Genomic DNA, 56,222 nt, shown 5'->3' with positions numbered 1-56,222 from the left:
CCCAGCTTTTCGGTGCGGCCTATCCCAACCTACAGGATTATCTCTCCCGAGGCGATTAATGAGAGGCAGGCTGCAGCGACCTCAGGGTCATAGCAGGTGCCGGCGCCCCGGCGAATCTCGCTCGCCGCTGTGTCGAGACCAAGTCCTGGCCGGTAGGGACGGTGGCTGGCCATGGCCTCGAGGGTGTCGGCGACACCGATGATTCTTGCCTCAAGGAGTGTTTCGTCACCCTTGAGGCCATCGGGATAGCCACTGCCGTCGAAGCGCTCGTGATGCTGGCGAATGATGGATGCGATAGGCCACTCGAAGTCGATTCCTTCAAGGAGATTGGCCCCTGCCTCGGGATGCATCCTGACAAGCGCCATTTCAACCTCGGAGAGCTTGCTGGGCTTGCTAAGGATCTCCGCAGGAATCTGTATCTTGCCGACGTCGTGTACCAACGCCGCCAACTCCAGGCCCTCGAGCCGGCGTATGTCGAGGCCGAGCTTAGTTCCGATTACTCTAGCGATGCCGGCGACCCGATGTTCGTGGCCCGCGGTGTAGGGGTCGCGTGCTTCCACTGCTGCGGAGAGCACACGGATGATATCGTGAAGCGCCTTCTCTGCCGCCTGCTGCGCCGCCTTGATCTCCGTGATGTCGGTAACGATGCTTAGCCAGGAGATCGTGCCATTGGCACTCTTCTTCGGGTTGGCAGTGCCGCGCAGCCATTTTTGCGCCCCGGACGGCGTGGTGATGCGGTATTCGTGCTGCCATCGCTCCAGGGTTTTCGCCGAATCGAGAACTGACCGCTGCATTGCGGGGAGGTCCTCGGGTAAAATGCATTCCCAGAGCAGGGCCGGATTGCCGCGCAGGGCATCGGCGTCGATCTCCCATAGCTCCGCGCAGCCCGGGCTCAGGTACTCAATGCCGTCGCTCCCGTCCGGATACAGGCGGTACTCCCAGATGGCTCCAGGTAGGCTCTGCGCAATGGCCTCCAGCCGTGACTTCAGAGCTGAATGGTCAGAGACATCCATGCCATAGAGGTCGACCCCATTCTGGGTGCGCAACCCCGTGAAGTAGTAGACCTGATCTTCGCAGTGCACCTTGCTTGAAAACGAGTCGACGGCAGAAACAGCCTGGTGGACCAGGGATTTCCAGCTCGCGATACACTCGGCGTTGGCTTCAGCCACCTTGTTTAACAGGGCCTGGCCCACGGTGTTCGCGAGCACTACATCGCCGTCTTCGCTAAGGCAGAGTACCGGATTTGGGTTGTGCATCAGTGTGCGGGTCATACGGCGCCTACCGGTCACATCGGCGCCGATAAGGGCGACCACTCCCGACCCCTTCTGCTCATGCTGCACGTGCGCACAATACCAGTCGACGACGGAAACTACTCCGTCTGCTGTGACAATACTGCCCTCATACTCAAGCGCCTGCGGCTTGGGAGAGGAGAACAGCTTTTCCAGGTAGGAAAGGGTTGTGCGCTGCTCTATATCGGACACACAGTTGTCTGTCCAGCGGGTGCCGATGAGGTTGCTTCTGGCTTCCCCGAGGCGTGCCGAGAGCGCTTCATTCACATCCCTGATGATACCGTCCCGGTCGATGGCTACGAAGAAGACACCGGTCACTGATACTGCATGTTGGTTCGTTTCGTTCATCGCTAACTAACCGACAAGTTGTTGGTGAACTGCAAGCAAGCGTCGCCCGCTGTAAGTCCCCGCAGTTTCGACCGGCACCACACGGTTGTTTAACAGCATGCACGAGTCTTCACAATACTTAAGGGCGATTTTGTCGCAAGGGCTGCCCGGCAACGGCCCTGGGAAGCGGGTTGCCCGCGTAGGCGTGGTGCGCGTGTAACTGCCGGAAATGCCCGTCGTGGATCAGGCTGGCGCAGCCGGCGGACACCCACCGCTCTTGAAGCCATGCCGATCCCGGCTGCGTAACCCTACTGAGTCTATTCGAAGATCAGCCGGACGAGGACAAGGCATGACTGACCGGAAAACAACCCTGCTGGCGCTCGCCCTCCTGGCCCTGGCGAGTGCCTGCGGCGGGCCATCCACCGCCGGCGATCGCGCGGCTGCCGAGGCTGGCCTGTACACGGAGCAAGCGCCGTCCCGGGACGGCATCGGCCGGGTGTACATGGGCCGCGAGATCTCCCACGTGATGGGCCACCGCGGGGCCGGCTGGCTCGAGCGTCCGGCGCGCGAACAGCAGGAGCGGACCGACCTGCTGATCGCGCGACTGCCCCTGGAGGCAGACGACATCGTTGCCGATATCGGCGCGGGTACCGGCTACTTCAGCATCCCCATCGCGGAGCGGGTGCCCCGGGGAACCGTGCTGGCCGTCGACATCCAGGCCGAGATGCTCGCCATCATCGAGGAACGCCAGCAGAACGGTGCCCCGGCCAACATCGAGACGGTGCTCGGCAGCGTCATAGACCCCAACCTGCCCCGGAATGGTGTCGACCTGATCCTGCTGGTCGATGCCTACCACGAGTTCTCCCACCCCTACGAGATGGGCACCGCCATGGTCGATGCGCTCAGGCCGGGTGGGAAACTGGTCCTGATCGAGTATCGCGCGGAAGCCCCGGGCGTTCCCATCAAGCCGCTGCACAAGATGAGTGAGCGGCAGGCCATCGACGAGATGCGCGCCATCGGACTCCGCCATGTCAGGACCGAGGACTTCCTGCCGCAGCAGCACTTCATGGTGTTCGAGAAAACCGTTGATGGCAGATGAGACCGCAGGCAGGGTGACTTCATCGGTCACTGGCGACGGGGGAAACTTCCTTTGACGTCCCACATCAGCCTGGAGCCGTTGAAGCCAACCGCGGAGCAGGTCCAGTCAGAGCATGAACACTGTTTGAAGCAGGCCGGGCCACCAGTGGAGGCTCTCGACATTCACCTTTGCCACCATGGCTGACGCATAGAGCACGATCCCCAGGAGGGTCGCCCAGTGGGGCCGCCGGAGAGTGACGAGATTGTAGCCAAGCAGGGCGGCGAACAGGGCAAGTTCGGCGAGGAGGATGAACGGTGCGGGCAGCCCGACGCCGAAAACGAGTCGTGCCATGGCCGCATCGATCATCAGGATCGCCGCTATCAGCATGAGGCGCTTGTGCGCGCGTGGCCGCGCCCGACTCAGCAGGCCCAGGCTGTAGGCGATAGAGAAATTGACGATATCGGTGACCGGAAACATCGCGCCATAGACCGCCGGGCGTCCGGCGATGACCCCGTCCGGCCTCACCAGGACTGAACGAACCACCAGGTACCCGATGATAATTATCGCTGCGGCGAGAAAGACGCTCAGATAGCCGAGGCGTTTATGCTGCTCGATAGCTGCTGCTGCGATCAGTCGGCTCTGGCAGGCAAGCAGCAGGTACCAGGATAGGACGATGGCGCCGTGCACATGCAGGTGAATAGGGGTCGCGAGAACTCCGCCGGGTCTGCCGAGAGCCGCTGTACTGAAGCCTGCGACCACGATGACTATCAGCGCAGCAGAAAACCAGAAAAAGAATGGTTCACCCCGTTGCCGCATGGCCAATGCTACTCCGTGCTGTGCGTCAGCTGTCTTCGACCTTTCGCTGCCGGTCGACGGTCGGGGACTTTTCGCGGCCCCGACCGCTGATACTGTACGCCCCGGTCCCTAGCGAAAGTTCTTGCGCACGTTGATGCCCCAGGTGGCCGGCTCGTTGAAGTAGGCGATCATGCGCCCCGGCTGTGCCACGGCGTCGGCAATCGTGTTGGTGTAGTCCTCGTCACCCACGTTGCGGCCCCAGGCCGTGATCTGAACGTCCCAGTCTTCGAGGATGAGGCCGGCGCGGAGATTGATGATGCTGTAGTCGTCGGCGAGCTTCAGCGGGTCGTTGTTGACGTCGGTCATGCGCTCGTCGATCCAGATGTACTCACCGTACAGGAACGCGGTGAGGTTGCTGGAGAGCGCGAAATCCTGGCGCAGGGAAGTGACCATCGTGTGCTCCGGGTTGCCGGACAGCAGGCCGCCGGAGCGGTCGCAGGAACCGTCGCCGTTGGCCCTCGGGTCCGGCTGGCCGGTGTGGAAGGGCGTGCCTATCCAGCAGTCACCGGCCTCGAAATCATCGTACTCCGCGTCGTTGTAGGCGTAGCCGAGCGTGACGGTGGTGTTGTCGAGCGGCTGCCACAGCAGGTCCAGCTCGCCGCCCTGGGCCTCTGCCACGCCGGCGTTCTGCAGCGCAAAGCCGGTGCCCTGGAAGGAAATCGTCTGCAGGTCGTCGGTCTCGGTCCGGTGCAGCGCCAGGTTCACGCGCAGCGCCTGCTCCGGGAATTCCGCTTTCATGCCGACTTCCCAGGATTGCGATTCCTCGGCGTCGAAGACCACGTTCAGCGACTGCTGGATCCGGTCCGTGTTGACGCCGCCGGCCTTGTATCCGGTGCCGTAGGAGACGTAGAACATCATGTCTTCCCGCGCGAACCAGCTGACCTTGGCGGTACCGGTGACCTGGTCATCGTCGATATCCTCGTCGACGTCATCGCGGGGGGCGAGCGGCGGGAAGAAGGCGAAGCCGATACCCGGATTTATCTCCGTGAAGAAGTTCTGCATGTCCTTCTGTTCCCGGGTCCAGCGCAGGCCGCCGGTCAGTACCAGGGAATCCGTCAGGTTGTAGTCGATCTGACCGAATGCAGCATACGCCTTATTGTCCTGTGCCGAGACATTGCGCGCCAGGCCGCCAGCGGGGAACAGGGCGGCGGGGACGCCGACCAGCTGCCCCGTGTCTTCGCCGACGATGGTATCGGCCTGCAGGTCCAGCTCCTGCTCGAAATAGAACAGCCCGCCAACGTAGGTGAGCTTCTCGGTGGTGCCGGCGATGCGCAGCTCCTGCGAGAACTGGCTCTGCCGCGCGTCATTGCTGCGGATCAGCGCGTCGATGTCGTAGAAGTCGGCGTCGATCTCGTCGTAGGAGTCGAACTCGCGGTAGGCCGTGATGCTGGTGAGGTCGAAGGCCGGCAGTGCCCAGTCGACCTGCAGCGACAGGCCCTTGTCCTCGTTCTGCGAGGTGGGCAGGAAACTGGAGGCGACCTCGTAGTCGAAGAACCGGTCCTGGTCGATGACCGTGCCGCCCGCCGCGAGCACGTTGTTGTCGGTACCGAACACCGGCGCCGCCCCCGGCGGCAGCTGCTGCGCCTGCAGGTTGTTGACATAGTTGCCCGCGGCGCAGCAGACCTCGTCGATCTCGGAATAGTCGGCAATGAGGTGGATCGACAGGTCGTCCGTCGGCAGCCAGAGCGCCTGCAGCCTGCCGCCCCAGCGGTCGCGATCCTCGAGCACCTCGTCGCCGAGGTCGAGGACGTCGATGTACCCGTCGCGCTCCATGTAGAAACCGGTGGCGCGGATCGCCAGCTCGTCGTCGATCAAGGTGATCGACTTGGCGCCGTCAATGCTGAACAGGTCCAGGTCGCCGCCGCTCGCCTCCAGGTAGCCCTCGCCGTCGAAGTCCGGCTTGCGGCTGTTTAGCGAGACGGCACCCGACGGCGTGTTGCGCCCGAAGAGCGTGCCCTGGGGGCCGCGCAGGATCTCGACGGAGGCCACGTCGACCAGGTTGTTGATCATGGCGCTCTGCCGGGCCCGGTAGACGCCGTCGACATAGAGGCCCACGGAGGACTCGAGGCCGAAGTTCTGCGAGCTGGTAAAGACCCCGCGGATGCTGAAGCTCGTTGCGGTGGACGTCTGGCTCTTGCCGACGCTCAGCGCCGGGTCGATGTTCGATACCTCGAAGAAATCACGGACGCCGCTCTCCTGGAGCCGCTCGCCGCTGAAGGCGGTGACCGCGACGGGCACGTCCTGCAGGCTCTGCTCGCGCTTCTGCGCGGTGACGATCACTTCCTCGAGAACCGGTTGGGACATGGCCGGCACAGCGGCGCAGAATGAGGCAGCGCACAGAGCGGCGCTGACAAGACGGGGCTGGAACATGTGACACCTCATTTATCGTTGTATTGCCGGTCGCTGGTCCGGCTACGAACAAGATATGTTTTCGCGGCTTACATTGCCAGTGGAATGATCAGGGGCCCGGTCCCTCTGAGACCCGCGTGCCCGGGCTCCCTCAAGGGAAGGATTCCCGGGCATGGCGCCCCCTGGAGTAAAGTGACAAGACCTTCCAGCCCGTATAAAGCGGAAGCGGCCTGACAAGCGCGGTGGCCTAGCGGAGAAACGACTTCGCCATCCCCAGGAGCCCGTCGGCGCCGCCAAGCGACGACAGCAACTCGCCGCCCGAGCTGGCCTGGTCCAGCAGCTGCGGGATCACGTCGGACAGCCCGCTTGCTGCCGTTTCCGTGTCTGTGCCCACCTGGTCGGCGAAGGACGCCACGTCGCCGCGACCGAGTACATCGAGAATGGTGTCTGCCGAGATCGGCGCGTTCTCGCCATCGCCGAGCCAGGACTTGAGCGCATCCTGTAAACCGCCACTGGCGGCAAAGCGGCTGGCCAGGCCGGCGACATCCAGGTTGCCTGCGCCGTCTCCGAGGAGGCTCTGCAGCGCATTGGTGATGGTGTCGCTATCGACTTCGAGGCCCAGGCGGGAGGAGAGCAGTTGAGCTCCGGTGGCTAGCAGATCCATGGTTCGGCTCCTGTAAAGGGAGCCTTAAAACTAGCAGATTCTTGCGCAAGTGCTAGATCTCGCGAGCAAGCACCGGCGGCAGGGAAGTTCCATTCGTTGATAAGATGTCCATGCTGGCAGCCTGACTCGAAGCAAGCCGCGTCTGGTGCTTCAGGGGCAATAGAACTGGAGAAGCTTTGACTATGACCGTCGTACTGGCAGGAGCGACAGGGCTCGTCGGCAGAGCATTCGTCCGCATTGCTGGTGAGGGAGATTATCCGGTCACGGCAGTGGGTCGGCGTGACGTCGAGGGTGTTGCGGCGACGATCCGAACGGATTTTTCCGCCCCGCTTGCTCTGCCTCCCGCCGACGTGGCGCTCTGTGCGCTGGGCACGACCATGGCCACGGCCGGCTCCCGGGCTGCATTTTATGCAGTTGATCACGTCGCTGTGCTCCACTTCGCGCAAGCTGCCCTGGCTGCGGGCATCCGGCATTTCATCGTGATCAGTGCTGTCGGTGCAGATCCCCGCTCGCCGGTGTTCTATTCCAGGGTCAAAGGTGAAACGGAGCGCGACCTGGCTGCCCTCGGGTTTGCTCGCCTCGATATCCTGCGGCCCGGCCTTTTGCTGGGTCGGCGCAGGGAGCGGAGGCCGGGTGAGGCGTTGTTTCAACGGCTGGACCCCGTGTTGCGCCGACTGTTGCCAGGCCCGCTAAGCCGCTACGCCGGTATACCGGCGGCTACGGTCGCGGCTGCCATGCTGGCGCTGTGCGGCCAGGGCGGCGAGGGGACAACTATCCACCACAACGCCGAGCTTCGACGACTGGCGAGCGCCGTTTAACCCGATGATGGAGGACGCAGTATGAAGGCATGGGTGCTGCAACCGGCTGCGGCGCCGGCTGAGCCGGCCGGCGAAGCGGGGCGTCACCGGCGTGGGCGCGCCGTGTTGGTCGCCGGTCTGATAGCGGCGGTCGCCGGCGGGTTATGGCTCGGCGGGCATGCAGGGGCGATGCAGAGCTCGCCGGCTTATTTCGGTGATCCTGGACCGGCGCGAGGGGCGGCATGATTCGAAGCGGTAAGTGGAAGAGCGGCTAAGGGAAAAGGGGTAAGGGATTTTCGACCCCGAACCCGAAACGGAACCCGAACTGCCGGAGTGCTGTGTCAGAACTGGCGAGGGTAAGCTACCTCGCTTACGCAATCCGTAACTGACTTTGCAGAGCATTGGGCGGGTAGTGTTGCCCCCAGCCCACGATTGACGACCTGCCATGGCGTTAGCTACAGCGGTTTGGATCCCGATAGTTGCCCTCTCGTTGGCGCTTGTTGTCCTTCGGCTGTCGGATGCGCGCGCGAACCGTCTCGAGTGGCGTCGACTTGCATCCCGGCAGCCGGCTCCGTTGCGGTGTTTCCACAAAGCCCTGGTCGCGCATCTACCGGAGCCCGCAAGAAGGTACTTCGCGTATGTTATCATCGAGGGTGCTCCGATCCTGCCAGTGACAGAGATCGGAATGCGCGGGCGGTTCGGTCTCGGTGATAAGCGACAACCCCGCTACCAGGCCATGGAGGCTCGCCAGATCCTGGCGGCCCCGGCCGGGTTCCTGTGGAAGATGCGCACGCGCGAAGGGTCGCCGATCGCCGGTTCTGATTCCGGCCAATGGACACGGTTCTGGCTGCTCGGTGTAATCCCTGTGGCCCGCCTCGGAGGCGATATCGATCATGCCCGGTCTGCTTTCGGGCGCTACATCGGCGAGAGCACGATCTGGTCTCCTGCGGCTCTCCTGCCCGGGCCAGGGGTCAGCTGGGACGCTGTAGGCCCGGACACCGCCCGCGTTACCGTGACGCAGGGTAAGCTTTCCCAGTCCGTTGATGTGACGATTGATGAGGATGGATGTCCTGTTCAGGTTTCCTTCCTGCGGTGGAGCGACGCCAACCCCGAAAAACCTTTCGACTGCAGCCCTTCGGCGCCATCGTGTCTGATCTCCGCGAGGTCGAGGGCTACCGGCTACCTTACCGGGTCGAAGCAGGGAACCTGTTCGGGACCGACGCCTGTTTTCCTTTCTACCTCGCCGAGGTGGCTGCAATCTCCTTCCCATGAGCAGGCGGAGACGCCAGAGACCTCCCCGAACGGCGCAAGGGGTTTACGCACCGGTTACCCGCTGTGCCAGCGGGATTGAGGCTTGCCGTGGCGGGCGCCCCCGGCTAGGTGAAGGGGGTTCTCCACGCGTCCTAGTCATCGGCTTCGTTCGCCCGCAGACGCTCCCGGCGGCTCTCTTCTTCGGCAAGCACGGCTTTGATTTCTTCCAGCACGGAATCCGTGTCCGGCACATGCCTATCGAGTTCAAAGTGCCCGGTCAGTGGATAATCCGGGTGTAGACTCCCGTCCTCGTACAGCGCCCAGATTTCCTCGGCGTAGTGGGAATCGAGGATCTCCGGGGCGAAGAGGCCGTAGTAATCCGTCATGTTCTTCACATCACGCGAGAGCATTGCCCGGGCGTTATTGTTGGCCGCGGCATCCACGGCCTGGGGCAGGTCGATGATGACCGGGCCATCTTCATTCACCAGCACATTGAATTCCGAGAGGTCGCCGTGCACGATGCCCGCGCACAGCATGCGCATGACGTACTGCATGACCAGCGCATGGTCTTCCCGCGCCTGTTCCGCCGACATGGTGACGTCATTGAGGCGCGAGGCGATATTGCCGCTCTCGTCGGTGATGAGTTCCATGAGCAGCACGCCGTCAAAGCAGCCGTAGGGCTGTGGTACTCGCACACCGGCGCGAGCCAGCTTGTAGAGCGCGTCGACCTCGGCGTTCTGCCAGGTCTCCTCCCGCTGTTTGCGCCCGAAACTTGAGCCTTTCTCCATCGCCCGGCCTCGCCGGCTGTTGCGGACCTTGCGTCCCTCGGTGTACTGAACGGCATTCTTGAAGCTGCGTTTGACCGAGTCCTTGTAGATCTTGGCGCAGCGCACGTCTGTCCCGCAGCGCACCACGAAGACATCGGCCTCCTTGCCGCTCATCAGGGGGTGAATCACTTCGTCGATCAGGCCGTCGTCGAGAAGGGGTTGCAGGCGTTTCGGGGGTTTCACGTTTTCCGGGGCAGGGGGCAGGAAACAGCGCTCAGCTTAACCGGTTTGAGGGGCTTGCGTACGAAAAACCTTGCTCGTTTGCCGCCCAAGCGAACGCACACAAAAGAGCCCGGTTCATAACCTCGTGCCTTCGATGGGAGAGGCCTCTTGAGAAGCGACGCCGCTGCTTCAGCTCGGCGATCTCGGCCCGGAGTTCTGCCTTACGGTCGAAGGTGGCCGCCGAAAGCTCCCGTCCCGAGTCGATGGCGCGCGGCAAGCCATGACTCCATTCAAAGGTTGCGCGCACTCACAGGAGGGCGCGCTTGCGGTGGCAGTCTCGCCATAACCCTGCGAAACTCCTGGAGTCCACGTGTCAGGATGCTCTATCGATCATGGAACGCAAACGGCCGGTAGTCGGGAGTATCGCGATCGCCCTGGGAGCGGCAGCGCTGCTCCTCGCTATCGCCCACTTCTGGGGGGGACCATTCACTCAACAGCCCCCGACGGAAAAAACGGTTGCCGAAAAGGCGGTTGCCATTCGCGATGCCACAGTGGCGGCACTCAAGGGCGAGGAATACACGCCCGCTGCTGAAGTGGCCAAGCGCTCCCGCTGGGACCTCGACCAGCTTGCACGGCTTGCGACCGGCGTGATGGCGGGGGCCGCCATCATCCTGGCGGTCGTGAGCCTGGCAATGCATGAGCCGCTTCGGGTCGCCGCTGGCGGTGTGATCCTGGGGGGCGCAGCGCTGGCTTTTCAGTTCGTCATTATCGCCATCGCAGCGGTCTTCATGGCCATCCTGATCGGCGCTGTGCTCGGTGAACTGGGCTTTGATTGAAGCGCTACGCCTCCCCTTGCTCGCATCAGTTGTACGCCGCGTTGATCCTGCTGCTTGCAGTTCATCGGCGATGAGACAGAACGACGTAAAGTATGTAAATGCCGTAAAGCAGGACTGCCGTTCCGATCACGGTAGCGGGGAGCCCCTCCACCTTGAGGCCGTCCCGCCAGCGATAGCCCTCATTGCTGTACTCTCCGGTCAAGATTCCCCAGGAGCCAAAAACGACACACGTCAGCCCGAGGACGGTCCCGCCCACTTTTCCAAGCTTCCCCTCGCTCTTGCTCACAGCGAAAGCCACCCTTTGACCCAGTCCACCAGGTCATAAAATCTCGCCAGGAAAAAACTTCGCGGGCGGTAATCCCCGCCGGCGGATGCCGTAGCCCTGGCCTCGATGACATCCAGGAGTCGGTGTAGTCGGCGCCGATGGATGCCCAGCGCGCTCTGCAATGGATCATGCAGCAGTCCCGCGAGGGCTGTCAGAAAAGCGATAACGACGCCTACGAACAGATACGTGGTCAGCAGCGTGACGCCGGTGACCTCAGGCGGAAAGGCCGTGTAATAGAGCGCACCGAGCGTATCTCCCAGCATGAAGTCCTGGATGGCTGCGCGCTTCTCTGCTGCCTGTGCAATGGCGGCAGAGGTTGAAACCGAGCCCGGCGTAAACTGTTGGAAAACGACGAAGCCGACGAGCAGTGCGATGGTACCTGCGGTGAGGTCAGCCACTGCGTTGCGGGCATGCAGATAGCTCTGCAGGGCGTCCTCGGCAGCGATCGAGACTCGACGCGCTCGGCTTTTTTGGTCATTGCCGTCGAACGCCGGCAGGGCAAGCAGGTCATCCTCAAGATGCTTACGAAGGGTTCGCTGAACGCTGGTGGTGAAGCCCAGGTTCATGCGCCATAGGGCGCTGGAAGCGCGTTGCATCCGCAGAAGTCCAAGGGCCAGGGCCAGCAGCCGCAGCAGGAAATTCGGGATGCCGAGTAGGAAATTCACCGGCGCAATCAGCAGGTCCCAACCGAGGGCATGGCGGTGCAGGCTGATAGTCCCCCTTAGGGAGAAGTGAGCGTCAACGAGCGCTGGCACGCGCTCATGGCAGCACCGGAAATAGCCGACCGCGGGGTCCGGCGCCTCGTAGCCGGGTTCTCTCTCCGGACTGCGCTGGTCGTCAGTACCTGGCTCGCTGATCATGGGAGGGCGGATCGCCCGCCCGCGCTTTGCCTGCCGCCCACGTCGACTGATTGGTTCTGTCCCGGCTTTGAGCATGGCGTCCCGTTGCCATGAAGGGTAGTTCCCGGCACATGAGCCCTGGAGTGAGAAAACGGGCTACGTCTTGAAGCCTTCATGATGTTGACGGCCAGCGTCGCCAATCTCGTCCCAGCTCGCTTCGGAACCGACCTCAAACCGAATGGCCCCGCAGTTGCATTCTCCAGTAACCATCGTCGGTGGCACCCCGAGTGGGTGGTTATGACCTGCTCCTGGGTTTGAGTTTACTAGGGTTTTTCCCGGGGCTCACATGAGGCGATCTACTCATGAGCTGCCAGGGGGGTCCACTCAAGCAGCCTGATCTGCAGACTCCTGATCCTGGCTTTCCGGGCCCGCCGGTCTCCGCACCCTGCGCCTGGGCGAGTGGGTGAGCGGCAGGCATGGAGGGATCGCACCTCCATGCCTGATGTACAAAGCCTTCTTAGTCGTCGTGGTGGTGATGGTCGTCCTCGGTTGAGGATTCATCTCCATGATGGTGTTCATGTTCGTCTTCGTGCCCGTCGTCACCATGATGATGCTCATGCTCTGTCTCGTGCCCATCGTCCCCGTGGTGGTGCTCGTGCTCATTGTCATGATCGTCGTCGCCATGATGGTGCTCGTGCTCATCGTCATGGCCATCATCGTCGTGGTGATGATCGTGGTCGCTGTGCTGACTTTCTGCGGAGGCAGCAGTTTTCTCCCCATGCATGTCCAGAGCGTAGGCCGATGTACCGGCAAACGCAGTGAGCAGGGCAAGGGCAAGCAGGCTCCGGTTGGAGCGGTTTTCTTTCTTCTCGATCATCGATTGGTCTCTGATTACTAATGGGTAGGTGCTGAACACGTCCTGCCTGGCCGATCGGCGCAAGGTTCGCGGTTCTGTCTGAGTTTAGAAGAAAATCGTTGTTGCGCCCGGCAAATCGTCCCTTGAGAGGCCTGTGTGAGCCAGAAAACCGAAGACGGTTGCGGGCGGGTCCGGCCCAGCGGCAGGCGGTGGGATATGGTGGGATATTCAGCTTGGCGAAGATGAGAGGGGCTGGCTGCGGCGACCCATCGGTTTCCTGGAGGTGCCCCACTGACTCCGCATGATTGCCCTGCGGCAGGTTCAGAAAAATGAAATACAGGAGCTGCCTCGGTGTAGCCGCCTGTCTCCTCTCGGAACCTGGCTCCGCCTGCTGGACTCGAACCAGGACCCTCTGAGTAGCAGGATCAAAGAAAATCGCGGTATATGGGCCATAATCTGCCTGTTTTCAACGCTTTTGTCTACAGATTATGCGCTACGTACCCGAACCCGAAGCGTATCCCGACCCTGGCGGTGGGGGAGTGGCCGGCTCGGGAGGGCAAGAGGAAGAACGGGAAGGAATCTTCGGTCCCGAACGCCGAACGGAACCCAAACCGTCGGCCTCGCACTCTCGAGTGATCCGGGCTTCCGCTGTCGGCGATGGTAAGATCCTCTATGCCTGCAGCTGCAAGAGGTTTCGGCGCGAGCAGTGAGCTGGCGTTGGTATTCCTAGGCCACTGTCGACGTCCCGCCATGGCTGTATATCCAGCGGTTTGGATCATTGCTCTTGTCCTCTTCACGGCGCTTGTTGTCGTTCGGCTGTGGGATGCGCGCGCGAACCGTCTCGAGTGGCGTCGACTTGCATCCCGGCAGCCGGCTCCGTTGCGGTGTTTCCACAAAGCCCTGGTCGCGCATCTACCGGAGCCCGCAAGAAGGTACTTCGCGTATGTTATCACCGAGGGTGCTCCGATCCTGCCAGTGACAGAGATCGGAATGCGCGGGCGCTTCGGACTCGGTGATAAGCGGCAACCGCGCTACCAGGCTATGGAGGCTCGCCAGATCCTGGCGGCCCCGGCCGGGTTCCTGTGGAAGATGCGCACGCGCGAAGGGTTGCCGATCGCCGGTTCTGATTCCGGCCGATGGACACGTTTCTGGCTGCTGGGTGTAATCCCTGTGGCCCGCCTCGGAGGCGATGCCGATCATGCCCGGTCTGCTTTCGGGCGATACATCGGCGAGAGCACGATCTGGTCTCCCGCGGCCCTTCTGCCCGGACCAGGGGTCAGCTGGGACGCTGCAGGCCCGGACACCGCCCGCGTTACCGTGTCGCAAGGTGATCTGTCCCAGTCCGTTGATGTGGAGATCGACCAGGATGGTTGTCCAATGCGGGTATCTTTTCTGCGCTGGAGCAACGCCAACCCCGAAAGAACGCACCGACTGCAGCCATTCGGTGCCATCCTGTCTGACTTCCGCGAGGTAGAGGGCTATCGGCTTCCCCATCACGTCGAAGCGGGTAACCTGTTCGGGACCGACGCCTATTTTCCGTTCTTCATCGCCGAGGTGACAGCAATCGCTTTCCCTCGAGCCGCCGGAGATCCCCGTGATTAGTCGGGAAACGGCTGGGGCTTGGCACGGCGGCTGTCTATTGCCCCCATGGGTTCGAAGCGCACCTCTGTGGGTGTGGCATTCGTTTTTCACACCTTTTGTGAAGTCTGCCGTCCCGGGCAGTGGCCGATAGTCGATGTTGTACGCGAACCTTCTGCTAATCGGCGCGGCCCAAGGCTTCTTCCTGTCCCTGCTGCTGTTCCGGTCAAGCAGGGCAAGCTGGGAAGCGGGCCGTGTCCTTGCCCTACTGACGTTCTTCTTTTCGCTGGACCTGGCCGTGAATTACTGTTCGGCCGTCGGGCTATCGCGGCAATACCCTCGCCTCGTGTTCGTTGAGGTCCTCGTCGTTTTCCTCTACGGACCTTTGCTTTATCTCGCTGTCACAGCGTTTACCGCCTCTCCGAAGTTGCTTTTCGGGGGTCGCCGGTGGCCGCACTTCCTGCCCTTCCTCCTTGCCCTGCCGCTACTCCTGCCGGTTTTTCTGCTGGAGCAAGAGTCGCTGCGAGCTGTGCTGGCTGGCCAGGCCCGTTTGCGCGATTACATCGACGGATGGGCGCCCATCATCGCCCTCGCGGATGTGCTGCCGAGGATGTTGATTGGCGTCTATCTCATACTTTGTTTCCGTGAGATCCGCTCTCATGGAAGAGTGATTCGCGATAACTTCTCGGAAATCGAATCCATCAGCCTTGGCTGGCTCAGGCTGCTGTTGGCTGGCTTTGCTGTCCTGTACGTGCTCTACCTCATTGCTTTCGGGGCTGGTGATGCTTCTGCAGCAGTAGAAAGGACTCTTAACGTTGCCATGGCGATACTGGTCTACGCGCTGGGCTATCGTGGCCTCAGGCAGCCGGTGATCTTTTCCGAGACTTCTGAAAGTACCGAATCACAAGACGATCCAACTTCAGATTTCTACCCGGTCGAAGTGCCGGTCGTACGTCGCAAATACGAGGGGTCAGCCCTGGATGAGGCCGCGAGCAAGGCGCTGTTCTGTGAGCTCGAGGAACTGATGGCGGATAGCGCTGCCTACCTCGAACCTGACCTCACTCTGCGTTCGCTTGCTGCCCGGCTTCGCCTGCCGCCCAACTACCTGTCCCAGGCGATCAACCAGCAAGCGGGCTGCAATTTCTACGACTACGTGAACGCCTATCGCATCGAGACGGCAAAGGCCGCCTTGCGGGATGCCGGGAAACGCAGCACCAGCGTCCTGACTATCGCGAGCGACGCCGGCTTCAATTCGAAGTCCGCATTTTACGCGACGTTCAAGGAACATGTCGGCATGACGCCTACACAATTTCGCAAGGCGGGCTCGTCCTGATGGGCATCGACGGACTCCTCGACATCCTGCGCGGTGCGTCCCCTGCGTCCGGATTGTCACCAAAGGACGACGAAGAGGCGTAACTGTCCTTCACTCTGCGCTCAGTCCAATATGGCCGACGGGCCGGGAGTGCAGAGCGATGAAGACGTTGGTGAAGGTTCTTGGCCCCTGTGTCTTTGCAGGGACCACCATGCTGAGCGCTGCCTTATCGGCAGGTGAGTGGGGGCTGGGTATCGGCGTGGCTGCTCAGCAGGCGCCGCAGGCGGGGACAGACCCGCAGGTTGTACTTCTGCCGTTCCCATCCTACCAGGGCGAACGGCTGAGCATGGACTTTGGGTCGGTGAGCTACGCCGTGTCCCAGTCGGAGAGCCTGCGATTCAGCGTCGATGGGCAACTGCGTTTCGATGGTTACGATCCTGACGACAGCGAAGAACTCGGTGGCCTGAAGGAGCGTGACCTTACCTTCGATGCAGGCCTGAGCATGCAGATCAGCAAGCCCTGGGGCACGCTGAACTTTCGCTTTCTCACGGATACGCTGGGTGTCCATGATGGTTACGAGTTCAGCGCAACCTATGAGTATCCTGTGACGCTGGACCGGTGGACCCTGGTCCCTTCCCTGGGGGTGACTATGCCCAGCGACGAGATGGTGGACTACTACTACGGCGTGCGGCCCGGGGAAGCGACGAGCCGACGACCTGCCTACAAGGGCAGTGCGGTCATTAACACCACGGTTGGCGCTACGGTCCTCTACGAGCTGAGTGATCGGTGGCAGGTGATGGGAGGAGGGCAGTACACCGACCTGGGTGACGAGATTACCGATAGTCCGATTATCGAGCGTGACTATCAGATGATCGTTTATAGCGCGATTGTTTACCGCTTCTGAGCCGTCCACCGCTCAGTCAGTTACAGGGGTTCGTTATGGCTTCTCCCATGCTCAATGTCCCTGCGTCGACGAATGGCTGCCCGATTCCATCGTCCGCGATCGTGCCCTTTCTCTTGATCACGTTTACCGTTACCTGGGGCATTCTTGGCCTTTACCTTGCTGCGCCCGCCACGGCGGCATCTATTCTTGGCCCGTTGAGTGGAGGCCATCCACTGTACTTCGTGGCAACCTGGTCGCCTGGGCTGGCAGGCTTCGTTGTCGTTCTCGTTTATACGGGGCGCGCTGGCCTGGTTTCATTTCTACGCCGCATTCTATTGTGGCGGACGACCCTTTACTGGTGGCTCTGGATACTGCTAGGTATTCCCCTGGTCTACATGGCTGGCTCGCTTCTCAAGGGTGGGCCTCTTCTTGCACCGCTTCCAGACGGCGGGCTGCTTGCAGTGGCTGTTCTCGCGGGGATGATGCTGTTCCTTGGACCGGTGGAGGAACTTGGGTGGCGCGGCCTGATGCAGCCGGTTCTTCAGCGGTATGTCGCTCCCTTCTGGGCGGGCACGATCATTGGTGTTACCTGGGGTCTCTGGCATCTCCCCGCGTTCTTTCTTGCGGGCGTGGTGTTCGAAGAATGGTCTTTCCTGCCGTTTTTCCTGGGAAACGTTACGCTGGCTATCCTCATTACACCGATCTTCAATGATTCCAGGGGAAGCCTGCTGCTTCCAATGCTGTTTCACTGGCAGCTGATCAACCCTCTTTGGCCTGATGCTCAACCGCTCGACACGGTAATTCTGGCTGTTTTTGCGGGTTTAGTTTCCGTTTGGAGATGGCGGGCAATGTTTTCGAGAAAGGATGCGATTACAAAGGTCGTACCGCAGAGCACAAATATGCGAAGCGGTGAGAAACACTGATGACACGCGTAAAGCTTTTCAAGGCTCTCTTTCTTGTTTTCGCGGCTTTTGATAATGCCTTCTCAGGGACCGTGCGCGCTCGGGAGACAGAACTGCAGCAAGCGCTGGAGGCCTTGCAGGAACGGTACGCATTCCCCGGAGCTACCGCCGCGATCGTTGCTACGGACGGTGTGCTGACAGTGGCGACCGTCGGGTTTGCTGACGTCGAGAATGCCCGCGCCATGGCGCCCGATACAATGATGCTGGCAGCAAGTATCGGCAAAACCTTTGTAGGCGCGACGGTGCTAGCCCTGGAGAGCGAAGGTCGCCTGGCGCGCAGCGACCGTTTATCTGACTATTTTGAAGGAGAGCTATGGTTTCGAGACCTGCCGAACGCCAGAGACATCACGCTCGATCAGCTGCTACACCACACAGCGGGTCTTCCCGACCACGTATACCTTCCGGAATTCCAACAGGCGTGGACTACGCTTGCCGCGCAAGAGAATGACATCGCACCAACGGACCTGGTGACTTTTCTGTCGGACAAGGCGCCCCTATTCGAGGTCGGCACCGCCTGGTCATACAGTGATACAGGGTACGTGCTGCTCGGCCTCGTCATCGAAGCAGTTACCGGCAATGCATGGCAAGAGGAGGTTCAGGTCCGCTTTCTGGAGCCTCTGAAGCTCTTGAACACAGTGCCTCTCGACAGCCGAGCACTGCCCGGCCTTGCTGTGGGCTATGTCGCGCGCGACAACTACTTTGGCCTTCCGGAGCGCACCGCTGATGCCGGCGGCCGGCTACTCTGGAACCCGACGTTGGAAGCGGCTGGCGGGGGCTTCGCATCGACTGCTAGAGATCTTGCGCGCTGGGGGCACGCGTTGTTTGAGGGCGAGGCAATGAACGCACCCTACCTCAGCCGGCTTCTCGATAGCGTGGTCATTACTGGCGGCCCGCCGGATAGCTGCTACGGAGCAGGGGTGGCAATTCGCAGGAACACACCGTGGGGCAGCGTTTATGGCCACGCGGGTTGGGTGCCAGGTTACGTGTCGAGCATGCGTCATTACGCTGAATATGGCGTAACTATTGCCTTCCAGATCAACAGCGATATAGGTTTCACCGAAAGCTCCTCCGATCGTCTTCAAACTATCGAGGCAGCCTTAGCGAGTATCGCCCTGGAGACCGACGCATCGGAAGAGCCCATAGAGTAGGCAAATAGTGTCCACAGAACCCGGGTCATTCCAGTTGGCATCCGTACCGAGCCTTACCTGGGCAAGGAGCGCACGGCCTTCATCTACCGCAGTGAGGCCAGCTGCATCGGTGCGTTTGCGCCGGAGTCGAACTGGGCGCCCAAGAGGGAGCAGCTGATAACGGACACTGCCATCCACCTCATTCATCGCGATCCGGGTGGAGGCGGAACTTGGGGCCCTGAGGCGTGATCCTAGACCCATTGTCAGGCCGCTGCGGTTCGGGCGCTATCACCCATAACCCCGCTCAGGTCCAATCTCAGACAACGCTGTCACCAGTAGCGGCGCGTTTTCATCGATCTCCAGCTCGTTGAGCAGGTTGTCGACCCCTTGCAGGTCCAGCGCTTTGTCCACTTCGTCGGCGTAGGCGGCGATCTCTTCCTTTAGCCGCTGGATCGCCCAGGCACCATCATCGTCCTTGGTCTCTAGGTGCGCTAGCAGTGCCAGCACGTCCTCCCGGGATCGCACGAGCTTGGCTATTTCGAGTACGCGTTCTTCAAGCCTCCGCATTTCGTCCCAAATACGTGGACGTGTGCCTGCAAACTGATCAAACTCGCCGTATTCGAGACTCAGCGAATGCCCGTTTGGTCCAGTGTATGAATCTATCGAATTCTGTGCGAGCACTCCTCGTCGTTGCCAGCGCCACACTCACACTCGTAGCTTGCGATCAGGAGTCGGCACCGCGTGACGCACCCTCCGCCGACTGGCCTTACTACGGAGGCGATCCCGGCGGCTCACGGCATTCACCAGCCGAGCAAATCACCCCGTCAAATGTAACAAGGCTACAACGGGTCTGGACTTTTTCGACCGGCGAACGGGCGTTGCACGAGGATGCGCCAATAACTGGGTCTTATGAAGCGACACCGATCCTAGTGAAGGATAAGTTGTTTTTTTCGACCCCTTTTGGCCGGGTTTTTGCTCTCGATCCCGAGACTGGTAATGAAATCTGGCGTTTTGATTCGGAACTTGACCTTGCCCACGGTTACGCCGAACAAGCCAACCGCGGCGTCTCCAGTTGGCACGATAGATCCGCCAGCCAAGACCTTCCCTGTCAGCACCGGATCTTTCTTGGAACACTCGATGGCCGGCTCATGGCTGTAGACGGTGCCAACGGCGAGCGCTGTGCTGATTTTGGTTCGAATGGGTCTGTTGACCTCAAACAGGGAGTACGCAGCGAAGGACACGGACCTGGCGAATACACGATTACGTCGCCTCCCGCGATCGCCGGCGATCTTGTCATCACGGGGTCGGCTTTAGGCGACAATCGGGGTGTCGAGCTTGAGTATGGCGTAGTGCGCGCATTTGATGTGCGCAGCGGCAACCTTGTTTGGTCCTGGGATCCGATTCCACGTCATCCTGACCAAGAGGGTCACGACGCCTGGCGCGCGGATCAGGCCCGCCAAACCGGCGCGGCTAACGCCTGGGCGCCGCTCTCCGTCGACGTAGAAAGGGATATGGTCTTTATCCCAACTGGATCGGCAAGCCCCGATTACTACGGCGGCGAACGGCTTGGCGACAATCGGTACGCGAACTCCTTAGTCGCTTTGCGGGCGTCTACCGGCGAGCTGCTGTGGTGGCGTCAGCTTGTTCATCACGATCTCTGGGACTACGACATCCCGGCTCAGCCGTCTCTAGTTGAACTCACGAAGGATAATCGGGTTATACCGGCGGTCATCCAGGCAACAAAGATGGGCCTGATATTTGCATTTGAGCGGAACACAGGCGAGCCACTATTTGACATCGAGGAGCGCCAAGTGCCGCAAAGCTCAGTGCCGGGTGAGCAAAGCTGGGCAACTCAACCCTTTCCAGTCGCGCCACCCCCACTTGTGCGTCACGGTCCGATTAATGAGGACGACGCCTGGGGCCTGACTCCCTGGGATCGAGGTAAATGCCGCGAGATGATTCGTGCCCACCAGTCGAACGGCATATACACGCCGCCAGGTGTTCAGGGGATCTTGCAGACACCCCATACAGCGGGGGGAGTGAATTGGGGAGGAATCGCCTTCGATTCCGACAAGCAACTAGCAATCGTTAACGTCACTGACATGCCGATTTCGACGACCCTGATTCCACGAGAGACTTTTGAGGCAGAAAAGAAAGCTGGTGAGTATCCAGATGCTGAGTTCGCTCGCCAGTCAGGAACGCCTTACGGCATGCGTCGTGAAACGCCTCTGTCGCCGTTTGGTACACCCTGCGTCGCCCCTCCCTGGGGCTATCTTGTTGCAGTCGACATGGAAAGAGGCGATATCCGCTGGAAGGTGCCATTTGGAACGACAGCCGAGGCAGCACCGCTTGGGCTTGAATTTAACTGGGGATTGCCAAGCATCGGTGGACCTATCGTTACAGCTGGCGGCTTAGCTTTCATCGGCGCAGCGCTCGATGGATACCTACGCGCCTATGACGTGGAACGGGGCGTCGAACTATGGCGCTCTAAACTTCCCGCTGGCGGACAAGCAACACCAATGACGTATGCAGTCAACGGACGGCAATACGTCGTAATAGTAGCCGGAGGCCATGCAGGCGCAGGTACCACGCCGGGCGACTATGTCGTGGCCTACGCACTACCCGACTGATTCATCTGGCAATTTTTCGAACAGTTTGTTTTATCGGCTCGCGTACTGACGGAGCGATTGAGGTTGTGCTACGGAATGCCTGAAACGTGAAGGTCGCCTTCGGGTCGGAGGGGGACATCCTGCTAAGCTCTGCTGACTGACCGTTATGGGGCCAAAAGCAGGCGATTTGAACCCTGCGCTAAGCGCTAGTTTGCGATGTCGCCCGCAAAAATGACGATGTCGCCAAGCACCAACAGAAGCGCCAGGCTCACGCAGAAGCTGTGCAACACACGATTTGAAGACGCCCACAAGAGGGGCAGAGCGACCAGAATTATCAAGGATTGCAGGTTATCTGCTGCCAGCAATTTACCGTCGAATACGATTGGCCTCAAAGTCGTCGAAAGGCAGACGCCGATGAAAAGCAATAGCCAGATCGGACGCATCTCACTGTAATAGTACCCCTCGATGTCTTCGCCTTCTAAATTCTCTGGGAGCAGTAGACGCGCACAAAGGTATAAACATACCGGCGCGCCGAGGACCTGCAGGAGTGCGATAAAGGTCCATTCAGATACTTCCCGTAAACTCCAAGCCTCCCAGAACTGCTGCAGTAGCGCGAGGAAAACCACGGCTGTGAGCAGCATGTGGACCCAATAGGTTTTTGCTTTCGCGCGATGCCTAAGGAGACTCGATACACCGGCTAGAAGCTCGGCGATTCCAAGACCAATGATTATTGCGATCATGATCATGATGAATTCGAAAAGACTCATAGGTACCCTCACCGGCTTATGTCAATCTTCCGCCAACGTATCGGTGGAAGCTGTTACACCGCAAGCCATGACGAAGTTCAGGCAATGCAGGGTGTTCTCGGCGATGCCGTATTCACGGGCGAGGTCGACCATGGTCCGGCCCGCCTCGTGCTGCTTCAGGATCTAGATGATCTGCTCTTCGGTGTAGCGCTTGCGCTTCATATTGGGGCCTCCTCATCGATACGATAAATGGAAATCCCACATCCTGCATGGCTCGAATTACAGGGGTACGGTCACAGCGGGAAATACGGGACCAGCGGTCTCGGGGAACAGACGGCGACAGTTCGCTGACGAACAGGGTTGTCGGCGGTTGCTTTGTCGGCGCGCCTCCGGAAGCGATTGCCGTCAGCACATGGCTCCCGACCGGTCCTTCCGATGGCTTCGTCCAACTGACGCGCCGCCAGGATGTGATGCGAGCTCTTGGTGCGCAGGGCGGGGCGATGCTGATATCGCAGCTCAGCCCTTGTGCCGCAGCAGAATAGGACAATTGAAGTCGGGTACGTTCTGACCGTATTGTACGTCGAAGAGTAGAGTAGATACCTCTTGCATAGTCATCGGCACTCCTGAAGTCGGCATGAGGAGCGCGGTATCATGGTAGCGGCCCTGAAGAGGTTGTGTTCTTCGGACAGGGAACTCGGTACCACGTTTCCAGGGAGGTCGACGTCAGCGTGTCCCTGTCCCTGACCTGAAAGCAAAGTCCGTCGACTTCGAAGAATCGAGTTTCCCCTCCGAGACTGATGCGGGGGGGCTCACCGGCCCCCCCTGCAGACCCCGGCGGATTGACGCGGCCGGCCCCTGCCTCACCCAGTCTTTCCCGCAACCTGGGGTCGAAAACCGTACCTCCCGGCTCCGCTTCTGCGCTGGGATGCAGCGCGGCCGCATCCCGGGCAGCGCGGCGCAGCAGCGCTGGCGATAGGTCCAAATGCCTTGGCACGCCTGCTGACGGTTTCTCCGCGTGCTGAGGGGCTGCCGTTGCTGCCGCGGATTGCTGTAGCTTCTTCTGCGGCTCTCTCATAACCCCCGTGCCCGCTGGTGTCTGTTCGAGGCCCTGGCGGGGGGGCGATAATGCTGGTTCGGATGCACCGGACGGCTGCGCTGTAGCGGTCGGTGCTTCTGTCAGTTCGATGGACATCGCCCAGCCCGTCCCTGTGGTTGACAGCGGGGGCTTTGGTGCGGGCAGTTGCCAGAGTAGCAGTAGGTGCGCCGCGACAGAGCTCATCAGCACGACCAGGAAGCGTCGCTGGGAGAGCACGGTGAATGGCGCGGTCGGCGGGAAAGGGACGCCCCGGACTGGTGTCGTCAGCGAAGACGTGTGTTGACGCCCGTGCTCACCGAGCGGGTGTAGCAACAATGGTCTCCACTTCAGGGCTCTCTAAAGGTGTTTTGTTGTCCCAGTGCTTCTCGAAGCGATCCTCTAGCTCGCTGTAATGAAATGCACCCTTGCCTTTCCTCGATAGCGCATCTCGTGTTGGCCGTTGACGGCAGCTTCCTCTGCATGGCTACTCCGGACTTCTGACTCATAGACACGCCTGTCGGCTGTGCTGGGTCAGCAACTGTGGTAAAGCAGCCATGGCTGTAAAGACTTCATCCGCGCCCGCTTCCCACAACCGGCGCTCCGGTGTGTCGGCAGCAAACCCGTAGACAGTCATGCCTGCAGCGATACCGGCTTGTACACCAACCGGCGTATCTTCGATCACGACACAGGACCTCGGATCAGCTCCCATGACCGAGGCCGCGTGAAGGAAGACGTCAGGTGCTGGCTTGGGCTCTTTGACGTCACCCACACTGAAGATCTTCCCTTCAAAGTAGCCAAGCAGGCCGGTACTCCCCAGGGTCAGGCGGATCTTCTCCCGCTCACCACTGGAAGCGACGCAATACGGTACCGTCAGAGTCTTCAGAACAGCAGAAACGCCTGCTACGGGCGCTATTTCAGATACCAGTGCGGCTGCCGAGCGCCGACGCAGTCGGGGTACAAAATCCTCAGGCGGTGGTGTACCCAGTATGTCGGTGATGATAGCCACGCACTGTGCCATGGAGTAACCGACGAAACGTTGAAACATGTCCTCCAATGAGACCTCTACGCCAAGTTCATTGAGCATTTCGCAGAAAACTCGGTTAGTAATCCGCTCGCTGTCCACGAGCACGCCGTCGCAGTCAAAAATAACCAGGTCCACGCTTTACTACTCCCTGTCTGGTTCCATACACCTTTATCCGGCTCTGCTTGCACGGGTCGATGCGTTAGATGGCGGGCGCCTCGACGGTCGACATAAACAGTCGGGCAATCGACTCGGCTGATCCTTCGCCCGTGAGCGCCACAGCGGCATAGGTGCTCTTTACCATGGAGTAGGCAACGACAGCCTTTGCCCCGGGAGTACCACCGCTGTGGCCGACCCAGGTGGTCTCCGGCAGGTCATACACCATTAGACCCAGCCCGTAGTACAGCCGCTGGTCAAACATCGGGTAGAGGTTTCTTCCCATGGCGTTGAGTGCTGCACCGGGTACCAGGCGTCCATCGAGTACAGCCGCCAGGAATCTGACCATGTCCTGTGGTGAAGCGACGATGTTCCCCGCGCTGAAGGGATCACCCGGCGCCATCGGAGGTTCACTGGAGCCCGGCGGTCGAGCTGGCGCAACGTCTGGCGGGCTCTCGCCCTGCACCAGAGCGGCAAGGCTGCTGGCGCCGATCGGCTCCGCGATCCTGGTGGCGACAGCGGCGCTGAAGCTTTCCCCAGTAACCTGTTCAATGATGCGCCCCAGCAGAACGTAGCCGCTATTCGAGTAATACCAGTCTGTTCCTGGGCAGAAGAGTAGGGGACGTGCCTCCAGGAATCGGGCCACGTCTTCCGGCGTTGCGGGCGAACCGCGCTGGCGGAAGGCGTCGAACCCATTGTGGCTCGCGAACCCCGCGCGGTGGGAGAGCACCATTTCCAGGGTGATATTGTCTGCCCCTGGTAGGGTTGGGTACCACCGGGACAGCCGTTGATCGAGCCGCAGCCTGTTCTCCTGCGCCAGCTGTTGCAGCAAGACGGCGGTAGCCAGCTTGCCGACACTTGCCCAGTAGAAGCGTTCAACGCCATCGGGCATAGGAGACGACCAGTCGCCGGCAGGCCCGCTGACAGCGATCGCAAGATGCTCTATGGCCTGGTCATCCTGCAGGCGAACCCACTCTGACTGGAGTCGCGATGCGAGAGCGTCTTCTACGCCGCGCGCCGCCGGCGCCCGCGTGTTCGTCAGGTCGACCGGCGGGTGCATGCGATCAGCGAAGCGGTAGATCGGGTAGTTGCAGTTCGAGTTCTGGCAGCCCGCGAGGGATAGGCAGGCCAGCAGCAGGAGAGATGAAATGCGGTTCACGAGCAGCTCCTCTGTAGTCCGGGAGCTGAATCTAATACGGTCAGTAATTATTGTAAAACAATAAATTCACCTGTCATCATCCTCCGGGTCGTAAGCGAGCAGATCGCCCGGCTGGCAGTCCAGGAATTCACAGATCTTCTCGAGTGTGCTGAAGCGAATGCCGCGGACACGGCCATTCTTGAGGGTCGAGATGTTCTGCTCCGTGATCCCCACATAGGCAGCGAGGTCCCGTGAGCGTTTCTTGCGCTTTGCCAGCATCACATCCAGGTTGACGATGATGGGCATCAGATGAAGGCGTCGTTCTCGCGGCGAAGGGCTACGGCTTCTCGCAGGGTCCAGGCAAGTGCCCATAGAAGGCCTGCTGCGACGATGCCGACGAGCTCAGCCGAGGAGAAACCCAGCCGCAACGAGCGCTCTCCGACCGGATTGTTGAAGGTCAGCAGGACGCTGACCAGCGCATCGGCGGGAATCTTAGCAAGGGCCGCGTAGAGAACCAGCGAGGCGATCGCTGCCAGGTGCCGCACCACGCCAACGGCAATACGCTCCCCCCTTGCCACCAGTCGGAAAACTCGGCCGGCACGGACCAACCCGCTGCACACGAGCAGAAGCGGTGTCGTTGCTACCACCGCCGCTGCAGCGTGTTGCCAGGCGGCCAGGTTCTCCATCGTTACCCGGATGCCCTGCGCCTGGTAGTAGGGGAGCAGCTGCTGCTCGAACTCGACCCAGAGCCAGAGCGCCCGGAGGAGCAGAAGCGCCGCTACACCGGGCGCGACAACGGCGAGGAGGCGACAGCGCCTGACCAACTTGTTTTCCAAGGAATCCTCATGTTTACTGTAAAACAATAAATTGCGATCAAATCACAGCGCGGCAGTAAGGGTCAAGGTGAGCGCGATGCGCCCATGCGGGCAAAGTAGGTCCGGTCATGTTGAGACTTGAAGAAGTTTCGCTCGAAGATCCTCAGGTCCGAGAACTTCTAACCTATCACCAGCGGCACATGAACGAGATTTCGCCGCCGGGCACCTCTTTTGCGTTGAATCTGTCGGGATTGGCCACCCCGGACATCACGATTTACGGTGCATGGGAGCATGAGCGGCTCTCGGCGGTGGGGGCACTCCGGCGAATGACTGAAAGTCACGTCGAGTTGAAGTCGATGCGAACGCACGTTGAGTATCTGGGTAGAGGCGCAGCGCAGGCCATTCTTGATTACATGCTTGCCAGGGCGGTCGAGGAGGGCATCCAACGTATCAGTCTCGAGACAGGCACCAGTGACGCGTTCAAGCCTGCGATAGCGTTTTACCTGAAGAATGGCTTTCAGCCGGGGGACGCTTTCGCAGACTACTTCAACGGGCCTCATAACCAGTGTTACCACCTGGAGCTAGACGCCTAGGGCTTCGCGACCAGGTAGCCGCCTGCACCGAGCATCAGGCCGCCTGTTGCCATCTGGGCGGGCTTCTTCCACTTCGAACGCCCCACCGTGAGGGCCACCCGCTGCGCCGCGACCGCGTAGACAACCTTGACGCCGCCTACCGCCAGCGCCGTGATGACCATGATGATAGCCATGTCTCCGGCGGAGAGGTTCGCTAGATCGACGAATGCGGGGAACAGACTTGCGTAGAACAGGATGGCCTTCACATCGCCCAGTGTGAGAAGAAAACCAGCCAGAAAGCTGCCATGGAGCGTGCGAGCCACCGGGAACTCGCTCTTGGAAGCGTCACTAGTTGCGGACCGGATTAGCCCGACGCCCAGCCAAAGCAGGTAGGCGGCGGCACAGTAGCGGAGCAATATGAAAAGGGATCCCAGAGCTTCAGCCAGGGTCGTCATGCCGACGACCGCGAGGGTGGCGAACAGCAGGTCTCCGGCGACGATACCCAGCGACACAGCGAGCCCGGAGCGCAGATTGGCGGCTGCGGAATGCACAACGACCAGGGCAACGCTTGAGCTGGGCAAAGCAGCGAGGCACGCCATGATCCCGAAGAGGGCAAACATATCCAACAGGCTCATCGATGGTCACGCTCTGTTGCTGAACAAATCACTCTGGCCGATGATAGGCGCCCGCGGTGATCCGGGCAAAGTGCATGCGGCGCGCCGTTGCCGGCATCGTGTCGCAATCATGAGCAAAAGGCTCGGGCGATCGCAGCCTTGAGTCGATGATGCTGGAGGATTGAGGTTTGCCTTTTCCGCTGGAATACTCCCGTGCGCGCGATGACTTCTATGACTTCATGCTGGAAGTACGTGAAGCCAGCGGACTAACGAGCAGTCATCAGACCTACACGATGGTTCAGGGAGTGTTCCAGGCCTTTCGGCGACGGCTCTCCCTGGAAGACGCTATCCGCTTTTCCAACGCGCTGCCAGTTGGACTTCGCGCTCTTTTCGTGGACCAGTGGGACGTTGATGAGCCTCGCAAAGCATTTACCGATGACACGGTGCTCTTGAAGGAGGTCAGGGCACTTCGGCAGAAGCACAACTTTAGTCCGGATCATGCGCTCGAAGCTGTTGCTCGCACACTCTGGAAGCATGTGGATCGCGTGCGCTTCGAAGACATGCTTGCTCAACTGCCAGGTCCAGCACAGGCTTTCTGGCGGCGCTAGCTAGTCGGAGTGCTGCGGACGACTAGCGGCGTCAGCCGAGAACCAGCCGCCTTGATGAGGCCTTCATCAGCGCAGGCAGGACTCAAAGTGGCTTGCAAATGCTCGGGTCCGGGGCAGGATGTCTGCGCGCCCGGGGAACTCAAGAGACAGCTCGGTTTCGCCGACTGCTAACGAACCCAGGATCTCCCTGACGATTCCCGCCTGAAGCGCGAAGTCGAGCATGCCCTTCGGGAGCAGTCCTACGCCAGCCCCTGCGAGCACCAGGTCCCGGACCATGAGCTGGCTGCTAGCCATGATGGTCGATTTTGGCAGAAGCCCGTTTAAGAGCACTTGCTGCTCCAGCATTGCGCGCACGGCTGGCGGCGGGGAGATGAAGTCGCTTAGGTCCGCAGAGTCCTGCGGCTCGCCGTGCTCCGTCAGCCAGGTGCTATGGGCGAAGAACCCCCAAGGCACACTCATCAGCCTCCTGGCTACCCGGTTTTCGTCTGTGCGCTGCGTAAACCCGATAGCGATGTCGATGTTGCTGCCGACCATGTCCAGGGTCGTGTTAGTCAGGAGCAGCTCGAACCGTGTCTTTGGGTGAAGGCGCTTGAAGCCGGTGACTGCGTCAGCCAGTGCTTCTCCTGGAAAATCTGCCGGGGCAGTCACGCGAATCAGGCCTGACAGCTCGCCGGTTTCACCTTGCAGCTCCTCGAGGGCCCGCTGCAGCGCCTCCAGGCTGTCGTTCGCATTCTCATACAGAAAACGCCCCTCTTCAGTTAGAGCAATTGCCCGGGTGGAGCGCCTGAGCAGCCTCACACCGACTTCATCTTCCAGTGTCTTCACGTGCAGGCTAACCGTGGACCTTGGTATCTGCATGGCCCTGGCCGCGGCACTGAATCCCCCGGCGCGGACGACCTCGATGAATGTATTGAGATGGATGAGATTCTTCATTGGTCAGTCCAATGGACAGGCTGGGCAGCTGCGCGAGTCTAATCATCACTGCGTGGTGGGTCTAGACTGACTGCAGCCACTATCAGAGGGTCGAGACCATGAAACAGCATACGAATCGTATTGAACGAAACAGCCCGGTCTTGTCTGCAGAGACTGTCGTAGACTTCTCAGGGATCGAGGCCGCGGTGCTCCTTGAAGCGAGAGATGGAACACCCTTATCGGTCATCAAGATGAGAGTGTCTCAGGGTAAGGGAGCACCGTCGCACGTTTCTCCCGAAGAGGACAAAGTGTTCCAGGTTACGGATGGCAAGTTCCTCTTTTTAGTTGGCGCTTCTCGGGTGGAGGCGGCAGCTGGGGACTGCATCTTTGTTCACAAGGGAGAGATCCACAGTTTCCGTGCTTTGACTTCGAATGAGGCAACTATGACGCTTGTTTCCACCCCTGCGGGCCATGAGCGTTTCTTCATTGAGTTGTCTCAGCTGACCTTACCCCACGAAGAGTCAAAGGTGGCGGAGATTTGCAGGCGCTGCGCTCAAGAGATTGTCGGGCCGGTTGTTGAAGCTTTACCGCTCAAATGATCAGCTTTTCTACCGCAAAGGGTCCATAGCTGGGCGATGTCACGCCTGCGCTGAACGGCGGCTGAATGTTATGAATGTCTATGGGGATCAACGGTCGGGCAATTGCTACAAGGTGCGACTTACGTGCGCGCTTCTGGGCATTGCGTACAACTGGATACCGATCGATATTCGTTCGCAGGATACGAAGACTGAGCAGTTCCGGAGAATCAATCCAAACGGCAAAATTCCTGCCGTGGAGCTATCGGATGGTCGTTGTCTGTGGGAGTCAAATGCGATCATCAATTACCTGGCGCGTCATTCGTCTCTGTTGCCGAACGATGCCTATGAGTTGGCGAAAGTGCAGCAGTGGCAGTTCTTCGAGCAGTATTCGCATGAGCCCTACATAGCGGTTGCGCGCTACATCAACGTCTACCTGGGTAGGCCTGCAGAGAAAGAAGCAGAGTACGAAGGCAGGCAGCAGGGCGGTCACCGGGCGCTCTCGGTAATGGAAGAGCAGTTTCATACTAGCGAATTTGTTGCCGGCGACAGGATGACGACGGCTGATATCAGCCTGTATGCCTACACTCATTTAGCTGACGAGGGTGGGTATGAGTTGGAGCGTTACCCTGCAGTTTCATCATGGCTAGATCGGATCTCTCGTCAGCCACGATACATAGGAATGCTTGACTAGGTTCTGTAAGAGTGGAATGCCCCGGGTTCTGTGGACACTTTTTGCCTACTCCGCCTGCTCCTCCAGACTCTCCTTCAGCGCCTTCCGCAGGCTCTCGTTGTCCTTCTGCTTCTCGGCCAGCTTCTTCTTGCTCGCATCGAGGTTCTTCTTCATCACTGCACGGATCTTGAACAGAAGTCGATTGCGGCTGTCTAGTGGCCCTGGGATGAGGCGCAGCGCACGGACTTACCATGCTGCGCCTGGCAGTGTATCTTTCGAGGCTCCATAAACGATTATTCAAGCTCTCAGGGACGCTATGGACTCCGCTTCGCAACTGAAGACTTTCCTCTGGGACGAGCATTTCATCACGGGCATCGAGGCTGTCGATGATCAGCATCGCGCGCTGGTAGATCTCATTAATGATTTCGGTCGATCGCTGTGCGATGGCAGTCTGTCGCCTCGGGATTGCGCTGCGGTTGTCGCCCGGCTTCGGAACTATACCGAGTACCATTTTCGTGAGGAAGAAGCGCTGATGCGCGGCCGCGGTTTGCATCCATTGGCCCGTGAGAATCATGAGCAGGCGCATCGGGCCTTCGAGGTAGAGGTCGAGCGACTAGAGCGGGACCTGGCTATCATGGAAGAAGATGAGGCCCGAGGTCTTCACGACTACCTGGTGCACTGGCTCGGCTATCATATTCTCGGGATAGATCAATCCATGGCACGGCAGTTGACCGCGATCGCCGAGGGCAAGGACCCCGAGCAAGCCTACAACACGGAGCTCGCACGAGATGCTGGCCCCCTCCAGCCGCTGCTGGATGCGATTGTCGGTCTGCTACACATCGTGGAGGAGAAGAATCGCGAGTTACGGCGCATCAACACTTCGCTGGAGTCACAGGTTGAATCCCGCACCCGTGAGCTGCGGCGCCTGAGCGATGCCATGCATGAGCTCGCTATGCAGGATCAGCTTACGGGCCTGCCGAACCGCCGGCGGGCCACGGATTTCCTTGACAAGCATTGGGCTGATGCAGCCCCACTCAGTTGTCTCATGATTGATTTGGATCACTTTAAGGACGTGAATGACCAGCAGGGCCACGATGCTGGTGATGAAGTGCTGCGACAGGTAGCCAGGGAAATACGGGCGAGTTTTCGTACAGATGATCTTGCCTGTCGCCTTGGCGGCGATGAGTTTCTCGTGCTGTGCCCGGCCACGCCGCAGGCCGAGGCGATGCAGATCGGTGAAAAAGTGCGAAGTGCTGTCGAGGCACTGGGAATCAAGGCCCGAGGCAGTCTAGTAACCTTGAGCGTCGGCGTCGCGAGCCGCTCAGTAGAGATGCAGGCACCCAAAGATCTGCTGCGTGCAGCAGACGAAAGCCTATATGGGGCAAAGCATATGGGACGAAACGCGGTCTGCACGGCAGCCATGCTCAGTGTTGACTGATCGGTCTTTATGGCTGTAGCGAAGAGCCCCTGAATCCATGCAGGCGCCAGTGCTTAGGCGCGTCGGCAAAGATGCGTGCATGGTCGCTGTGGTTTGCAGCTCAACACCGGCGTCCCACAAGCGCCGAGGCGGGCGGTGGGAGATGCAGAAATCTGGTCGATGAGACAGGGTGCGGCGGGTGCCTCCTTCATCAGGAGATTGAAAGTTCTGCAGCGCCCGGTTTCACATCTTCAATCTTCCATTGGCGTGCACCGACGGCGTCAATGAATTGCTGGTCATGGCTGATGAGAAGGAGTGCGCAGGGGCAAGAGGCGAGTGCCTGCTGCAGAGCCTCAATGGAAGGGAGGTCCACGTGGTTCGTGGGTTCATCCATGACGATGATGTGGGCGTGCCGGGATATCCCCATGGCGAGGAGAAGTCTTCGTAGCGCGCCGGGCTGCCATTTCAATCTGTAGACCTGCGCTGGCCTTTCTGGCCCTGGCGCGGTCACGCACTGCCTGGAGGTCGGCCTTCTCGGCGTTCTTTTTCATGTGTGCCGGATCTTCTGGCGACTCAGTCAGGGAACATACTTCTCCGGATCGCCGTAGATCTCTGCCCTTGCGGCGGCGCGCGCGTCTAATCCGAAGTCCTGCTCGATCTGATCCAGATAGGCGTCGATTGTCGAGCGGCGGCCTTCCAGGAAATCGGTCTCCTTACACTGATACGAGTTACCGTTCTCATCCGTTTCAGGGTAGTTACTCTCAATAAACCCCGAGAAGGATCGAAAATCTCCAGCGAAGATGATTTCGCCATAGGTACTCTCAAAGAGCCCGCCGACGTAATCGGTCCGATCTTCAATTACCATCGTCAAGCCACTGATCGCCCATTCATAAGTTCGATCATCGAACAGAGAGACACTATCGCCTCGCTGTCTCATGACGGACCATCCGTAGCCGAGATCCGTCTCCAGGACCCCATTGCTGGCTGCCGGGAAATCCGCGCCCAGGCACTCCTCTTCGCGGATAACGTTCCGCACGAAGATGATCCAGCCCGTGTCCGCCACAGATCCGCTGGGCGCCTTCACCACAATCTGCGTGGTGTTTCCACGAATCAGTACAGAACCATCAGGCAGTAGGGCCGTATGTGAAAGAAAATATGTGCCTGGCTCGCGAAAGACATAACTGAAGCGACGCCCGGAGCGTTTGATCTCTCCGAAGGTGCTTACAAACTGGCCATCGACCAGGCTGGCCTCTTTCTTGAGCAGCCAGCGATGAGTTATCCCCTGACCGCACCACTGCCCCGGCGTGTCGGCAATGAGTTCCGCAGACAAATCGAAGGGCACCCGGCCCTCGGTCGCATTGAAGGTCTTGGCGACGAGATACCCCGGATCGTTACATGCCTCTGCTTCGGGGTCCGTAACCCGGTACGCCACATCCGTGAAAGAGAGCATCCCTGGCGGGGGGGTTACATCGTCAGGGAATGAACCGAGCGAGCCTGGATCAGTGAGAGCGACCGCGCCCTTGATGCAGGCTCGTTCGTCGAGGAAGCAATCGACTTCGTCGACGAGTTCGAACACACCCGTTACCTCCTTCTGGAGATTTCGCAGGCTTTCGATTATCGGCCCGATCACGGGCGCCTCCTCGGCTTCATCGAGGGCGCCTTGCTGGAGTTTTTTCGCCCACTCGCGCTCCGTGCTGGGGCAGATGAAGCCACCAACCCCGGTAAAGGCCGCCACGCTGGAGTCGAAGCGAGCGTCTTCCCCCGCTGCATCGAGAAATAGGGAGTAGCTGTCCAGCAGGAGTCCATCTATGTTCTCTTCCAAGCTCCCCTCGGAGCAGGAATCGAGAAGTGCTTGGGCGTTATTGTCCTCGTCCCGATAGAGTGAGCGTTCACCGGGCGGAACGCCATCGCCTTGTTTCGGGTAGGCTGCCGTTGTGCTGGCTGTGTTCACGACGAAAACCGACGGGCTTCCCGTGGCGGAGAGTGCGCTGGGTCCTGGCGTGGCGGTGTACCAAACACCATCCTGGAACCAGCTGATTTCAATGATACGGTCAGCACTTGATGGCATGCGAACCGCCATGACCCCGCGACGGGAGCTGTTGATCACGAAGTAATCGTCGGTCCAGAGATCGACCATAAAGCTCAGCGTATTCAGCGGGCGAATAATTGGGTCGAGGTAGAATGTCTCCTCGGAACGCAAGATCTGCATCAGGGAGGGGTTACCCGGGAAGCCGGTGGTGCGGAGCGCACACGCATTTGTTCTGCCGCCGCAGAAACCCCGTTGCTTCTGAGACCAGCCGAGGAACTCATAGCCGTCTTCCGCCGCGGCCGTGAAACTCTCATCGAAGGTGGCGTCCTCGACCTCCACGACGCAGGTTTCCGAGGCTCCACACCGGTAGCTGCCCGACGCTGTCGTCACGGAGCCGCCAATCGGCGAGCTAATCTGAATCTTGCAGCCGGATAGTACTGCTGCGAGCAGGAAAAGCGGGATGGTCTTCCTGAGACAGTGCTGCATAGGCAGGGCTCCTGATCGAGGCTCAAGACGCGTGCCGTATCCGATCCGGAGGCCACAGGCCAAGGAAATGTCACGACTACCGGTGAAAGAATAGGTAGTCTCAGGTCACTGTGTCCAGATTCACCGATGTAGCCAATGAGGTCAAGTCAGGCTTCGTCGATGTTTTGCCGAACTTTTGTCGCCGTCGAGCTATCTGTCCTCATTCGGCTGCTAGCATGGCGTTCCCGGCCGCGAAACATATCTCGGCTCGTCTCGTATCTACAGTCGGCACAGCTGGGACGAGTCGGCACAGCTGGGACGTGCCGCTGCCCAGCGATGGCACCTGTAGGCCAGCTACAGCAAGAGTGTTTTAAATTCCCTCCGCTTCCATGGGTTGAACGAAACTGTCCGTAAAATCGGTGCCGAACCCCCGATGATCCTTTGGCCATTAGTGTTCTCGTGGACCTCCCGCAGGACTCGGCGCAGGTCGACTACTACAGGCAGCCGTTTCTTGGGTAGCTCCTCGTGTACCTGACAGGCGGCTTCCACGGCGGTGCGCTCGGCCTCGGGGATTGGGAGGCCTTCTTGATCTTCGTAATGGTTGCGGTGAGGCTCCCGTGGGTAGAGGTCCACGATTGCATCCGCGGGTGTGTCCTTGGTGGGCAGCTTCGGTTGGCGCACCCTCTTGCCATGGGCAATCTTCATCCAGTAGCCCAGCGGCGGTGTCAGCACTCAAGCAATCGCCCAGCCCATCAAAGCCACGCCGATAGCGCCGCCAATCATTGGCCCCACGATGCGCTGTCTGCGCAGCCCGCGCACGGCTGATAGCAGCAGCCCCAGGCCAAAGATCATCGCCGCCCAGGCGAGCACGCCGTGCAGGCCGGCGCCGACGGCGATACCACTGAAGAAATCGATCAGTGCCGGCGGGATGCCGGCGAGGAAGTGGCCCACGCCTTCACCGGCAGTGCGCACAATGCCCGAGGAGTTAGACATGGTCGGTGCCTGTACTCAAGGAGTGACAGCCCGCTGAAACCGGTCAGGCGGCCGATGCCCGGTCCTGTGACGGCGCGTCCACCGGGGCCTCGCTGTCGTCGCCTGCGTCCGTCTCGGCCAGCTTGGCTTCAAGCTCGGCTACTTTGCGCTCCAGCGCCGCCTGCTCCTTCCGGCTCTCCTTCAGCGCCTTCTGCAGGCTCTCGTTGTCCTTCTGCTTCTCGGCGAGCTTCTTCTTGCTCGCATCGAGGTTCTTCTTCATGCGCGCCGGGTCGAACTGGTTGAGCGCCTTGTTCTCCTCGCGGGCAGCGTTCAGGTCCTTCTGCAGGGCCTTCAGCCGCTGCTTCAGCTCGGCGATCTCGCCCTGGAGGTCGTCCGCGCGGTTGTGGAGCTCGCGGTTGCGCTGCTCGACCTTCTGGGTGTCGCTGGCCTTGCCGGTCAGCTCCTTGATCGTTTCGAGCTGCTTGTCGATGGTGGCCTGGAGCTCGGCCGTCTCGGCGAGGGCGGCGTCGAGGGCCGCTTGCTTGTCGTCCAGCTGCTGCTGGTATTCGGCGCGGGGATGATTCGTCTGTAAGTAATCCCTGGCGAGGGTCTTGCCCGTGGTTCTACCGAAGGCCTGCCCCCGTAGATGTTGGCCGTTCCGGGCTTGTCATTACGCAGTTTCGCCCCGAGGCCTTGGCCAGATAGAGCGCCTTGTCGACTCTGGCAATCAGCGCCTCGCCACTTTCTCCCGGGGCACTCGTTGCTACTCCAGCACTTATCGTGACCGTTCTGCCGGGGATGAAGTCCGCGCTCGCGACGGCGCTACGAATCTTTTTTGCGACCTCCGTGACCTCGCTGAGAGTGCACTGGGGACAGAGCACCATGAACTCCTCGCCGCCCCAGCGACCGAAGATGTCTGTGTTGCGAAGCACACCGGCGACTACGGCGGCTAGCCTGACGAGGACCTTGTCTCCGTTTATGTGGCCGTAGGTGTCGTTAATGGACTTGAACAGATCGATATCGAACAGCACGACGCCGAGCGTGACGCGATAGCGCTCTGCGCGCGCAAGTTCTCGGCCAAGGGTGGTGTCGAGGACGCGGCGATTGCTCACGCCGGTAAGATTATCGGTCGACGCAAGGCGGTCGAGCTCGACGGCCTTGACCCGCAGTTCCTCCGTGCGAGCATCCACCTTTGCCTCGAGGCTTGCATTAAGGGCCTCGTAATCGTGGAGTAACTGGCGCACCTTCGTATTTTCGTCGCGGAATGCCCGCGCCGCCGTGACCAGGTCGCCGATCTCGTCCTCGTGGTAGCTTCGAATCCGGATCGGCTCCTCCCCACCGCTGGCTAAACTCCGGAAAGCACTGGCGACTGCCCGCAGCGGTCGCGTGATGGAGAGTGTGACGCGCCGCAGTAGCAAGAGAGCGACGACTGCGACAGCGACGATCGATGCCAGCAGCGTCAGCGCAGTAAATCGACGTGTATGGTCGATTTCTCGCTGCAGGGCATCAATATCCTCGAGCACGCGTTTGGCTGTGGTTTCGGCCAGAAAGTGCATCTCGTTAGCTTCAGAGGCCATGACCACATTGACCAGGTAGGCGTAGCCGCGGATACGCTGAATGTTGGCGTACGCAACTCCCAGAATATAGCGGTAGTCGGCGGAGACGGGGCCTTGCGCTGTGGTATCTCCGGCTGCGCCGAGGACATCGAGGTGGTCGCGCATTTCCTCGAGCTGTGACTCCGCGCTAAACAGTAGATCTGAGTTCATGCTGTGGAAGAAGGCCACGAGCTGCGCTTCTACCGCCGTCAGGTGATCGTGAATACTGTTCATCGCCGCAGCATCGCTCAGCGAGAACTCTCTTCCCGAATCTCCGGTGCCGGCAGCGTCATGTAACCTGCTTTGCGCGTCGGCAAACTCGCTTTCTAGACTACCAAGAATATCCCTGCGGTTCTCGACAACCGCAAGGAAGCTATCGTGGAAGGTCGTGAGGTGATCGAGCGCATCAGAAAAAATCGCGCCCTTGCCGATCGACAGACAGGCTTCTCTCTTGCAGCGAGCCTGCATGTCAGCCCACTCCCCGTAGAGGCTTTGTACTTTCTCGTACGCGGTCCCGTGACCCAGCGAAAAGTAGCGCGACGCGGCGAGCTGCATCTCACCCACAGCTCGGGAAAACTGCAGCACCAGCGTGAGATCCTGGTTATACCGCCTTAAGTTGGCTGCTTGGCGAGCATTGAACTCGAAGGCGGCGGCGAAGAGCACCGCAACCGTAAGCGTGGCCATCATGCCGATGGAAAAACCCAGCGCGAGGCGCTGCCTCAGCGTCAGCCTGTCCAGCAGGCCTGTCGGATCGCTGCCATCAGGCGACGACGAGTTCATTCCAGTGCTGCAGCGTCAGGTCAAAATTGGGCATTACGGTGTTCCATACAGAGATATTGGCAAAGCGCTTCTCGTACGAACCGCCTCGTCGCTGCTCTCCGACTTGCACCGTGATTTTCCCGTCCGGACCCCTGAGCGCCTCCCGTGCAGGCTTGCCGGCGTACCAGTAATCCCACTCTGCCTCGCTCATGTAAGGCCGTGAGCGCTGCGGGTTGCTGATGTAATAGCCCTGCCGGGCTATAAAAGCGCCCGGCCAGCCGCTCAGCCACCAATTCATGTATTCGTAGGCGGCGGCCTCACGTTCGCCGCTCGCGTGTCGCGACAGACACATGGTGCCATGCCACCCCCGATAGCCCTCCCTGGGTGCAGCATAAAGGCAGGGCATCCCCCCGCTTCGCACTATGGAAACCCCGGGGGAGAACATGCTCTGAACCACCACATCCCCACTCAGCATGAGCGCCGCGGAATGGGGCACCGAATTCCAGAACCCCCTGAAGTGTCCGGCTTTCTTGTACCGAAGCATATGCCGGAACAGGGTATCGATTTCTTCTCGGCTCATGGCGCCGATGTCGGCGAACTCCATCAGGCCTTGCGCCCGTGCGGCGAGAGCCAGATCGAAGATACCGATGGCTGGTGCGTTTACGATGGCGACGCGTCCTGCGTGCTCCGGCGCCAGCAGCCAGCCCCAGCTTTCTTCACGGTAGGGCTCGCCCTCGTCTACCTGTTGCGGGTTGTAACCGATTGAGTCCGCATTGTGGACATAAGGTAGGTAGCTGATTTCTTCACGCGGCGTCTCGTCCAGCGAGCCGTCTGGCTGTGCATAGAGGATGCGATTTGGCGCATCGCCGGCACCGATGGTGTCTTCCGCGGACAGCCTGCCAGTCTTGCTCAGGGGATTGAGCTCATCCCAGTAGCGAATGCGTCGTGCGTCGATGGGCTTGATGGCGCGTGACTGCCAGAGCACGCGGATACTATTGGACCACTGCTCGTAAATCTCGAAGTCCTGCGGCCTCGTGGAGGCCTTGAGGAGTACCTGCGCGCTGCCGCCGGGGCTGAACTCCAGCTTGATGCCGAGGTCGCGCTCGGCCCGGAGTCGAAGGGGCTCCTGCAGTGTCACGTGGGTTCCGATCACCCGAACTACAGGTTGGGCATCGCGTGCGGAGATGATCGCGGGAAATGGCAGCGTCGAAGCGGCGAACCCCACGGCTGTTCCTTTTAGCAGAGTCCTTCTCTTTCTGTCCACCCGGGCCATACCAGTGATATCCTCAGGTTCGGTTGAGTGCGCAGGCGCAGCACCTCAGCGGAGCAACGATGCGTCTTTGGCCAGTCTAGGGGCTAGGCCCCTCGTTTCCCATGATCTGGCCCACTTGACACCCGAGGTCTCTTGAGCGGTTAAAGCCTTGACAGTCCTTGGCGCATCGCATCTACTGTTTTCACGATCTACTGAAGCGCGGGCGGTAGGTCCGTTTCCCACTCAGCTCCCGCCCCGCTGCCCCCCATGAGCCCAAATCGTTCGCTGGTTGTGTGGATTCTAAGCGGCTTCTTGCTGACCGGCTGCAAGATAACCGCGATCATCAGCGAGGGTGGCCGAGTCATCTCTGAGAGTGGCTCGTACAGTTGTGAAGCAGGGGATGTCTGCACCTTCGATATTCCAAACGACGAGGCGTTTGTCGACTCTTTCATGGCACTTCCTGCGGCCGGGTATGAGTTCGTCGGCTGGAAGAAGGGGCGGAAGTTTCTCTGTGGGGGAATGTTAGAGCCCTGTTCTCTGTCGCTGAAGGAAGGACAGGTTCTCGAAGCGGATGTTTTTATCGAGCCTATTTTCCTCCCGGTTGACACCGTTTACACAAATGCCGCAGATCCGCGCATTGCCGATATTACAGCGGAAGGCTTCCACATCACGGTCGTTGGAGATAAGAACGCAGAGGGGGTTCCGGTTGCACTGCGGGAGTTCTCCATCGTAGACAGTGAGATCCAGCGTCACCTTTTTAAGTTTGATCGCCAGGGCCGTCTGGTAGCGTTCGTTGACGCGAATGGCGCCTATGTATCGTTGGAATGGGACGGTCAGGAGGTGCCATCGGTCCAAGCGGGTAACTCAGAGGTCAATCCAGCGCTCGTCCCGAGAAGCATCGCCAGGGCCAATGCTGGAGGCAATTCAGGTTACTCTGCTTCTGTTGCGGCTAAAGCAGGCAAACCGTATCCCGGAACGTCTTTCGAAGCGGGTGCCGGGCTTTCTCCCGCGCAGATCGTTTATGAGTTTTCAGATGTCGCCGTCAATCGCTGCGGCCAGCGCGTCGGGCCGGAATCCGCTGCGGTGGAGCTTAGAGCCGGTCGGGCGGACGGCACGGTGCAACCCGTGCGAACGCGTTACCAGTCAGAGCTGGGGCTCTTTCGTACCCAGTACCCGACCAACTATGCCGAGGTTCTCGGTGATGGCCTGGATGGCTTCTGCGATGGTGTAGCAACCGGCATGACCGCAGTCTGCCTTGGTAATACCGCGCTCACTCCGGTCTCGATCAATACGATCTGCGTTGCGGCGGCCGCTTCGTCTGTCGGCGTTGGATATGCCCCTTGCATTGCGTCGCTGACAGCGCTGAATGCTGCGCTAAACGTTGCATGCGCCGACCCGACCGCGGCCCCAGGATCCCCTGGGGTTACAGGGACGGACGCCGTTTCCGGGAGTTGCAAGGTCGCGGACAAGGTCGTCGACTATTACGGTGAGACACAGCAATTTGTGAGTGCAAGTGCGGTCGCCGTTAACCGGGAAACGCTCCGGCGTTTTGAGTCGCCTCGAAAAAACTTTGTGCACGGGCCACCGGACTTCCTGCTCGAAATCGGCGAGGTTGAAATTGGCGACCCGGTAGTGACCCCGGCAGCTCCTTCGCTCGAAGACGGGTATCGCGTGGAGTTTCCGGTCAACGATTGCGCAGCGGTACTCGGCAACTACACTGTTGTGGTACGTCGAGTCACTCCTCCCCTGATGGAGGAATACGACACCATAAGGATACCCCGCGTGGGGGAGACTGAGTCTTCCATCTCCGTGTTCGTCCCGGGTGTCACGCTCGAGTCCGGTGTTTCTTTTGACAGCGTCAGTGTCGTTTCTGATGGCACGATTCTCGCCGAGAAAGCGATTGAGGTTGGAGGGCAGCAACTTTTCTACTTCGATGGAGATTTCCAAACGCAAGTTGTAAATCGCAATCAGGGGGGCGACTCAGATAGATGCAGCGAGAGTGGTAAAGCCTATTCCTACCAAGAGTCAGACTGGGCGGATTTCGGTTTCGTGAACATCGCGAAAGACGCCAGGAAATCATGCTTCCTGATCGGTGGAATAAAGGTCCCCATCGATAAGCTCCGGCGGTGGAATGAGAGTAGCGAGCCAGTCAGGATCAGTTATGCTGAAACTAGGACACGTGAATACGACTGCTTCGAAGAGGAGGGCACCGTAAGAGAGCGAAACACAGTCTCAGGCAGCTTTGATGGCGATACTCTCGAGTTAAGCTACAGCTATAACTGGGATATCAGCTGCCCTAATGAAGATGCGCTGCTGCCGGCGTCGAGCTCGGAAACCGGGACTGCTGTCCTCCGGCGCGTGCCCGCCTCAGTAGCCCCGTGACTTGGGGCCGCGCCAAGCGCCGTGTTCCTTTCGTATCCCGTTTGTTGATATTAGTATAAGTCGGTCTTTACACCTTTCAGGTTGCTCCAAGAATTGCTTCCCAAAGCTGCTATCGGAAGATCGATAGAAGTTGAGAAAGATGTTCGTATCCACGAACAAAAGCGCGCCCGATAGCGTGCCTCTCCGGCGCTCCGGTGAGGCTTCCCGGCGCTGCACGAGGCCAGGCACGAGGGCAGGACGACCAGCGCCCCAGATCCCCAGAAATCCAGCTTTTCAGTTCCCCGCGGTGCCTATGACGTGCCCCAGGTTTCACGTTCACCAAGACAAGGTGAGATGATGAAACTGGAGGTACGACAATGGCGAGGAGAAGCTTCAGCCGGGAGTTCAAGTTAGAGGCGGTACGGTTGGTATCGGAACGGGGTCTGACCGTTGCTCAGGCTGCTCGAGACCTGGATGTGCATGAGAACGTCCTGCGACGTTGGGTGCGGCAATACCGCGATGATCCTGCGCATGCTTTCCCTGGCGCGGGACAGCTGAAGCCCGAGCAGGCTGAGATCGCGCAGTTGAAAAAGGAAGTGCGCAAGCTGAAAGCAGAGCGTGACATCCTAAAAAAAGCCGCGGCCTACTTCGCGAGGGACTGACCGGACGGTTCAAGTTCATTGCGAAGCATCGAGGAATCTGGCCGGTGACTTGGATATGCGAGGCGCTCGATGTCTCGCCGAGTGGCTTTTACAGCTGGCTGTCACGGCCAGAGAGTCAGCGAGCCGTGTATGACGAAATCCTGATCCGGGATATCCGGCGGAGCTTCGGCGACAGCGGGGAGACCTATGGCGTTCGACGAATCTGGTTGGACCTCCAGGACTGGGATCACGACGTTGGCAGGGAGCGCATAGCGCGTTTGGTACGGTCCTTGAAGCTTATGGCACAGCCGAGGCGACGCAGACGACCGGTGGACAAGGGTGCTCGCCTGGAGAGCGCTATAGCGCCGAACAGGCTCGATCGTGAGTTTGCGGCCGATGCGCCGAATCGGAAATGGGTGGCTGACTTCACCTATGTGTGGACGTCAGAGGGTTGGTTGTACGTTGCTGCGGTACAGGACCTGTTCTCGCGGCGGATCGTTGGCTGGTCGATGAAGGGCCGCATGACGGCTGATCTGGTTACGGATGCGCTGATCATGGCGATCTGGCGGCGTAAGCCGGCCCCTGAGCTTCTTCACCATAGCGATCAGGGCAGCTAGTACACCTGCGAGCAGTTCCAGCGACTGCTTGCGGACCATGGCCTTGAATGCAGCATGAGCCGCGTCGGCGAGTGTCACGACAACGCGGTTATGGAGAGCTTCTTCTCGCGGATGAAGGATGAGCGAACCAGTCGCCACCGGTATCGAACACGAGATGAGGCGCGAGCTGATGTCTTTGATTACATTGAGCGGTTCTACAATCCGAGGCGTCGGCACTCGACGCTCGGTGGGGTGAGCCCCATGGAGTTCGAAAAACGAGCTAAAAAAGCTTAGGGCGGTGAACGCAAGACCTGGGGCACGTCAAGAAATCAGGGGTGTAGAACAAGTCGGGAGAAGCGAATGCGGCAAGTCGTTGTTATCTGTTGGCGATGCACCCGGAGCCGTCAGTGAGGTCCATCGGCTAGTGGCTGAGCTTGGCCTGCTTCTGGGAAATGTCGTCATTCACCGCTTTGCGCTGGACAAAGCGGAGATTCTTATTGGCCGCAATCCAAGATCGGATATTCTTATCACTGACGCCACGGTCAGTTCTCGGCATGCAACGCTCCATTGTGAATTCGATGAGCATAACCAGATCAAAAACATCGTTCTGGAAGACCTGAACAGCACCAATGGCAGCCGGGTAAACAATCAGCTCGTCAAGCGCCAGAAGCTGGCTCACGACGACATCATTTATATCGGGTCAACACAGTTGAAGGTCATTGATGAGGAGGCCGGCGCCGCGCACACCGTTATCACGGACATGAGCCATATTCGTCTGAGAGAAAGACTCGATCAGGTCAAGCTGGACGAGCTGAGCTTGCGGGAGCAGCAGGTGTTTACTGAAATTGGCCGCGGCAAACAGCGCAAGGAGATAGCCCGCGATTTAAACCTGTCCGTCCATACTGTTTCCGATCACATCAAGGCGATATACCGGAAGCTGGATATCAGCTCCCGGCAGGAAGCTGTTCTGCTCTATAAACACCTGAATGGCTGACCACCTGCCCCTTGTCTCTTCCCCTGCTTCAGTTAGAACCGCAGCTGTGTCGCCATGCCGCCCCGGGCTCGGAATCAGGCGCTTTCCCCGATTCCGCCTCCTCTGATGCCAGGACGGCGAGCGTACGCTCACGCATAGTCCGGTGATCATGGCTGCAAGTTCGTGTTTTGCCGGCACTACCCTTGCGTGCACGAAACGCCGTCAGAGATCACTCAGCACGATCGGCTGCCGCCTTCTCGCTTTGGCTCGCAGCTCGCGCCACAGTATCTGTCGCAGACCCGATGTTCGTCAGCATTTTTAGCAGTGTGTTGCTTCTGTGCGTGAGTTTTTCGTTCACCTGCTTGCTCTCCGAAAGCGCCTTTTGCAGATGCTCATTCTCCCGTTGTTTCTTAAGGAGTTTCTTCTTGCTGGCATCCAGGTTTTTTTTCATGCGCAGCGGATCGTACTGCTTGAGTGCCTTGTTCTCGACGCGTAGCTCTGCAAGCTTCTTGTGGGTATCTTTTACACGCGCGTCGAGATCATCGACCTCAGCAAGCAGCTGGAGCTGTCTGAGTACGAGCTCGTTGATCTCCTCCGTTCTGGCTTCAAGCTGAGCCTCGCATTCGTCGCGAAGCTTGACTTCGACGTTCATGATCTTCTCGAGGGTTCCAGCTTTTTCCATCGTGGTGCCACCAAAGTGCTAACACTTTCCGCGTTCGTAGTTTGGTAGGGTGATGGTAAGAGGGGCGGCCGCGCGTAGCTATTCCCTTCCCAGGCTGAATACAGGGGGTTTATCGGGGGGCTCGGGTGACTCTTGCAAGGCAAGTGATCTATGAAGCAGCAGCGCTTTGCTGAAGGGACCGAAAGCCTGCGGCGTGGTAGCTGACGAGTAGATCGATCAGTGCTTCGATGTCGCGCTTCCGCCGCGGCAGCGCTGCTCTCTTGGCCAACTGCTCGTACATGGGGTCAACAGGCACTCCCGACAAACTGCTTACCATGATCCTGTAGCCGCGGTAACGAATCGCGTCAGGCACTTCGGGCATGATTTCCTCCAGCGCAGCCCGAAAGGGGTGGGTGGCGTCGAGTACCAGCTTTGTCAACTGATCTGAGAGTGGTGCGTTCTCGGCATAGACGCGTGACTGCAACCTCATGAAGGACGGCCCTTCGGGCGCTGATGCGAGTTCGATGGTTGGTCTTATAAAAGCCTCCAGTAATTGCTCGAGCGCGAGCGGCGTCTCTGTCCGTCGCAGCGCTGTAAGCCTCTCCAACCTCGCTTCGCTAAGTCTGGCGAAGACCTGTCCGACCGCGGCGAAAAACAGACCATCTTTTGATCCATAGTGATAATGCAGCGCGCTCAAAGGGACACCGCTGCGTTTGCTGATCTCTCGGAGGGACGCACCGTGAAATCCATATTCAGCAAATTGCTGCAGGGCCGCGGTGAGTATCTCGTCGCGTGTCTCTCCGGTCCTGGCGGTACTCCGGCGTCTTGGGGGTCTCTTCTTTTCGGGCGGCTCAAGCTTCATAAGAAGACCAGGGTGCTCATTTCCAGGATAAGGATACGGACTTTCCGGGGACTTTAGAATCGGGCGCTGGGCCTCTGTCTGCTTCCCGGGAAGTAGCACCGCCGGAAAGAGTCCCGACCACATAGGGCGGTGTACCACGCGCGAAGCGAGGGCAAGTTGCCGATGTGGGTCAGAAGCCCGATATCATCCATGCGGACGATGGTCGGAAGCAGCACGATATCTGCAATCGACAGGCTATCTCCTACCAGCCAGCCTCGAGATGACAGAGCTGCATCGACTCGCCTGCAGCATTCATCGAGCTGACGGATCGCTTCACGCATCGTCTGCTCACTAAAGCCCTCTTCGTCAAGCTGTGCATAGAGCTCGCGGCGCAGTGGGCTCGCCTCAACCATCTGCTGCCATCCGGCGCCCATTGACCGGATCGATGCCAGAAAAAGCTTATTGATCGACGGAATCCGGATTGCTGTTGTGGGCACTTCCTCAAAGTAGCGCATCCAGCTTCTCATGCTCGCCCGTTCGAGTGCAGACGTGGGACCGAGTTTCGGGGCGGGAAAGGTCTCATCGAGGTACTCGCAGATTACCGATGAGTCCACGATCGGGTTGCCGCCGTCGAGCAGCGTAGGCAGCACCCCATTGGGATTGAGCCGAAGATAGTCCGGGGAATGATTTTCTCCACTACCCAAATGCATCAGGTGGCTCCTGTATTGCAGGCCCTTTTCGGCGAGACATAGCCGAACCTTCTGGCTACAGGTGGAGTAGGAGGCGTGGTACAGCGTCAGCTCCGTGGGTATGGCCCCGGCGCGGGCCGCGCCCTCTGCCTGGATTGTCAACGCTTTCGCGTCCATGGAACTTCCCGTTGTGACTGCACGAACGTCCGACAAAATAGCCGTTGCGCAGAGCGTTGGCAAACTGCTGCGCCCGATGAAAGCTGTTGACAGGGGATCGCGTGCCCACTAAATTGGACGAACGTCCGAATAAAAACAGAGGTGGCAGCCATGCTGGGAAACAGGTCATCAGTCCGTCGCCAGAAGGTCCGTGCGCTTGCCATGACGATTCTTTCGTCAGCGCCGGGCGCGCAGTCTGTGCTGGCGCAGGAGCAGACAATGATGCTGGAGGAGGTTCTGGTCACCGCTACGCGGCGGGCATCTGATATACAGACGACGGCACTTTCGATCGCCGCCGTGGACGGCCAGCGGATTGACGCGCTCGGTGCTACCAATCTCTTCGAAGCAGCCAACTACCTGCCGGGCGTGACGATCACCGGCACAGCCGGATACAACAACTTTCCTATTGGTATCAGGGGGATAGCTTCGAGTACCTCCCTGGTCGGCTCGGATGACCCAGTCGCTGTCTACGTCGATGGCGTCTACATCGGAAAGCCCTCCGCGGTCATGTCTGAAATGCTCGGCCTGGAGCGTGTTGAGGTGCTGCGGGGCCCGCAAGGCGCGCTTTATGGGCGAAACGCGACCGCGGGTGCGATCCTGCTGGTGCACGAACTCCCTTCCGATACGCCCGAGGCGTCTATCAACCTCCGTTACGGTAACTACAATCGCTGGCGTACACGTTTTGGCGCCAGCGGTCCGCTGGCCCTGGATGGCGTTAGCGCCGGCATCGACCTCTCCTTCACGGACGAGGATGGTTGGGGCGACAATCTGCTCACCGGGGGCGAGGCCAATGCCCGGGAAGCCTCTGCGGCGCTGGGCACCTTTGCTTACGAGGGCGATGTGCTCTCGGTGGCAATGAGGGTCGACGGCATGGACGAGGAGGTGAGCCAAGGATTTCAACGGCTGAACGCGTTGCCCTTCAATCAGGCCGACCCATCGCAGGCCGACAACAGCCTGCAGGGGGACCCCGATGACTACATGACGAATTTCCCCGCCGTTTTCGATCGCTCGGGTGGGGGGGTCAACCTGACGATCGACCTTGAGCCGGGATCCTTCGGAATCCACTCCGTCACCGGTTACCGCTTGGATGACCTGGAAGGCTCCCTGGACTCAGACGGGTCTGCGACGGATTTTAGCCGCAACGAAACGGACGAGCGGCACGATCAGTTTTTCCAGTCGCTTTTTCTCACGCGGGCGACTGATCATTCAGATCTGATCGCGGGGGTCGACATCTACCTCGCCCAGACGCGGCTTCAGCAAAAGGTTTCCCTCGTCTCCTTCGCCTCATCCTTGAATATCTTTGCCGACAACGAGTCGCGTGCCGCGTCGGTCTTTGCCGAATACAGCCGCGATATCTCCGAGGCGTTGCGGTTGACCCTGGGCGGGCGCTACAGCTACGAAGAAAAGCGCTTCGAAGACCGCTCGGAGGGTGAAGGGCTGCTGGCAGACATACCCAACCGCGTTCAGGAAAACGATTGGGACTCCTTCACGCCGGTGGCGCGCCTCAGCTTCGATGCGACGGAAGACGTCATGCTTTACGGGTCGGTGTCCACCGGCTTCAAGAGCGGGGGCTTCACGGTCCAGCAGGCAGGATCCTTCAACCCCGAGGATGTCATTACCTATGAAACGGGCATCAAAAGCAGTTGGGACAACGGCCGTATCACCGCCAATGGTGCACTGTTCTACAGTGACTATGACGACCTCCAGGTCCGCGTTCCTGTCAGCTTCGGAGTGATACAGACCAGAAATGCGGGCGAGGCAGAAATTCTCGGCGTTGAAATGGATGCTTCCCTGGCGCTGGGCGATGTTTTCCGCCTGTCGGCATCAATGACCTATCTGGACACGGAATATGTTGATTTTCTCGGCCCGGGGGACATACAGAACCAGGGAGAACGATTGAATCGCGCACCGGAGTGGGAGGGAAGCGTGACGCTGGATTTCACCAAGACTCTCGATCTGGGCATCGTTTCCGGCGAGCTCACTTATGCCTATCGCGACGAGGTTTTTTTCCAGGCGCCGAATCTCGAAGCCCTGGGGTCTCCAGCCTACGACCAGCTTGATGCCAGGCTCGCGCTGACAGCAGCCTCGGGGCGCTGGTCGCTATCTCTGGTCGGGAGGAATCTGCTCGACGAGCGTTATGTTGCCAATGTCGTGGTCCTCGGCTCCGGTCTCATCGCTACCTATAACGATCCGCCGAGGTATTTCGTCGAGGCGGAATACCGTTTCTAGGCTTTCAGTCGATTATTCGAGGTACTTCATGGGCTATCGGTGCATCATCACAGGTGAAGACGCCTCCGGAGCATCCCGTTGCGACCGCGACAGCGAGGTGGAGGAATCCGCCGGCTGGATGTATCACTTCTGGCGGGCATCGTCGAACCCGTCGCTGACGGCGCCTCTGGCGTACCCGGGAGAATTGCCGGAAAGCCTCGAGCCATCGCCGGGGGGATCCGTGTTCCGTTTTTTTCACATTTTGCCCGATGACACATTGCAGAGGGAGGAACTGGAAGCACTTGTCCTTCAGACACGAGACCGGATCGGCGCCGTCGATATGGCGCCTTCGGAAGATGGCAGACTCTGGCATAGGACAGCCACCCTGGACTATGTGGTAATACTGCAGGGCACACCGGAGCTGCTGCTCGAGCAGGAGACAATTTCACTCAAGCCCTTTGACGTGGTTATTCAGCGAGGTACTTACCACGCCTGGAGCAACCCCGGGCCGGAAATGGCGATCGCTGCCTGCGTGCTGTTGTCTGCTGAACAGACCGAACCGGCTGAATCGGCATGAGCCTTTCATGAAGCTGCTGACGTATCTGCACCAGGGCGCCGAGCGTGTCGGAGCGCATATCCCGGGGGACGCGGCGCTGCTCGTCGACCTGCAACACGCGGCGGCTCTGAGGGGGCTGGAGTCTCGGCCCTTCGATTCAATGCCTGGTTTGATCAGCTCCGGAAAACGTCACTGGGACCGCGCGGCCGAGCTGGTACTCAGGCCACCGGAGGAATCGCTAATCCAGCTTGGCGAGGTCGAGCTACTGGCTCCGCTGCCTCGGCCGGTGCGGATGAGAGACTTCAGCGCCTTTGAAGCGCATGGTGCAGCGGCGGGGTCCATCCCGGAGGCCTGGTACCGCCTTCCTCTTTACTACAAGGTGAATACTCTCTCGATCGTCGGCCCCGATGCGGTAGTGCGATGGCCCGAGGGCTCCCGGGAAGTTGACTACGAGCTGGAGGCTGCCGTTGTTCTCGGTACGGGTGGAAGGGGTCTTTCGGCCACGGAGGTCGCGAGCGGTATTTTCGGCTACACGGTATTCAACGACTACAGCGCACGGGATTGGCAATGGGAGGAAATAACCTGTCCCCTCGGCCCATCCCGGAGCAAGGACTTCGACGGCGCCAACGTGCTTGGTCCCTGCATTGCGACACCGGACGAGGTCGAAGACTTCTACAATCTTCCCATGATCGCCCGCGTCAATGGCGAAGAGTGGTCAAGAGGCTCAACGTCCAGCATGTACCACCGATTCGAGGACATGATCGCAACGCTGTCTGAATCGGAAACACTGGTGGCTGGTGAGGTGTTCGGATCCGGCACCGTCGGTTCCGGTTGCGGCTTCGAACTCGGACGCTACCCGAAACGAGGCGACCGTATTGAACTGGAGATCGAGAAAATCGGCACACTGCGATCTGCGGTTATCTAGGGTCCCCGATGGTGGATCTTGGCGAATTCAGGAGCGGCTGGCGGCCACTCGTCATCGCGGTGCTTTGCATAAGTGTCGGTGTGGCGGCACTGCCGCTCTACACAGCCGGGATCTTCATGGTCGGGCTGGAAGACGCCTTCGGCTGGAGTCGCACCGTGATTTCCGCCGGCAGTTTTCTTTTCACGATCGGTGTCGCGATGGCCTCACCAGTGGTCGGCACGCTGGCCGAGCGGTTCGGTGTCAGGGCCGTGCTAGTGTGCTCACTCTTGGCGGTGGCAATCGGCTTCTACGGGATTAGTCTGCTCCACGGCAACAAGGCCTGGTTCCTGACGCTCATGTTCCTGACAGGATTTTTTGGCTCCGGATCGTCAGCTGTACTGCTGACCAAGTCGGTCATGCCCTATTTTGATCAGAACCGGGGCCTTGCCTTCGCGACTGTTCTTGCAGGCGCTGGAATGGCTGCAATCTGGGGCCCGCTGCTATTCGAACGGGTGATCTCATCGGGCGGTGTCGCCCATGGCTACCGCCTCCTGGCCGGTGGCGCCATGCTCGCCGTGCCCCTCGCCCTGCTCGCGGGAAGGCCAACAGGTGCAACACCGGAGGTGAAGAACGGTCGTGAGTTCCGGTTCCGGGCCGCGCTTGCGTGCCTGGCGGACAGGAAGGCTATCGTGCTGCTCATAATCGCGTTCCTCATGGCATTGGCGACGATCGGACCCGTCGTTCATCTCGTCCCGCTATTGGTAGATCAGGGGTTGGCACGCCCCGATGCGGCGAAGGTGGCGAGCGCCCTGGGCCTCGCGGTGATCATATCCAGACTCATCATGGGGCTGCTGCTGGACCGCTACAGCCCTCCCTGGATCTCCTTCACGGCCGTCATCGGCGCCGCCACGGGTGTCATGATGATCGGCTTTGGTGGAACCGCCACGGCCGCCCTCGGCGCTGTCATGCTCGGCTTCGCGCTCGGTGCAGAAGTCGATATCTTCGCCTACTTCGTCTCCAGATACTTTCCAGGCGAGGCGTACGGACTCATTTTCGGTACTGTTTACGCTTTGGCGATCACGACATCTGGCGTGGCGCCAGTGGTGTTCTCGGCTATCCGCGATTACTCTGGCGGTTACGATCAGAGCATAGCGTTCTGTGCCCTCTGCCTGTCGATCGCTGCGGCCTTGTTCGCTTACGGATCAAAAATCTACGCGGACGAGTAGTGTGGCTCGGCGTGGATCCTGACATCGAGAGTACCGCACAGGCCCGGCGCTGCGGGACACCCCCCCTTTCAGAAAGGCACCACCCGGCGTCGCGCGCTCAGTGCGTTCCCCTGATGACGTCCTTCATGACATCGATCTCGATTTCGAGGCCTTCGAGAAACCGTTTCGGGCGCACGGTGCCACTCACAGTACTGCACTGAAGAACGCTGATGCGTTCCACCACGCCAATTGAATAAACTGTGAACGTTCGCCATTCACAGGTTCGAGGTGACAGCCGGTCGGGAGGTCGCTCATTTACGCAGTCGAGGACTACATCTGGTGGATCACCGCGGCCTCTGTGCTCGTTGCCCTGGCCACGCTGCTGGCAATCCCGTGGCTGGTCACTCAGCTGCCTGCGGATTACTTCGACCGGCATGAGCGCCAGAGCGTGCGAAAATCGGAGGGCTGGCTGCTTTCAACCTTCCTGCTGGTCCTGCTACGGAACCTGCTCGGGGCCGCGCTGCTGGGGCTGGGCGTGCTCATGCTGTTTACGCCGGGGCAGGGCGTCCTCACGATACTCGCCGGGCTCCTGGTGATGAACTTCCCTGGAAAATATCGCCTGGAGCGATGGTTGGTGACACGGCCCGGCGTACTAAAAAGCCTCAATGGACTGCGAAAACGCCGCGGCGAGCCGCCTTTCCGATTGCCGTGACGCTCCTGCCTGGCGGTGAGGCCCGTGCGGGCTTTCGAGGGGCCGTACCCCGGTAACTTGAGCCATGCAGGATATGGGGTTTCGACCTACTGAAAGACTTCCTATCTCAAAAAGATTCTGCGCGTCCCTGGAAGCGCGGCATGATAACCGCATGGCCCCACTCGCCTCAGAACGGAATATCGTCATCCCCGAAATCCGAGGGCTCCGGGTCGCGGGCGTCTCCGCTACTCCCGCTTACCCCATCCCCGTTGAGCACCTCCACCCGCCACCCCTGCAGGTTGTTGAAGTAGCGACCCTTGTACTCACGCCCGCGAATGTCGAAGCTCACCTTGACGTCCTGCCCGGGCTTGAGGTCGTCGAGGAGCGCAACCTTGTCCTGCACGAACTCCAGGTTGATCTCCTGCGGGTACTTGCCGTCCTCGACGACCACGACCATCTCTCGCTTGGTGAAGCCGCTGTCGAAGGTCTTCGGCTCCTGAATCAGCTTGATCTTGCCGCTCAGCTCATAGGCCATGGATGCTTAACTCCGGGATCAGTGTGTGCAGAAAGGCAGGGTAGCGGCGGGCCTCTACCAGAGCAATCATGGGCACGACTATCCGTCCCCCTAGCTTTCGTGCGGGACAAGTAACTCCCCTCATGACGGGCGCGCTGACGGCGGTTAAGAGCTGTAATCACTAAGTTTGATTCAGTGAGCCAGTGCGCAGCACCGGGCGCGAGGGCAGGGCGACCAGCGCCCCAGCTTCCCAGAAATCCAGTTGTCCAGTTTCTCGCGGTGCCCCGATGGCGTCCCCCGAGTCCGGAATTCTGGGTGGGCTGGAAAACTGGGATTCTGGAATCCTGGCTGGTTGGGGGGGCAGCCGGGCAGGGCTGCGGCGCGAAGGTTGAGCGCCTCTCACTCGACGGTCCCGAAGCACTCGACGGCACCGATGCCCCGTACCTCGTCATGTCCGTCGGGACCGACGAGGGGCCGCTGCCGAAAAATTCCCGCCCCGGGTTGACGCCTCTCTCAAAGCTATGTCTCCACTGAAAATGCGCGCGCACACGTACGTGAGACCACTTTCGGAGGAAGAACCATGATTAATCGCAACAACCGCCAGCCGATGGCAGAGCCGCTGGGTGCTGTCCGCCGGCGCTTCTATGACATCTACACGCTGGTACGTCACGCGCTGCCGGCCGACAGGTCACACCGAGAGTAAAAGCGCTAGACTGGAGATCGCTGCCTCAATGCGGGCGCCTACCGTGATCACCCCGTAGCTCAGCAAGCCCCGCCTTCGCTTCTTTGTCGCCCAGTTCTGCGGCACGTTTCATGTGCTCCAGGCCTCTCGAAAAATCACGAGCTACTCCGTCACCATTGATGAATATGGTTCCCAGATTGCAATGAGCTATAGGGTGATCCTGATCAGCTGCCAACTTGTAGAGTTCGATAGTTCGTAAGCGATCAACTGGTACACCCAATCCTTTGCCATACATGGCGCCGAGCTCAAGCTGTGCTTCCGCCAACCCTTGCTGGACGGCCGCTTCAAGGTATTGCCTTGCCGCGTCGTAATCCTGTTCGACATGTTGACCGGTGAGGTACATGCAGCCGATCAAGTACTGCCCCCAGGCGTCCCCTTGCGCCGCCGAAAGCCAGAACAGGTTCCAAGCTTGTTCGAGATTCTTTTCTCTGCCAATACCGTCTCGGTACATTATTCCGAGTTTGTTCTGAGCGGGAGCAAAGCCTAACTCCGCAGCTCTCTCATAGAAGTTAGAGGCCATTGAAGCATCCTGCTCTATATACCTTCCGTCGATGTAGATGGACCCCATCCAGTAGCAGGCCAGCGCGTGGTCGGCATGAGCTGCGTGTCCAAGCCAGATCATTGCGTTGGCTGTGTTTTGACTGACTCCTAGGCCTTGGAGAAAACAACGGCCGACCTGGAACATGCACTCCACTTCGTCAGCTTCTGCACCCAGGCGGTATATCTCGTAGGCAGACTTGATATCGGCCTTTCCATATTGGCCACTCTCATACATCCATGCCAGATCGACTAAGACGGACAATTCACCGGCCTCAATAGCCTGACAAAACCAGTGTTTTGCCGTCTCGATGGATGATTCCTCAATTAGATCTCTGCCATGCAAGCGCCCCAGGTCAGTCATCGCTAGTGCGTTGCCCGATTCAGCAAGTGGTACAAGGATGCGTTTGGCAGCTTCGTAGTCGGAACCGCTAATGGCTTCGAATGCAGGTTCAACGGCCTTGAGCTCGACAGAGATTGTTTCTTCACAGCGCTCTTTTCGACGTCCCTTCGCTACCAACGTCGCCAGTAGCGGACTACCGCTCATATGACTCTACCTCTTTGTAGGACCGGCAATATTGCTCCGATGGCCAGCACATAGATCTTCAGATATCGCTTTGTCGGCGTCAATTTCGGGGTTCTATCGAGTAGTGTTTGAAGGTCACTATCCTTGACATTTCGGCTGTAATCCGTATCATCGGAAATTGCATCAAGAAGGGGATTTCCCCGCCAACCGCCCGCTCCGGGAACGGTGGTCAAATGATGCGCCAGATCACTGGAACACATAGGAGACCCTCGTGATTACTGATCCCTGCCCGCATAACGTTTCCGTTTTCCCTAACTCGGGAACCTCGTCTTCTTCTCGGATTACGCCTGCTCTCATCAGGGAGCTTCGCGGCCGGTTTAGTCTCGACTGGAACGGCATCCACGGTGTTCGACACTGGGCCCGAGTGCGCTATACCGGCTTGTTGCTGGCGGCTGAGACCGGCGCCGATGCTGCGGTAGTCGAGTACTTTGCCTTCCTGCATGACGCCCTTCGCCTGAATGATGATCATGACCCATGGCATGGCATGCGGAGTGCCGAACTGGCAGAGGACTTGGGTCCCGGATTGGTACGGCTGAATGCGCGGCAACTCCAGCTTCTTCGGACTGCCTGCAGTTTTCACAGCGAGGGCTACACGGAAGCGGATATCACCGTAATGACCTGCTGGGATGCTGACCGCCTCGATCTAGGCCGTGTCGGTATTGAGCCCTCGCCGCGTTACCTGTGTACACCGCAAGCGCGGCAGTCCGATTTCATTGCAGCTGCCTACCGCCGATCCATAGCGCCCCTCGCGGTAGGAGGTGCTGAATGATCATCCGCAGAGTGTTTTTTGTGGAAAAGTCAGTGAAAGAACCAGACAACCAGGAAAACCACACCGACTCGGCTGCCATACTTCCTTTTCAGCGGACAAGAGCAAAGAGCTTGCGATCAGCGAAGTTGAATCGTGGCCCTTCTGCCTTCAATCATCTGGAAACCGCGCAGTTGAAAAGTGCTTTCACAGGCTGCGTAGTGGCGTTCCCAAAGGAGCCGCCAAGATATCAGGGTCACGATGACCTTTTATCAGATTCGCTTCATGCTCGTATCCGCATGGGTTTAGTGCGCTCGTGGGTGTCTCGGGAGTCGCTCCGCCTCGTCTATTCTGAAGGTCGTGCCTGCCAAGAACTTCCGCCTGCTTTTCTTTTTGATTATGGTCGGCGAGATCTTTCTCTCGAGAGGACGGAAAGAGCCCTAAAAGGGATCCTTTCCGGGACGGAAGACTGGCAGGATGAATAGGCGTACGAGTCGAAGCGGTAGGCTCCTTCCAAGCTTTGGTGACGTTGCACAGGTATTAGTGCACGAAATGCTTCACGAGCGTGAGTGGAATCTGCGCTTCTTGGAGTTAGAGCGCCACTGGTTGGATAGCGGGGTTCAGTTTTCTTCTCCCGGAGGAAGTTCAATGCGCAAGCTAGCAAACACTGTCATGGATCTTCTTCGCGAGCGCCATGGGGGCAATGGATTCTCGCGGGCAATGAGCGATCCGGTAGCGGAACCCCTCATCGAAGCGTTTTATTCCGAAGCCCTCCTGCGACTGCGTGAACGTGGTCTAATTTTGGACGGCTGAGGTCAAACCGCTGGGCCATAGAACGATGAATGGCCCTCCAGTCCTTTAGCCTTCGGTTGTGGTAGCGAACGTCCGTTCCAGCGTTCCGTGATCGGTGGCTTTCGGCCAAAGGCGCCCAGGCGTATGGTTCGATTTATTTGCGAAGCAGCACGAACATTTGGAGATATTAGAATGAAGCGAGCGATGCTTGCGACTGCACTGGCTGTAATTTTCATAACCACAAGGGTGAGTGCAGGTGAAAAACCAAGCTATGCTGAGCTGGTTCGTGTAGAAAAGCTGATCGCTATGGCTGCGGCGGAGGGCGAATTGCTGCATTTTGCCCACGCCATGGATCGTTGCATTGTTCTAAATATGCAAGTGGAGAATCTGGCTGGTGCCAATAGTGACTTAAAAAAAAGGGCGAGCGCCGCTACTAACTCAGCGTATGTTCTGGCTCGAAACGCTTACATGGCACTGCCGGGGCAGACGAATGATGATGTGGCCGAGACAATGATGAAAACCCACCAGTACATTGCCGAGATACTCGTGGAGCAGGTCAACTACAACTACGCCACGACCGGCAAGCACTTTGAGAGCACACCCGAAATTATGGAAGACTTACAAGCCTGTACTGCTGCCATCGATGCAATGGGGCAGTGAGAACCCTAATTCATTCCTCAGCCGGCTGCCCAACGCGTCGATGTAGGCTGGTTCGGTATCGTGTGGTGTCCTGGTGAAGGCACCAACTCCGAGGCTGGACTGTTACGCCGCCTGATCCTCGGATGCCCGCTCGTCGGCCTCACCCTCAGCGGTCTCTGCCCCAGCGCCTTCCACCTGCGCCTCCAGCTCCTTCACCCGCCGCTCCAGCACCGCCTGCTCCTTCCGGCTCTCGGTCAGCGCCTTCTGCAGGCTCTCGTTGTCCTTCTGCTTCTCGGCCAGCTTCTTCTTGCTCGCATCGAGATTCTTCTTCATGCGCGCCGGGTCGAACTGATTGAGGGCCTTGTTCTCCTCGCGGACTGCGTTCAGGTCCTTCTGCAGGGTTTTCAGCCGCTGCTTCAGCTCGGCGATCTCGCCCTGGAGGTTGTCGGCGCGGTTGTGGAGCTCGCGGTTGCGCTGCTCGACCTTCTGCGTGTCGCTGGCCTTCCCGGTCAGTTCCTGGATGGTCTCGAGCTGCTTGTCGATGGTGGCCTGGAGCTCGGCCTTTTCGGCGAGGGCGGCGTCGATGGCCGCTTGCTTGTCGTCCAGCTGCTGCTGGTATTCGGCGCGGAGCTCCTGTTCGAGCTCCATGATTTTTTCGAGGCGATTGGCTGTGAGCATAGGGTCCCGTTGCTGTAGGTAACTGGTGGCTGCCGGGGCATGACCCCCGGACGAAAAAAAGGGGCTACATCGCTGTAACCCCCTGTCTCCTCTCGGAATTTGGCTCCGCCTGCTGGGCTCGAACCAG

54 protein-coding genes, 2 pseudogenes and 1 riboswitch are annotated in these 56,222 nt (G+C 59.6%); of the genes and pseudogenes, 30 read left to right on the top strand and 26 right to left on the bottom strand.

Going from position 1 to position 56,222, the window contains the following annotated elements:
* Positions 1-29: 29 nt before the first annotated feature.
* A complete protein-coding gene (locus tag RKE50_RS11550) occupies positions 30-1,637 on the bottom strand; it encodes an HD domain-containing phosphohydrolase (RefSeq protein ID WP_350036585.1) in 1,608 nt (535 codons plus the stop codon).
* A 328-nt stretch (positions 1,638-1,965) separates the two neighbouring features.
* Between RKE50_RS11550 and RKE50_RS11545 the strand changes: the two genes are divergently transcribed.
* Positions 1,966-2,715 carry a class I SAM-dependent methyltransferase gene (locus tag RKE50_RS11545; protein WP_350036584.1) on the top strand — a complete coding sequence of 250 codons (750 nt, stop codon included), beginning with the start codon at positions 1,966-1,968 and terminating at the stop codon, positions 2,713-2,715.
* A gap of 105 nt (positions 2,716-2,820) precedes the next feature.
* Here RKE50_RS11545 and RKE50_RS11540 read toward each other — a convergent pair whose 3' ends face one another.
* The 3 genes from RKE50_RS11540 to RKE50_RS11530 all read right to left on the bottom strand — a co-directional run bounded on the left by RKE50_RS11540 (position 2,821) and on the right by RKE50_RS11530 (position 6,562).
* Complete coding sequence (locus RKE50_RS11540; RefSeq protein ID WP_350036583.1) at positions 2,821-3,516, bottom strand: hypothetical protein; 696 nt, start codon at positions 3,514-3,516, stop codon at positions 2,821-2,823.
* 102 nt (positions 3,517-3,618) lie between these two features.
* Positions 3,619-5,853 carry a TonB-dependent receptor gene (locus tag RKE50_RS11535; RefSeq protein WP_350036582.1) on the bottom strand — a complete coding sequence of 745 codons (2,235 nt, stop codon included), beginning with the start codon at positions 5,851-5,853 and terminating at the stop codon, positions 3,619-3,621.
* Positions 5,854-6,145: 292 nt separating this feature from the next.
* Positions 6,146-6,562 carry a YidB family protein gene (locus tag RKE50_RS11530; RefSeq protein ID WP_350036581.1) on the bottom strand — a complete coding sequence of 139 codons (417 nt, stop codon included), beginning with the start codon at positions 6,560-6,562 and terminating at the stop codon, positions 6,146-6,148.
* Between the two features lie 182 nt (positions 6,563-6,744).
* On the opposite strand from RKE50_RS11530, the gene RKE50_RS11525 reads away from it, so the two are divergent.
* From RKE50_RS11525 to RKE50_RS11515, 3 genes and pseudogenes are all read left to right on the top strand, one after another.
* Complete coding sequence (locus tag RKE50_RS11525) at positions 6,745-7,380, top strand: NAD-dependent epimerase/dehydratase family protein (RefSeq protein WP_350036580.1); 636 nt, start codon at positions 6,745-6,747, stop codon at positions 7,378-7,380.
* Positions 7,381-7,804: 424 nt separating this feature from the next.
* A pseudogene (locus tag RKE50_RS11520) lies at positions 7,805-8,455 on the top strand (DUF6544 family protein); the annotation flags it as partial.
* Positions 8,456-8,505: 50 nt separating this feature from the next.
* A complete protein-coding gene (locus tag RKE50_RS11515) occupies positions 8,506-8,631 on the top strand; it encodes a hypothetical protein (RefSeq protein ID WP_350037904.1) in 126 nt (41 codons plus the stop codon).
* Between the two features lie 131 nt (positions 8,632-8,762).
* Here RKE50_RS11515 and RKE50_RS11510 read toward each other — a convergent pair whose 3' ends face one another.
* Positions 8,763-9,620, bottom strand: coding sequence for a PA4780 family RIO1-like protein kinase (locus tag RKE50_RS11510; RefSeq protein WP_350036579.1), 858 nt, complete (start codon positions 9,618-9,620; stop codon positions 8,763-8,765).
* 371 nt (positions 9,621-9,991) lie between these two features.
* Here RKE50_RS11510 and yidI point away from each other — a divergent pair, with 371 nt between their 5' ends.
* Complete coding sequence (gene yidI, locus RKE50_RS11505) at positions 9,992-10,435, top strand: inner membrane protein YidI (protein ID WP_350036578.1); 444 nt, start codon at positions 9,992-9,994, stop codon at positions 10,433-10,435.
* Positions 10,436-10,717: 282 nt separating this feature from the next.
* Here the strand turns inward: yidI and RKE50_RS11500 are convergent, their stop codons facing one another.
* Positions 10,718-11,620: a DUF6635 family protein gene (locus tag RKE50_RS11500; RefSeq protein ID WP_350036577.1), complete on the bottom strand. Its 903-nt coding sequence runs from the start codon at positions 11,618-11,620 to the stop codon at positions 10,718-10,720.
* A 544-nt stretch (positions 11,621-12,164) separates the two neighbouring features.
* Between RKE50_RS11500 and RKE50_RS11495 the strand changes: the two genes are divergently transcribed.
* The 6 genes from RKE50_RS11495 (at position 12,165) to RKE50_RS11470 (ending at position 18,338) form a co-directional block, all read left to right on the top strand.
* Positions 12,165-12,497 carry a hypothetical protein gene (locus RKE50_RS11495; RefSeq protein ID WP_350036576.1) on the top strand — a complete coding sequence of 111 codons (333 nt, stop codon included), beginning with the start codon at positions 12,165-12,167 and terminating at the stop codon, positions 12,495-12,497.
* 615 nt (positions 12,498-13,112) lie between these two features.
* Positions 13,113-14,057, top strand: a complete 945-nt coding sequence (locus tag RKE50_RS11490) for a DUF6544 family protein (RefSeq protein ID WP_350036575.1) — start codon at positions 13,113-13,115, stop codon at positions 14,055-14,057.
* 133 nt (positions 14,058-14,190) lie between these two features.
* Positions 14,191-15,366 (top strand): helix-turn-helix domain-containing protein, encoded by a 1,176-nt coding sequence (locus RKE50_RS11485; protein WP_350036574.1) that lies wholly within the window; start codon positions 14,191-14,193, stop codon positions 15,364-15,366.
* Positions 15,367-15,505: 139 nt separating this feature from the next.
* Positions 15,506-16,249: a MipA/OmpV family protein gene (locus RKE50_RS11480; protein WP_350036573.1), complete on the top strand. Its 744-nt coding sequence runs from the start codon at positions 15,506-15,508 to the stop codon at positions 16,247-16,249.
* Positions 16,250-16,284: 35 nt separating this feature from the next.
* Complete coding sequence (locus RKE50_RS11475) at positions 16,285-17,151, top strand: CPBP family glutamic-type intramembrane protease (RefSeq protein WP_350036572.1); 867 nt, start codon at positions 16,285-16,287, stop codon at positions 17,149-17,151.
* On the top strand, positions 17,151-18,338 hold the full coding sequence (locus RKE50_RS11470) for a serine hydrolase domain-containing protein (protein ID WP_350036571.1): 1,188 nt from the start codon (positions 17,151-17,153) through the stop codon (positions 18,336-18,338). The genes RKE50_RS11475 and RKE50_RS11470 overlap by 1 nt, the downstream gene beginning before the upstream one ends.
* Positions 18,339-18,605: 267 nt before the next feature.
* Here RKE50_RS11470 and RKE50_RS11465 read toward each other — a convergent pair whose 3' ends face one another.
* Positions 18,606-19,022, bottom strand: a complete 417-nt coding sequence (locus RKE50_RS11465) for a hypothetical protein (protein ID WP_350037902.1) — start codon at positions 19,020-19,022, stop codon at positions 18,606-18,608.
* Here RKE50_RS11465 and RKE50_RS11460 point away from each other — a divergent pair.
* Positions 18,971-20,947: a pyrroloquinoline quinone-dependent dehydrogenase gene (locus RKE50_RS11460; RefSeq protein WP_350036570.1), complete on the top strand. Its 1,977-nt coding sequence runs from the start codon at positions 18,971-18,973 to the stop codon at positions 20,945-20,947. The genes RKE50_RS11465 and RKE50_RS11460 overlap by 52 nt on opposite strands.
* Before the next feature lie 185 nt (positions 20,948-21,132).
* Here RKE50_RS11460 and RKE50_RS11455 read toward each other — a convergent pair whose 3' ends face one another.
* The 5 genes from RKE50_RS11455 to RKE50_RS11435 all read right to left on the bottom strand — a co-directional run bounded on the left by RKE50_RS11455 (position 21,133) and on the right by RKE50_RS11435 (position 25,898).
* Positions 21,133-21,693: a hypothetical protein gene (locus RKE50_RS11455; RefSeq protein WP_350036569.1), complete on the bottom strand. Its 561-nt coding sequence runs from the start codon at positions 21,691-21,693 to the stop codon at positions 21,133-21,135.
* Between the two features lie 1,556 nt (positions 21,694-23,249).
* The gene (locus RKE50_RS11450; protein ID WP_350036568.1) at positions 23,250-23,906 is read right to left on the bottom strand and encodes an HAD family hydrolase; all 657 of its coding nucleotides are present in this window, start codon (positions 23,904-23,906) and stop codon (positions 23,250-23,252) included.
* A 64-nt stretch (positions 23,907-23,970) separates the two neighbouring features.
* Positions 23,971-25,083 (bottom strand): serine hydrolase domain-containing protein, encoded by a 1,113-nt coding sequence (locus tag RKE50_RS11445; RefSeq protein WP_350036567.1) that lies wholly within the window; start codon positions 25,081-25,083, stop codon positions 23,971-23,973.
* A gap of 66 nt (positions 25,084-25,149) precedes the next feature.
* Positions 25,150-25,368, bottom strand: a complete 219-nt coding sequence (locus RKE50_RS11440; protein WP_350036566.1) for a helix-turn-helix domain-containing protein — start codon at positions 25,366-25,368, stop codon at positions 25,150-25,152.
* Positions 25,368-25,898, bottom strand: a complete 531-nt coding sequence (locus tag RKE50_RS11435) for a DUF2975 domain-containing protein (RefSeq protein ID WP_350036565.1) — start codon at positions 25,896-25,898, stop codon at positions 25,368-25,370. Before RKE50_RS11435 ends, RKE50_RS11440 begins: the two co-directional genes overlap by 1 nt.
* 107 nt (positions 25,899-26,005) lie before the next feature.
* Between RKE50_RS11435 and RKE50_RS11430 the strand changes: the two genes are divergently transcribed.
* Entirely contained in the window at positions 26,006-26,470 is a 465-nt protein-coding gene (locus RKE50_RS11430) for a GNAT family N-acetyltransferase (protein WP_350036564.1), read from the top strand.
* On the opposite strand, the gene RKE50_RS11425 is transcribed toward RKE50_RS11430, so the two are convergent.
* Positions 26,467-27,084 (bottom strand): LysE family translocator, encoded by a 618-nt coding sequence (locus RKE50_RS11425; protein WP_350036563.1) that lies wholly within the window; start codon positions 27,082-27,084, stop codon positions 26,467-26,469. The genes RKE50_RS11430 and RKE50_RS11425 overlap by 4 nt on opposite strands.
* 167 nt (positions 27,085-27,251) lie before the next feature.
* On the opposite strand from RKE50_RS11425, the gene RKE50_RS11420 reads away from it, so the two are divergent.
* A complete protein-coding gene (locus RKE50_RS11420) occupies positions 27,252-27,671 on the top strand; it encodes a DUF2267 domain-containing protein (protein ID WP_350036562.1) in 420 nt (139 codons plus the stop codon).
* 66 nt (positions 27,672-27,737) lie between these two features.
* Here the strand turns inward: RKE50_RS11420 and RKE50_RS11415 are convergent, their stop codons facing one another.
* Complete coding sequence (locus RKE50_RS11415; protein WP_350036561.1) at positions 27,738-28,604, bottom strand: LysR family transcriptional regulator; 867 nt, start codon at positions 28,602-28,604, stop codon at positions 27,738-27,740.
* Positions 28,605-28,702: 98 nt separating this feature from the next.
* On the opposite strand from RKE50_RS11415, the gene RKE50_RS11410 reads away from it, so the two are divergent.
* The 3 genes from RKE50_RS11410 to RKE50_RS11400 all read left to right on the top strand — a co-directional run bounded on the left by RKE50_RS11410 (position 28,703) and on the right by RKE50_RS11400 (position 31,269).
* Positions 28,703-29,182: a cupin domain-containing protein gene (locus RKE50_RS11410; protein ID WP_350036560.1), complete on the top strand. Its 480-nt coding sequence runs from the start codon at positions 28,703-28,705 to the stop codon at positions 29,180-29,182.
* Positions 29,160-29,852 carry a glutathione S-transferase family protein gene (locus RKE50_RS11405; RefSeq protein WP_350036559.1) on the top strand — a complete coding sequence of 231 codons (693 nt, stop codon included), beginning with the start codon at positions 29,160-29,162 and terminating at the stop codon, positions 29,850-29,852. The genes RKE50_RS11410 and RKE50_RS11405 overlap by 23 nt, the downstream gene beginning before the upstream one ends.
* Positions 29,853-30,147: 295 nt before the next feature.
* Positions 30,148-31,269, top strand: coding sequence for a GGDEF domain-containing protein (locus tag RKE50_RS11400; protein WP_350036558.1), 1,122 nt, complete (start codon positions 30,148-30,150; stop codon positions 31,267-31,269).
* A gap of 556 nt (positions 31,270-31,825) precedes the next feature.
* Here RKE50_RS11400 and RKE50_RS11395 read toward each other — a convergent pair.
* From RKE50_RS11395 to RKE50_RS11380, 4 genes are all read right to left on the bottom strand, one after another.
* Positions 31,826-33,763 (bottom strand): hypothetical protein, encoded by a 1,938-nt coding sequence (locus tag RKE50_RS11395; protein ID WP_350036557.1) that lies wholly within the window; start codon positions 33,761-33,763, stop codon positions 31,826-31,828.
* A gap of 333 nt (positions 33,764-34,096) precedes the next feature.
* On the bottom strand, positions 34,097-34,474 hold the full coding sequence (locus RKE50_RS11390; RefSeq protein WP_350036556.1) for a hypothetical protein: 378 nt from the start codon (positions 34,472-34,474) through the stop codon (positions 34,097-34,099).
* Positions 34,475-34,693 (bottom strand): hypothetical protein, encoded by a 219-nt coding sequence (locus RKE50_RS11385; protein ID WP_350036555.1) that lies wholly within the window; start codon positions 34,691-34,693, stop codon positions 34,475-34,477.
* Positions 34,694-34,778: 85 nt separating this feature from the next.
* Positions 34,779-34,994, bottom strand: a complete 216-nt coding sequence (locus RKE50_RS11380) for a hypothetical protein (protein ID WP_350036554.1) — start codon at positions 34,992-34,994, stop codon at positions 34,779-34,781.
* Between the two features lie 123 nt (positions 34,995-35,117).
* On the opposite strand from RKE50_RS11380, the gene RKE50_RS11375 reads away from it, so the two are divergent.
* Positions 35,118-35,306, top strand: coding sequence for a hypothetical protein (locus RKE50_RS11375; RefSeq protein WP_350036553.1), 189 nt, complete (start codon positions 35,118-35,120; stop codon positions 35,304-35,306).
* Positions 35,307-35,337: 31 nt separating this feature from the next.
* Here RKE50_RS11375 and RKE50_RS11370 read toward each other — a convergent pair whose 3' ends face one another.
* Positions 35,338-37,089, bottom strand: a complete 1,752-nt coding sequence (locus RKE50_RS11370; RefSeq protein WP_350036552.1) for a GGDEF domain-containing protein — start codon at positions 37,087-37,089, stop codon at positions 35,338-35,340.
* Positions 37,070-38,293, bottom strand: coding sequence for an ABC transporter substrate-binding protein (locus tag RKE50_RS11365; RefSeq protein ID WP_350036551.1), 1,224 nt, complete (start codon positions 38,291-38,293; stop codon positions 37,070-37,072). The genes RKE50_RS11370 and RKE50_RS11365 overlap by 20 nt, the downstream gene beginning before the upstream one ends.
* A 294-nt stretch (positions 38,294-38,587) precedes the next feature.
* Here RKE50_RS11365 and RKE50_RS11360 point away from each other — a divergent pair, with 294 nt between their 5' ends.
* From RKE50_RS11360 to RKE50_RS11350, 3 genes and pseudogenes are all read left to right on the top strand, one after another.
* Entirely contained in the window at positions 38,588-40,702 is a 2,115-nt protein-coding gene (locus RKE50_RS11360; protein ID WP_350036550.1) for a hypothetical protein, read from the top strand.
* Between the two features lie 356 nt (positions 40,703-41,058).
* Positions 41,059-42,212: pseudogene (locus RKE50_RS11355) on the top strand (IS3 family transposase).
* 130 nt (positions 42,213-42,342) lie between these two features.
* The gene (locus RKE50_RS11350; protein ID WP_350036549.1) at positions 42,343-42,912 is read left to right on the top strand and encodes an FHA domain-containing protein; all 570 of its coding nucleotides are present in this window, start codon (positions 42,343-42,345) and stop codon (positions 42,910-42,912) included.
* A gap of 208 nt (positions 42,913-43,120) precedes the next feature.
* On the opposite strand, the gene RKE50_RS11345 is transcribed toward RKE50_RS11350, so the two are convergent.
* The 3 genes from RKE50_RS11345 to RKE50_RS11335 all read right to left on the bottom strand — a co-directional run bounded on the left by RKE50_RS11345 (position 43,121) and on the right by RKE50_RS11335 (position 45,259).
* On the bottom strand, positions 43,121-43,543 hold the full coding sequence (locus tag RKE50_RS11345; RefSeq protein ID WP_350036548.1) for a hypothetical protein: 423 nt from the start codon (positions 43,541-43,543) through the stop codon (positions 43,121-43,123).
* A gap of 178 nt (positions 43,544-43,721) precedes the next feature.
* The gene (locus RKE50_RS11340) at positions 43,722-44,414 is read right to left on the bottom strand and encodes a TetR/AcrR family transcriptional regulator (protein ID WP_350036547.1); all 693 of its coding nucleotides are present in this window, start codon (positions 44,412-44,414) and stop codon (positions 43,722-43,724) included.
* Positions 44,415-44,467: 53 nt separating this feature from the next.
* Positions 44,468-45,259 (bottom strand): glutathione S-transferase family protein, encoded by a 792-nt coding sequence (locus RKE50_RS11335; RefSeq protein ID WP_350036546.1) that lies wholly within the window; start codon positions 45,257-45,259, stop codon positions 44,468-44,470.
* A 150-nt stretch (positions 45,260-45,409) separates the two neighbouring features.
* Here RKE50_RS11335 and RKE50_RS11330 point away from each other — a divergent pair, with 150 nt between their 5' ends.
* From RKE50_RS11330 to RKE50_RS11310, 5 genes are all read left to right on the top strand, one after another.
* Entirely contained in the window at positions 45,410-47,527 is a 2,118-nt protein-coding gene (locus RKE50_RS11330) for a TonB-dependent receptor (RefSeq protein ID WP_350036545.1), read from the top strand.
* Positions 47,528-47,555: 28 nt separating this feature from the next.
* Positions 47,556-48,083, top strand: a complete 528-nt coding sequence (locus RKE50_RS11325) for a cupin domain-containing protein (RefSeq protein ID WP_350036544.1) — start codon at positions 47,556-47,558, stop codon at positions 48,081-48,083.
* Between the two features lie 7 nt (positions 48,084-48,090).
* On the top strand, positions 48,091-48,987 hold the full coding sequence (locus tag RKE50_RS11320; RefSeq protein ID WP_350036543.1) for a fumarylacetoacetate hydrolase family protein: 897 nt from the start codon (positions 48,091-48,093) through the stop codon (positions 48,985-48,987).
* Positions 48,988-48,995: 8 nt separating this feature from the next.
* Positions 48,996-50,192 carry an MFS transporter gene (locus RKE50_RS11315; protein WP_350036542.1) on the top strand — a complete coding sequence of 399 codons (1,197 nt, stop codon included), beginning with the start codon at positions 48,996-48,998 and terminating at the stop codon, positions 50,190-50,192.
* A gap of 337 nt (positions 50,193-50,529) precedes the next feature.
* Positions 50,530-50,883 (top strand): PGPGW domain-containing protein, encoded by a 354-nt coding sequence (locus RKE50_RS11310; RefSeq protein ID WP_350036541.1) that lies wholly within the window; start codon positions 50,530-50,532, stop codon positions 50,881-50,883.
* Between the two features lie 166 nt (positions 50,884-51,049).
* Here the strand turns inward: RKE50_RS11310 and RKE50_RS11305 are convergent, their stop codons facing one another.
* On the bottom strand, positions 51,050-51,397 hold the full coding sequence (locus RKE50_RS11305; protein ID WP_350036540.1) for a DUF3127 domain-containing protein: 348 nt from the start codon (positions 51,395-51,397) through the stop codon (positions 51,050-51,052).
* A gap of 559 nt (positions 51,398-51,956) precedes the next feature.
* Between RKE50_RS11305 and RKE50_RS11300 the strand changes: the two genes are divergently transcribed.
* Positions 51,957-52,079, top strand: a complete 123-nt coding sequence (locus RKE50_RS11300) for a hypothetical protein (protein WP_350036539.1) — start codon at positions 51,957-51,959, stop codon at positions 52,077-52,079.
* Positions 52,080-52,104: 25 nt separating this feature from the next.
* Here RKE50_RS11300 and RKE50_RS11295 read toward each other — a convergent pair whose 3' ends face one another.
* Entirely contained in the window at positions 52,105-53,202 is a 1,098-nt protein-coding gene (locus RKE50_RS11295) for a tetratricopeptide repeat protein (RefSeq protein ID WP_350036538.1), read from the bottom strand.
* Positions 53,203-53,356: 154 nt separating this feature from the next.
* Positions 53,357-53,451, top strand: a riboswitch (SAM-I-IV-variant riboswitch).
* A gap of 1 nt (position 53,452) precedes the next feature.
* Here RKE50_RS11295 and RKE50_RS11290 point away from each other — a divergent pair.
* The 3 genes from RKE50_RS11290 (at position 53,453) to RKE50_RS11280 (ending at position 55,438) form a co-directional block, all read left to right on the top strand.
* On the top strand, positions 53,453-54,010 hold the full coding sequence (locus RKE50_RS11290; protein WP_350036537.1) for an HD domain-containing protein: 558 nt from the start codon (positions 53,453-53,455) through the stop codon (positions 54,008-54,010).
* Positions 54,007-54,471 (top strand): hypothetical protein, encoded by a 465-nt coding sequence (locus RKE50_RS11285; RefSeq protein WP_350036536.1) that lies wholly within the window; start codon positions 54,007-54,009, stop codon positions 54,469-54,471. The genes RKE50_RS11290 and RKE50_RS11285 overlap by 4 nt, the downstream gene beginning before the upstream one ends.
* A gap of 499 nt (positions 54,472-54,970) precedes the next feature.
* Positions 54,971-55,438 (top strand): hypothetical protein, encoded by a 468-nt coding sequence (locus RKE50_RS11280; RefSeq protein ID WP_350036535.1) that lies wholly within the window; start codon positions 54,971-54,973, stop codon positions 55,436-55,438.
* A 102-nt stretch (positions 55,439-55,540) separates the two neighbouring features.
* On the opposite strand, the gene RKE50_RS11275 is transcribed toward RKE50_RS11280, so the two are convergent.
* Positions 55,541-56,065, bottom strand: coding sequence for a hypothetical protein (locus tag RKE50_RS11275; protein WP_350036534.1), 525 nt, complete (start codon positions 56,063-56,065; stop codon positions 55,541-55,543).
* Positions 56,066-56,222 lie beyond the last annotated feature (157 nt).

This window comes from Pseudohaliea sp. (genome assembly GCF_040217025.1).
GTDB lineage: Bacteria > Pseudomonadota > Gammaproteobacteria > Pseudomonadales > Halieaceae > Pseudohaliea.
This window is presented reverse-complemented; position numbering and strand designations above follow the sequence as displayed.

What these genes read in the sequence shown, in the direction of transcription:
- RKE50_RS11410 (WP_350036560.1), top strand. Translation starts at nt 28,703, where the DNA reads ATGAAACAGCATACGAATCGTATTGAACGAAACAGCCCGGTCTTGTCT.
- RKE50_RS11480 (WP_350036573.1), top strand. Translation starts at nt 15,506, where the DNA reads ATGAAGACGTTGGTGAAGGTTCTTGGCCCCTGTGTCTTTGCAGGGACC.
- RKE50_RS11440 (WP_350036566.1), bottom strand. Translation starts at nt 25,368, where the DNA reads ATGCCCATCATCGTCAACCTGGATGTGATGCTGGCAAAGCGCAAGAAA.
- RKE50_RS11535 (WP_350036582.1), bottom strand. Translation starts at nt 5,853, where the DNA reads ATGTCCCAACCGGTTCTCGAGGAAGTGATCGTCACCGCGCAGAAGCGC.
- RKE50_RS11545 (WP_350036584.1), top strand. Translation starts at nt 1,966, where the DNA reads ATGACTGACCGGAAAACAACCCTGCTGGCGCTCGCCCTCCTGGCCCTG.
- RKE50_RS11280 (WP_350036535.1), top strand. Translation starts at nt 54,971, where the DNA reads ATGAAGCGAGCGATGCTTGCGACTGCACTGGCTGTAATTTTCATAACC.
- RKE50_RS11425 (WP_350036563.1), bottom strand. Translation starts at nt 27,084, where the DNA reads ATGAGCCTGTTGGATATGTTTGCCCTCTTCGGGATCATGGCGTGCCTC.
- RKE50_RS11455 (WP_350036569.1), bottom strand. Translation starts at nt 21,693, where the DNA reads ATGAGTCTTTTCGAATTCATCATGATCATGATCGCAATAATCATTGGT.
- RKE50_RS11395 (WP_350036557.1), bottom strand. Translation starts at nt 33,763, where the DNA reads ATGCAGCACTGTCTCAGGAAGACCATCCCGCTTTTCCTGCTCGCAGCA.
- RKE50_RS11320 (WP_350036543.1), top strand. Translation starts at nt 48,091, where the DNA reads ATGAAGCTGCTGACGTATCTGCACCAGGGCGCCGAGCGTGTCGGAGCG.
- RKE50_RS11315 (WP_350036542.1), top strand. Translation starts at nt 48,996, where the DNA reads ATGGTGGATCTTGGCGAATTCAGGAGCGGCTGGCGGCCACTCGTCATC.
- RKE50_RS11275 (WP_350036534.1), bottom strand. Translation starts at nt 56,065, where the DNA reads ATGGAGCTCGAACAGGAGCTCCGCGCCGAATACCAGCAGCAGCTGGAC.
- RKE50_RS11460 (WP_350036570.1), top strand. Translation starts at nt 18,971, where the DNA reads ATGAATCTATCGAATTCTGTGCGAGCACTCCTCGTCGTTGCCAGCGCC.
- RKE50_RS11335 (WP_350036546.1), bottom strand. Translation starts at nt 45,259, where the DNA reads ATGGACGCGAAAGCGTTGACAATCCAGGCAGAGGGCGCGGCCCGCGCC.
- RKE50_RS11300 (WP_350036539.1), top strand. Translation starts at nt 51,957, where the DNA reads ATGATTAATCGCAACAACCGCCAGCCGATGGCAGAGCCGCTGGGTGCT.
- RKE50_RS11490 (WP_350036575.1), top strand. Translation starts at nt 13,113, where the DNA reads ATGGTAAGATCCTCTATGCCTGCAGCTGCAAGAGGTTTCGGCGCGAGC.
- RKE50_RS11495 (WP_350036576.1), top strand. Translation starts at nt 12,165, where the DNA reads ATGATGGTGTTCATGTTCGTCTTCGTGCCCGTCGTCACCATGATGATG.
- yidI (WP_350036578.1), top strand. Translation starts at nt 9,992, where the DNA reads ATGGAACGCAAACGGCCGGTAGTCGGGAGTATCGCGATCGCCCTGGGA.
- RKE50_RS11525 (WP_350036580.1), top strand. Translation starts at nt 6,745, where the DNA reads ATGACCGTCGTACTGGCAGGAGCGACAGGGCTCGTCGGCAGAGCATTC.
- RKE50_RS11550 (WP_350036585.1), bottom strand. Translation starts at nt 1,637, where the DNA reads ATGAACGAAACGAACCAACATGCAGTATCAGTGACCGGTGTCTTCTTC.
- RKE50_RS11430 (WP_350036564.1), top strand. Translation starts at nt 26,006, where the DNA reads ATGTTGAGACTTGAAGAAGTTTCGCTCGAAGATCCTCAGGTCCGAGAA.
- RKE50_RS11325 (WP_350036544.1), top strand. Translation starts at nt 47,556, where the DNA reads ATGGGCTATCGGTGCATCATCACAGGTGAAGACGCCTCCGGAGCATCC.
- RKE50_RS11530 (WP_350036581.1), bottom strand. Translation starts at nt 6,562, where the DNA reads ATGGATCTGCTAGCCACCGGAGCTCAACTGCTCTCCTCCCGCCTGGGC.
- RKE50_RS11485 (WP_350036574.1), top strand. Translation starts at nt 14,191, where the DNA reads ATGTTGTACGCGAACCTTCTGCTAATCGGCGCGGCCCAAGGCTTCTTC.
- RKE50_RS11345 (WP_350036548.1), bottom strand. Translation starts at nt 43,543, where the DNA reads ATGAACGTCGAAGTCAAGCTTCGCGACGAATGCGAGGCTCAGCTTGAA.
- RKE50_RS11330 (WP_350036545.1), top strand. Translation starts at nt 45,410, where the DNA reads ATGCTGGGAAACAGGTCATCAGTCCGTCGCCAGAAGGTCCGTGCGCTT.
- RKE50_RS11400 (WP_350036558.1), top strand. Translation starts at nt 30,148, where the DNA reads ATGGACTCCGCTTCGCAACTGAAGACTTTCCTCTGGGACGAGCATTTC.
- RKE50_RS11340 (WP_350036547.1), bottom strand. Translation starts at nt 44,414, where the DNA reads ATGAAGCTTGAGCCGCCCGAAAAGAAGAGACCCCCAAGACGCCGGAGT.
- RKE50_RS11470 (WP_350036571.1), top strand. Translation starts at nt 17,151, where the DNA reads ATGACACGCGTAAAGCTTTTCAAGGCTCTCTTTCTTGTTTTCGCGGCT.
- RKE50_RS11475 (WP_350036572.1), top strand. Translation starts at nt 16,285, where the DNA reads ATGGCTTCTCCCATGCTCAATGTCCCTGCGTCGACGAATGGCTGCCCG.
- RKE50_RS11285 (WP_350036536.1), top strand. Translation starts at nt 54,007, where the DNA reads ATGATCATCCGCAGAGTGTTTTTTGTGGAAAAGTCAGTGAAAGAACCA.
- RKE50_RS11370 (WP_350036552.1), bottom strand. Translation starts at nt 37,089, where the DNA reads ATGAACTCGTCGTCGCCTGATGGCAGCGATCCGACAGGCCTGCTGGAC.
- RKE50_RS11305 (WP_350036540.1), bottom strand. Translation starts at nt 51,397, where the DNA reads ATGGCCTATGAGCTGAGCGGCAAGATCAAGCTGATTCAGGAGCCGAAG.
- RKE50_RS11360 (WP_350036550.1), top strand. Translation starts at nt 38,588, where the DNA reads ATGAGCCCAAATCGTTCGCTGGTTGTGTGGATTCTAAGCGGCTTCTTG.
- RKE50_RS11295 (WP_350036538.1), bottom strand. Translation starts at nt 53,202, where the DNA reads ATGAGCGGTAGTCCGCTACTGGCGACGTTGGTAGCGAAGGGACGTCGA.
- RKE50_RS11415 (WP_350036561.1), bottom strand. Translation starts at nt 28,604, where the DNA reads ATGAAGAATCTCATCCATCTCAATACATTCATCGAGGTCGTCCGCGCC.
- RKE50_RS11380 (WP_350036554.1), bottom strand. Translation starts at nt 34,994, where the DNA reads ATGAAGAAGAACCTCGATGCGAGCAAGAAGAAGCTCGCCGAGAAGCAG.
- RKE50_RS11500 (WP_350036577.1), bottom strand. Translation starts at nt 11,620, where the DNA reads ATGATCAGCGAGCCAGGTACTGACGACCAGCGCAGTCCGGAGAGAGAA.